The sequence below is a fragment of the Peribacillus sp. NPDC097197 genome (assembly GCF_050278025.1).
Classification (GTDB): Bacteria; Bacillota; Bacilli; order Bacillales; family DSM-1321; genus Peribacillus.
Genome location: NZ_JBNNST010000010.1, coordinates 1 through 57,671, shown reverse-complemented (window position 1 = coordinate 57,671; position 57,671 = coordinate 1). Strand labels below are relative to the sequence as shown.

53 protein-coding genes, 1 pseudogene and 1 riboswitch (1 of these 55 running past the window's edge) are annotated in these 57,671 nt (G+C 43.1%); of the genes and pseudogenes, 20 read left to right on the top strand and 34 right to left on the bottom strand.

Translation table 11 applies throughout. The features are described from left to right. The 9 genes from ACQKL6_RS14245 to ACQKL6_RS14205 form a co-directional block, all read right to left on the bottom strand. A protein-coding gene (locus ACQKL6_RS14245; RefSeq protein ID WP_427651325.1) for an MFS transporter crosses the window boundary here: on the bottom strand, positions 1 to 408 show its 5' portion. It extends 813 nt beyond the left edge of the window; 408 of the gene's 1,221 nt are visible here — the first part of the coding sequence; its start codon is at positions 406 to 408; its stop codon lies off the left edge, out of view. Between the two features lie 56 nt (positions 409 to 464). Further along, positions 465 to 1,040: a TetR/AcrR family transcriptional regulator gene (locus tag ACQKL6_RS14240; protein WP_402958917.1), complete on the bottom strand. Its 576-nt coding sequence runs from the start codon at positions 1,038 to 1,040 to the stop codon at positions 465 to 467. Positions 1,041 to 1,241: 201 nt separating this feature from the next. Beyond that, a complete protein-coding gene (locus ACQKL6_RS14235) occupies positions 1,242 to 1,523 on the bottom strand; it encodes a late competence development ComFB family protein (RefSeq protein ID WP_427651324.1) in 282 nt (93 codons plus the stop codon). Between the two features lie 45 nt (positions 1,524 to 1,568). After that, positions 1,569 to 2,324 carry a flagellar motor protein MotB gene (motB, locus tag ACQKL6_RS14230; protein WP_402958915.1) on the bottom strand — a complete coding sequence of 252 codons (756 nt, stop codon included), beginning with the start codon at positions 2,322 to 2,324 and terminating at the stop codon, positions 1,569 to 1,571. After that, the gene (gene motA / locus ACQKL6_RS14225; protein WP_402871803.1) at positions 2,317 to 3,108 is read right to left on the bottom strand and encodes a flagellar motor stator protein MotA; all 792 of its coding nucleotides are present in this window, start codon (positions 3,106 to 3,108) and stop codon (positions 2,317 to 2,319) included. Before motA ends, motB begins: the two co-directional genes overlap by 8 nt. A 251-nt stretch (positions 3,109 to 3,359) precedes the next feature. Beyond that, complete coding sequence (locus tag ACQKL6_RS14220; RefSeq protein WP_427651322.1) at positions 3,360 to 3,566, bottom strand: hypothetical protein; 207 nt, start codon at positions 3,564 to 3,566, stop codon at positions 3,360 to 3,362. A gap of 151 nt (positions 3,567 to 3,717) precedes the next feature. Further along, complete coding sequence (locus ACQKL6_RS14215; RefSeq protein WP_427651320.1) at positions 3,718 to 4,491, bottom strand: YibE/F family protein; 774 nt, start codon at positions 4,489 to 4,491, stop codon at positions 3,718 to 3,720. Beyond that, on the bottom strand, positions 4,488 to 5,627 hold the full coding sequence (locus ACQKL6_RS14210; RefSeq protein ID WP_427651319.1) for a YibE/F family protein: 1,140 nt from the start codon (positions 5,625 to 5,627) through the stop codon (positions 4,488 to 4,490). The genes ACQKL6_RS14215 and ACQKL6_RS14210 overlap by 4 nt, the downstream gene beginning before the upstream one ends. 177 nt (positions 5,628 to 5,804) lie before the next feature. Next, positions 5,805 to 6,860 (bottom strand): AbrB family transcriptional regulator, encoded by a 1,056-nt coding sequence (locus ACQKL6_RS14205; RefSeq protein WP_427651318.1) that lies wholly within the window; start codon positions 6,858 to 6,860, stop codon positions 5,805 to 5,807. 173 nt (positions 6,861 to 7,033) lie between these two features. Between ACQKL6_RS14205 and ACQKL6_RS14200 the strand changes: the two genes are divergently transcribed. From ACQKL6_RS14200 to ACQKL6_RS14170, 7 genes are all read left to right on the top strand, one after another. Continuing rightward, positions 7,034 to 8,290 (top strand): MDR family MFS transporter, encoded by a 1,257-nt coding sequence (locus tag ACQKL6_RS14200; protein WP_427651316.1) that lies wholly within the window; start codon positions 7,034 to 7,036, stop codon positions 8,288 to 8,290. Between the two features lie 87 nt (positions 8,291 to 8,377). Next, the gene (gene mreBH, locus ACQKL6_RS14195) at positions 8,378 to 9,385 is read left to right on the top strand and encodes a rod-share determining protein MreBH (RefSeq protein WP_402871816.1); all 1,008 of its coding nucleotides are present in this window, start codon (positions 8,378 to 8,380) and stop codon (positions 9,383 to 9,385) included. 125 nt (positions 9,386 to 9,510) lie between these two features. Continuing rightward, positions 9,511 to 10,188 carry a hypothetical protein gene (locus ACQKL6_RS14190; RefSeq protein WP_427651315.1) on the top strand — a complete coding sequence of 226 codons (678 nt, stop codon included), beginning with the start codon at positions 9,511 to 9,513 and terminating at the stop codon, positions 10,186 to 10,188. Between the two features lie 79 nt (positions 10,189 to 10,267). Further along, positions 10,268 to 10,831 (top strand): tyrosine-type recombinase/integrase, encoded by a 564-nt coding sequence (locus ACQKL6_RS14185; protein WP_402958900.1) that lies wholly within the window; start codon positions 10,268 to 10,270, stop codon positions 10,829 to 10,831. Positions 10,832 to 10,882: 51 nt separating this feature from the next. Then, a complete protein-coding gene (locus ACQKL6_RS14180) occupies positions 10,883 to 11,380 on the top strand; it encodes a cation:proton antiporter regulatory subunit (RefSeq protein WP_402871825.1) in 498 nt (165 codons plus the stop codon). Positions 11,381 to 11,386: 6 nt separating this feature from the next. Beyond that, positions 11,387 to 12,610, top strand: coding sequence for a cation:proton antiporter (locus ACQKL6_RS14175; RefSeq protein ID WP_402871828.1), 1,224 nt, complete (start codon positions 11,387 to 11,389; stop codon positions 12,608 to 12,610). A 254-nt stretch (positions 12,611 to 12,864) separates the two neighbouring features. Continuing rightward, positions 12,865 to 13,731 carry a YihY/virulence factor BrkB family protein gene (locus ACQKL6_RS14170; RefSeq protein ID WP_402871831.1) on the top strand — a complete coding sequence of 289 codons (867 nt, stop codon included), beginning with the start codon at positions 12,865 to 12,867 and terminating at the stop codon, positions 13,729 to 13,731. A gap of 46 nt (positions 13,732 to 13,777) precedes the next feature. Here the strand turns inward: ACQKL6_RS14170 and ACQKL6_RS14165 are convergent, their stop codons facing one another. From ACQKL6_RS14165 to ACQKL6_RS14145, 5 genes are all read right to left on the bottom strand, one after another. Next, the gene (locus tag ACQKL6_RS14165; RefSeq protein WP_402872311.1) at positions 13,778 to 14,752 is read right to left on the bottom strand and encodes a FecCD family ABC transporter permease; all 975 of its coding nucleotides are present in this window, start codon (positions 14,750 to 14,752) and stop codon (positions 13,778 to 13,780) included. 19 nt (positions 14,753 to 14,771) lie between these two features. Next, positions 14,772 to 15,770, bottom strand: a complete 999-nt coding sequence (locus ACQKL6_RS14160; protein WP_427651314.1) for a FecCD family ABC transporter permease — start codon at positions 15,768 to 15,770, stop codon at positions 14,772 to 14,774. Positions 15,771 to 15,781: 11 nt separating this feature from the next. Continuing rightward, positions 15,782 to 16,714: an ABC transporter substrate-binding protein gene (locus tag ACQKL6_RS14155; protein ID WP_427651312.1), complete on the bottom strand. Its 933-nt coding sequence runs from the start codon at positions 16,712 to 16,714 to the stop codon at positions 15,782 to 15,784. A gap of 2 nt (positions 16,715 to 16,716) precedes the next feature. Further along, positions 16,717 to 17,505, bottom strand: a complete 789-nt coding sequence (locus tag ACQKL6_RS14150; RefSeq protein ID WP_402871873.1) for an ABC transporter ATP-binding protein — start codon at positions 17,503 to 17,505, stop codon at positions 16,717 to 16,719. 191 nt (positions 17,506 to 17,696) lie between these two features. Further along, complete coding sequence (locus tag ACQKL6_RS14145) at positions 17,697 to 18,866, bottom strand: DHH family phosphoesterase (protein ID WP_427651311.1); 1,170 nt, start codon at positions 18,864 to 18,866, stop codon at positions 17,697 to 17,699. A 224-nt stretch (positions 18,867 to 19,090) separates the two neighbouring features. Between ACQKL6_RS14145 and ACQKL6_RS14140 the strand changes: the two genes are divergently transcribed. After that, positions 19,091 to 20,596: a methyl-accepting chemotaxis protein gene (locus ACQKL6_RS14140; protein ID WP_427651310.1), complete on the top strand. Its 1,506-nt coding sequence runs from the start codon at positions 19,091 to 19,093 to the stop codon at positions 20,594 to 20,596. A 58-nt stretch (positions 20,597 to 20,654) separates the two neighbouring features. Here ACQKL6_RS14140 and ribH read toward each other — a convergent pair whose 3' ends face one another. The 3 genes and pseudogenes from ribH to ribE all read right to left on the bottom strand — a co-directional run bounded on the left by ribH (position 20,655) and on the right by ribE (position 22,450). Then, positions 20,655 to 21,125, bottom strand: a complete 471-nt coding sequence (ribH, locus tag ACQKL6_RS14135; RefSeq protein WP_402871881.1) for a 6,7-dimethyl-8-ribityllumazine synthase — start codon at positions 21,123 to 21,125, stop codon at positions 20,655 to 20,657. 65 nt (positions 21,126 to 21,190) lie between these two features. After that, a pseudogene (ribB, locus tag ACQKL6_RS14130) lies at positions 21,191 to 21,793 on the bottom strand (3,4-dihydroxy-2-butanone-4-phosphate synthase); the annotation flags it as partial. 18 nt (positions 21,794 to 21,811) lie between these two features. Further along, complete coding sequence (gene ribE, locus ACQKL6_RS14125; RefSeq protein WP_402958462.1) at positions 21,812 to 22,450, bottom strand: riboflavin synthase; 639 nt, start codon at positions 22,448 to 22,450, stop codon at positions 21,812 to 21,814. A gap of 148 nt (positions 22,451 to 22,598) precedes the next feature. Beyond that, a riboswitch (FMN riboswitch) is annotated at positions 22,599 to 22,729 on the bottom strand. A gap of 288 nt (positions 22,730 to 23,017) precedes the next feature. On the opposite strand from ribE, the gene ACQKL6_RS14120 reads away from it, so the two are divergent. Continuing rightward, complete coding sequence (locus ACQKL6_RS14120; RefSeq protein ID WP_402871885.1) at positions 23,018 to 23,608, top strand: GNAT family N-acetyltransferase; 591 nt, start codon at positions 23,018 to 23,020, stop codon at positions 23,606 to 23,608. A gap of 223 nt (positions 23,609 to 23,831) precedes the next feature. Then, positions 23,832 to 24,560: a tryptophan-rich sensory protein gene (locus ACQKL6_RS14115; protein ID WP_427651308.1), complete on the top strand. Its 729-nt coding sequence runs from the start codon at positions 23,832 to 23,834 to the stop codon at positions 24,558 to 24,560. Between the two features lie 26 nt (positions 24,561 to 24,586). On the opposite strand, the gene megL is transcribed toward ACQKL6_RS14115, so the two are convergent. The 4 genes from megL to putP form a co-directional block, all read right to left on the bottom strand. Next, entirely contained in the window at positions 24,587 to 25,762 is a 1,176-nt protein-coding gene (gene megL, locus ACQKL6_RS14110; protein ID WP_402871894.1) for a methionine gamma-lyase, read from the bottom strand. Between the two features lie 264 nt (positions 25,763 to 26,026). Beyond that, positions 26,027 to 27,163 carry a DEAD/DEAH box helicase gene (locus tag ACQKL6_RS14105; protein WP_402871896.1) on the bottom strand — a complete coding sequence of 379 codons (1,137 nt, stop codon included), beginning with the start codon at positions 27,161 to 27,163 and terminating at the stop codon, positions 26,027 to 26,029. A 51-nt stretch (positions 27,164 to 27,214) separates the two neighbouring features. Continuing rightward, positions 27,215 to 28,489: an ATP-binding protein gene (locus tag ACQKL6_RS14100; RefSeq protein ID WP_402989162.1), complete on the bottom strand. Its 1,275-nt coding sequence runs from the start codon at positions 28,487 to 28,489 to the stop codon at positions 27,215 to 27,217. Positions 28,490 to 28,643: 154 nt separating this feature from the next. Continuing rightward, complete coding sequence (gene putP / locus ACQKL6_RS14095; protein WP_402871901.1) at positions 28,644 to 30,116, bottom strand: sodium/proline symporter PutP; 1,473 nt, start codon at positions 30,114 to 30,116, stop codon at positions 28,644 to 28,646. 175 nt (positions 30,117 to 30,291) lie between these two features. Between putP and ACQKL6_RS14090 the strand changes: the two genes are divergently transcribed. Further along, entirely contained in the window at positions 30,292 to 32,334 is a 2,043-nt protein-coding gene (locus ACQKL6_RS14090; protein WP_402989165.1) for a molybdopterin oxidoreductase family protein, read from the top strand. A gap of 180 nt (positions 32,335 to 32,514) precedes the next feature. Here ACQKL6_RS14090 and ACQKL6_RS14085 read toward each other — a convergent pair whose 3' ends face one another. The 4 genes from ACQKL6_RS14085 to ACQKL6_RS14070 form a co-directional block, all read right to left on the bottom strand. Further along, the gene (locus ACQKL6_RS14085) at positions 32,515 to 33,840 is read right to left on the bottom strand and encodes an aspartate aminotransferase family protein (protein WP_402989168.1); all 1,326 of its coding nucleotides are present in this window, start codon (positions 33,838 to 33,840) and stop codon (positions 32,515 to 32,517) included. 398 nt (positions 33,841 to 34,238) lie between these two features. Beyond that, positions 34,239 to 35,672: an NAD(P)H-hydrate dehydratase gene (locus ACQKL6_RS14080; protein WP_402958472.1), complete on the bottom strand. Its 1,434-nt coding sequence runs from the start codon at positions 35,670 to 35,672 to the stop codon at positions 34,239 to 34,241. A gap of 37 nt (positions 35,673 to 35,709) precedes the next feature. Beyond that, the gene (gene bluB, locus ACQKL6_RS14075) at positions 35,710 to 36,351 is read right to left on the bottom strand and encodes a 5,6-dimethylbenzimidazole synthase (protein ID WP_402871915.1); all 642 of its coding nucleotides are present in this window, start codon (positions 36,349 to 36,351) and stop codon (positions 35,710 to 35,712) included. A 208-nt stretch (positions 36,352 to 36,559) separates the two neighbouring features. Beyond that, positions 36,560 to 37,165: a uridine kinase family protein gene (locus tag ACQKL6_RS14070; RefSeq protein WP_402871917.1), complete on the bottom strand. Its 606-nt coding sequence runs from the start codon at positions 37,163 to 37,165 to the stop codon at positions 36,560 to 36,562. Between the two features lie 88 nt (positions 37,166 to 37,253). Between ACQKL6_RS14070 and ACQKL6_RS14065 the strand changes: the two genes are divergently transcribed. Then, positions 37,254 to 37,934 (top strand): HAD-IA family hydrolase, encoded by a 681-nt coding sequence (locus ACQKL6_RS14065; RefSeq protein ID WP_402958474.1) that lies wholly within the window; start codon positions 37,254 to 37,256, stop codon positions 37,932 to 37,934. On the opposite strand, the gene dacB is transcribed toward ACQKL6_RS14065, so the two are convergent. After that, positions 37,917 to 39,362 (bottom strand): D-alanyl-D-alanine carboxypeptidase/D-alanyl-D-alanine endopeptidase, encoded by a 1,446-nt coding sequence (dacB, locus tag ACQKL6_RS14060; RefSeq protein ID WP_427651385.1) that lies wholly within the window; start codon positions 39,360 to 39,362, stop codon positions 37,917 to 37,919. The genes ACQKL6_RS14065 and dacB overlap by 18 nt on opposite strands. Before the next feature lie 212 nt (positions 39,363 to 39,574). Here dacB and ACQKL6_RS14055 point away from each other — a divergent pair, with 212 nt between their 5' ends. Both ACQKL6_RS14055 and ACQKL6_RS14050 read left to right on the top strand, forming a co-directional pair. Beyond that, the gene (locus ACQKL6_RS14055) at positions 39,575 to 40,069 is read left to right on the top strand and encodes a PH domain-containing protein (RefSeq protein WP_402871923.1); all 495 of its coding nucleotides are present in this window, start codon (positions 39,575 to 39,577) and stop codon (positions 40,067 to 40,069) included. A gap of 1 nt (position 40,070) precedes the next feature. Then, complete coding sequence (locus ACQKL6_RS14050) at positions 40,071 to 41,531, top strand: PH domain-containing protein (protein WP_402871926.1); 1,461 nt, start codon at positions 40,071 to 40,073, stop codon at positions 41,529 to 41,531. A gap of 31 nt (positions 41,532 to 41,562) precedes the next feature. On the opposite strand, the gene ACQKL6_RS14045 is transcribed toward ACQKL6_RS14050, so the two are convergent. Continuing rightward, complete coding sequence (locus ACQKL6_RS14045) at positions 41,563 to 42,234, bottom strand: aspartate/glutamate racemase family protein (RefSeq protein ID WP_402871929.1); 672 nt, start codon at positions 42,232 to 42,234, stop codon at positions 41,563 to 41,565. A gap of 202 nt (positions 42,235 to 42,436) precedes the next feature. Here ACQKL6_RS14045 and ACQKL6_RS14040 point away from each other — a divergent pair, with 202 nt between their 5' ends. Then, on the top strand, positions 42,437 to 44,428 hold the full coding sequence (locus tag ACQKL6_RS14040; RefSeq protein WP_402871932.1) for a methyl-accepting chemotaxis protein: 1,992 nt from the start codon (positions 42,437 to 42,439) through the stop codon (positions 44,426 to 44,428). Positions 44,429 to 44,480: 52 nt separating this feature from the next. Here ACQKL6_RS14040 and ACQKL6_RS14035 read toward each other — a convergent pair whose 3' ends face one another. Then, positions 44,481 to 44,987, bottom strand: coding sequence for a general stress protein (locus tag ACQKL6_RS14035; RefSeq protein ID WP_402871935.1), 507 nt, complete (start codon positions 44,985 to 44,987; stop codon positions 44,481 to 44,483). 162 nt (positions 44,988 to 45,149) lie between these two features. Here ACQKL6_RS14035 and ACQKL6_RS14030 point away from each other — a divergent pair, with 162 nt between their 5' ends. The 5 genes from ACQKL6_RS14030 (at position 45,150) to ACQKL6_RS14010 (ending at position 51,409) form a co-directional block, all read left to right on the top strand. Then, positions 45,150 to 46,217: a M20 family metallopeptidase gene (locus ACQKL6_RS14030; RefSeq protein ID WP_427651307.1), complete on the top strand. Its 1,068-nt coding sequence runs from the start codon at positions 45,150 to 45,152 to the stop codon at positions 46,215 to 46,217. A 431-nt stretch (positions 46,218 to 46,648) separates the two neighbouring features. Continuing rightward, complete coding sequence (locus ACQKL6_RS14025) at positions 46,649 to 47,200, top strand: 3D domain-containing protein (RefSeq protein ID WP_402871940.1); 552 nt, start codon at positions 46,649 to 46,651, stop codon at positions 47,198 to 47,200. Positions 47,201 to 47,330: 130 nt separating this feature from the next. Beyond that, complete coding sequence (locus ACQKL6_RS14020; protein ID WP_427651306.1) at positions 47,331 to 48,251, top strand: ketopantoate reductase family protein; 921 nt, start codon at positions 47,331 to 47,333, stop codon at positions 48,249 to 48,251. A 186-nt stretch (positions 48,252 to 48,437) separates the two neighbouring features. After that, the gene (locus ACQKL6_RS14015; protein ID WP_402871946.1) at positions 48,438 to 49,706 is read left to right on the top strand and encodes a dicarboxylate/amino acid:cation symporter; all 1,269 of its coding nucleotides are present in this window, start codon (positions 48,438 to 48,440) and stop codon (positions 49,704 to 49,706) included. Between the two features lie 284 nt (positions 49,707 to 49,990). After that, positions 49,991 to 51,409: an NAD-dependent succinate-semialdehyde dehydrogenase gene (locus ACQKL6_RS14010; RefSeq protein WP_427591621.1), complete on the top strand. Its 1,419-nt coding sequence runs from the start codon at positions 49,991 to 49,993 to the stop codon at positions 51,407 to 51,409. Between the two features lie 55 nt (positions 51,410 to 51,464). On the opposite strand, the gene ACQKL6_RS14005 is transcribed toward ACQKL6_RS14010, so the two are convergent. The 6 genes from ACQKL6_RS14005 to ACQKL6_RS13980 all read right to left on the bottom strand — a co-directional run bounded on the left by ACQKL6_RS14005 (position 51,465) and on the right by ACQKL6_RS13980 (position 57,366). Further along, a complete protein-coding gene (locus ACQKL6_RS14005) occupies positions 51,465 to 52,571 on the bottom strand; it encodes an AI-2E family transporter (protein WP_402871952.1) in 1,107 nt (368 codons plus the stop codon). Between the two features lie 361 nt (positions 52,572 to 52,932). Then, positions 52,933 to 54,459: an acetyl-CoA hydrolase/transferase family protein gene (locus ACQKL6_RS14000; RefSeq protein WP_402871954.1), complete on the bottom strand. Its 1,527-nt coding sequence runs from the start codon at positions 54,457 to 54,459 to the stop codon at positions 52,933 to 52,935. Positions 54,460 to 54,589: 130 nt separating this feature from the next. Continuing rightward, a complete protein-coding gene (locus ACQKL6_RS13995) occupies positions 54,590 to 55,240 on the bottom strand; it encodes a LytTR family DNA-binding domain-containing protein (protein WP_402871957.1) in 651 nt (216 codons plus the stop codon). A gap of 336 nt (positions 55,241 to 55,576) precedes the next feature. Then, a complete protein-coding gene (locus ACQKL6_RS13990) occupies positions 55,577 to 55,753 on the bottom strand; it encodes a hypothetical protein (RefSeq protein WP_427651305.1) in 177 nt (58 codons plus the stop codon). A 24-nt stretch (positions 55,754 to 55,777) separates the two neighbouring features. Continuing rightward, complete coding sequence (locus ACQKL6_RS13985; RefSeq protein WP_402871963.1) at positions 55,778 to 56,137, bottom strand: P-II family nitrogen regulator; 360 nt, start codon at positions 56,135 to 56,137, stop codon at positions 55,778 to 55,780. 14 nt (positions 56,138 to 56,151) lie between these two features. Then, positions 56,152 to 57,366 carry an ammonium transporter gene (locus ACQKL6_RS13980; protein WP_427651304.1) on the bottom strand — a complete coding sequence of 405 codons (1,215 nt, stop codon included), beginning with the start codon at positions 57,364 to 57,366 and terminating at the stop codon, positions 56,152 to 56,154. Positions 57,367 to 57,671 lie beyond the last annotated feature (305 nt).

Here is a 57,671-nt window from a genome sequence, read left to right as displayed (position 1 = left end):
ACCCACATATTTACCTGTCTCTTCAATGGGTACAATCCTCATTGTTAGTGGAACTAACATTTGAGCCACACATGCTCCAATGCCAATTATGGTTGTTAATATTGTGAAAATAATTCCATTTGTCGAAATTAGCATACCAATTAATGAAATAATAGTAAGCCCGATAAGAATTCCTATTATTTTCTTACTTTTAAATAAGTCAGCCATTGGTACGATGAAAAATAAGCCCAATCCATACCCAATTTGTGTAAAGGTAGTGAGCAATCCAGATAAATCAGAAGAGATGTTCAGATCTTTTGCAATGAATTGTACAATTGGTTGTGCATAATAAATATTAGCAGCAAGTGAACCACAACTAATTGCCAAAATAAATATTAGAAAATTTATCTTCTTAGTCAATTTCATCATTCCTTTTGTTTATTATTTTTTGGTACGTTCGTTCCAAAAAGCTTAAAAAAGAAAGACTATAGGTCTTCAATAGTCTTATCCACTAAATTATAGGCTAGATTTTTTTCTTTTTTATACTTGGACATTAAATTAATACTATGATTTAAACTTAATAAAGAATATGCCACTAATTCAGAGTTTGCTTCTTGTGAAATTTCTCCATTGTCTTTTCCTTTTTCAATAACTTGCTTAAATACTTTTTCAAGTTCATTAAAATCATATATAAGTATTTTTTCTATGGAAGGATCAATGTGTCCAATAAGCAATGAAGAATTAGTTATAATACAACTTTTAGGAATGTCATCTGAATAGCATTTTTCAATATGTTGATAAAAAAAAGATTTAAGTGATACTTTTGTGTTTATTCCATTAAAAAGTAAATCTCTCTTTCGAGAGCCAAAGTTTTTATAATGCTCTAAAACGAGTTTAAATAGTTCATCTTTATCACCAAAACTAGTATAGAGAGTAGACCGACTTATTCCCATTGTTTCAATAAGATCTGAGATATATGTAGCGTCATAACCTTTTTCCCAAAATAAATACATAGCTTTATCTAAGGCATGTTCTTTGTTAAAACTAATATTTCTACCCAATTTATAACACCTCCGTTCATGTAGTTTAGTATAAAGATTTCGGAATGATGAGTCCAGAGAAATTTATCTTGAAATCAAGTCTTCCGTTAAAGGGCGCAATTGTGGAAGAAGGCCCACTTTTCTCCATAGCAACAACCTTTGAGAAAACAGCCTAAATAAAAAAAGAGATAAGAGTCTTGATCTCTTATCACGTATTGTCGTCTATAGTTGGTGCTTCGGGTATTTGCCCACCACATGAATCGCACTGATAATTCTCTTGTTGATCCATTTCCTGTTTTCTTCCGTATTCAACCTGTCGAATACGATTCTCCGCCCTTCATCCGTCGTTACGTAATAAGTGGGAAGGGCGTTCAACGAAATGGTGATGATATCATTCTTGCATTTATTACATGGACAAAATGTTTGATAATCCGTACCGGCCATTAGTATCTGGACCCAAGCGACTACGATTTCTTCCATCACATTAGTAAATTCTCTTTCCATAAAAACTCCTTCGTAAAGAAAAACCTGTCCATTCCAGACAGGTTCTCACTCATTTATCGGGGTACGTGGAACGATCAAAATCTCAACCCGTCGATTTTTAGCCCGGCCTTGTGCCGTCTTATTGGATGCGACCGGCTTGAATTCCCCGTAGCCTTTAGCACTGAACATCTCAGGATCCAAATTCGTATTCTCAAGGAGCAGCTTCATGAAGTTCACTGCACGCATGACGCTTAAATCCCAATTCGAATCATAGCGATACGTCTTAATGGGAACATTGTCGGTGTGGCCGCTTATGACAATGCCCCGAGGCAAGTCCATAACAAGCAGACTCGAAATCTCTTTGGCAATTCTGCGATCTTCAATTCTCACTTCCGATACTCCCGATTCAAACAGCACATTATCCCTGATGGAAATCAACATGCCTTCATCCGTAAGGTTCGTATCAAGCTCGTCCACTAAATCATTTTCCTGAATATAGGCATTAACCCGTTTCTGTACTTCCATAAGTTGTTGTTCCTCGCTCTTACCCTGCCCCTTCGTCCCTTTAATCCCTGTCATTTGTTCAGGGGACGTGGGATTATTACTGGGGGAGTCACTCGGGTATTCCATGAATCCCGTTCCGCTCGTGAACACTTGGTTAAACACATTGGACAATTGTTGGAATTTGACTGCATCCACCGAACTTGATGCAAATAGAACGATGAAAAGAGCCAGAAGCAGCGTCAATATATCCGCATAGGGGACCAACCAAGACTCATCAATATGTTCGTCATGCTTTTGTTTCTTTTTCCGCCTAGCCATCTTCTCTCACATCGCCTTCTAACCACTTTTTACGATCTCCAGCAGGCAAATAAGATGTTAGTTTTTGTTCAATCGTCCTTGGCGCTTCTCCTTCGATGATCGACAAAATCCCTTCAATCATCATTTCCTTGATGCGGACTTCCTGTTGCGATTTCCGTTTCAGCTTATTCGCAAAGGGATGCCATAACACATATCCTGTGTAAATCCCCATAAGGGTCGCAACGAAAGCGGCAGATATCGCGTGCCCCAATGCCTCGCTATCAGCCATGTTCCCCAATGCCGCAATCAGCCCGATAACAGCACCCAATACGCCAAGCGTCGGGGCATAGGTGCCTGCCTGGCTAAAGATGGCGGCTCCACTGTGGTGACGTTCTTCCATTGCCTCTATTTCTTCAGCCAATATATCTCGAATATAATCAGCACTCTGACCTTCCACTGCAAGGTTCAACCCATTTTTCAAAAAGGTGTTATCCACCTGATCCGATATGGTTTCCAAGGCCAATAACCCTTCTTTCCTGGCGATGACCGCCCATTCGGAAAAGGTTTTAATCAATTCTTCAGGCTTTGTCAGCTTTTGTTCAAGGAAAAGGATCTTCAATATTTTTGGCAATCTTTTCAATTCAGATAAAGGAAAAGCCGTTACAACCGCAGCCACTGTCCCCACAATGATAATCATGATAGCTGCCGGGTTAATCAGTGCCGTTACGCTTACGCCTTTCAGAACCATTCCCACTAAAATAGCCACTATACCAAGAACTATACCTACAACCGATGTTATATCCATCATACTCACCCATTCATATAAAATCTCGTCTGCTCCTTATATCGGATAAAGTTCGGAAAAAGTGAGGATTATTTTACTATTCCGATAGATTGAATGTAAAAATTCTATCTTTTTTCACAAAGTCTCCCTATATTCATCCTTATACAGCAACCATTCTATCGCATATTTCGCAATATAGGGACAATTTATGACAAAAAGGGAAGAAACGGTTATTTTAAACAGTCGTGTTTATCCCTTCCCTTTGGATGAGTTCACTTGTTTCTCCAAAGTTTAGGTACCCATTTGATGCCCTCCGTTCCAATGACACTTCCTACCATCCCCATTATTACGCGGGCAGAAATAATTTTGACCGCGTAATAAATCCCAGTACCCGTTATGAGATCGATGATTAAAAAGTTTTTGATGGATGAACCTTTGATGCTATAGAATACAATTTGATGTTGTTTTTTTGTAGTCAACCAATCACATACTTTCATCTTTTTTTCTATAGGTATGATGAATAAGGATTGTCATATGCCCTTTCTGGAACCGTAACAACAGCAAAAAGGCCACCCGTTGAGATTGGCGGCCTTCTCCACTCTATTCGTTTTTCATTAGGACCTTAGGGAACTACACGACCTTTACCTTCCCCCTTTTTTTCACTAAGTAGTAAGCCGTTATCCATGCCGTAATAGGAATCACAAGGGCTACACCCGTTCCCGCACAAAATATCGTGATCATTTCAGCACTGAATATTTTCGAATTGACGATTTCTCCAACAGAATAAGCTAAGTCCTTAAACCAGATAAGCAATGCCAGATAGCCACCAAAGAAAGCAAAGAACAATGTATTCGTACTGGTTCCCAGGATGTCCCTCCCAATGCTCATTCCAAATTTAAATAAATCTTTCCTGGTGCTGGATGGATGGTGGAGAAACATTTCCCGCATGGGAGACGAAATGGCCATGGCTGTGTCGATAATGGCGCCAATCGTACTCATGATAATGACTGAAACGCCTACCTTCAAAAAGTCCACACCTATATAAAGGGAAAAGATGCTAAGCTCTTCTATTTCTTCTTCACCAAACCCCTGGATCATCGCACGTTCCGTCACCACGACGATAAAGAAGAGGACGATGACAATCGTGATGATCGTAGAAACGAAGGCTGTCTTGGTCGTACTGTTTACTTCATTAATAAAGAACAAAGTGATATAACTAATCACCGTACATGCAATCAATGTGACGATATACGGATCATTATGTGGATTTTTCATAAAGAAGATGGCAAAAAGCAACACACCAAAGTTCAAGAATAAAGCAAAAAATGAACGTGCCCCTTTTTTACCACCGATCGAGATCATCAAGATAAATAATATGCCTGCTAGTAATACCAATACATTCATGTTCTTCCCTTCCTTCGATTAACGAAATAGATCGAAATATATAAACCTATCGGAATCGTTAACACGATGCCAATCCCCCCGGCAAGGGCACGGGCCAATTCTAATGATAGGTTCATGGAAAGGGTGAATCCCAACGTGGAAGCATTCTTCAAATACAAAAGAATCACGGGGATGGAACCGCTTATGTAAGCAAAAAACAAAATATTCGTCATGGTTCCCATAATATCTTTCCCTATTTCCAATCCAGAGGCTTTCAGGGCTTTTACGGATATGTCATTATTCTTTTCATACAACCCAAAGATCGAAGAAGACATGGTAATCCCTATATCCATCACAGCTCCTAACGATCCGATAAACAAGCCTGCATAAAACACCATTTTATAAGGCCTGGTGAGAAATTGCATTTCTTCATATCGGAGGCCATTTTCTCCCGTTACCCACATAGCAAGATAGGTAATGAACAACGAGGAAAAAGTCCCTATGAGCGTCGCAATGATGGCTGCGTATGTCTTTTCATTAAAACCGTTAACGAGTAAGAGGGAAAGGACCGTAAATAGTATGATCGCTATGCCGCATATCCAGACCAAACTGATGCCTGATGTACTCATATAAAAGTCCAGGGCATAGGACAACAAAACGGCATTGACCAACAAACTTATAACGGAAAGCAGCCCCTGCTTTTGACCAACGATCAGGAGGGTAAAAATAAACACCCATGCCACAATCACCACATATTTATCACGTTTGACATCTTTAATCGTTCCGGCTAATTCCGGGCCCTCTCCATCTTTTGCATCGATCGAAACGAATAAATCATTTCCAACTTTGTATTCTTGATCATAGGCACCAGATGAGGAATATTCATTCTTTAACGCGATAAGCTGTCCTTTTTCTTCTCCATTTTGCAATTGGGCTACGATACTCTGTGTAAATAGCCGATCTTCATTGAGATACATGTCATCCATTTCCGTTGTACTTTCCAGATTTGTCTTGATGACTTTGGCTATAGGGCCTTCATAGAAAGAATAATTGTGAGTCACAAAGAAAACGGAAGCGACAAAACAAAGGGCAATGATGATGTACACCCAAACTTTCTTGTAACCGATTTTTTTAACTGTATTTGCGATAATGTTCAAAAAAAAACCTCCATATATCAGGTGGCCAAAAGGAAAGCTGGCGGCAGGTTTGGCTGACTACATCCTACCTTACCAGTATGTAATTTTTTTATCTTATCATGAACACATGACGTTTACGAAATTAAAACCAATGGATGATAACTTTTTCATTGAGGCAGACGGAAAAGACGGGAGCCCTCACTCCCGCCTTTTCTGTCTTCCCTGTCTCCGATCCAGCACTTTGATGAGTGGCGACACTAAAAACAAGATGAATAAAATCCTGAATAAGTGAAAGCTTGTGACCACGGATACATCAACGGAAACAGACATGGCCGTGACCGCCATTTCTGCCACACCACCCGGGGCCATGCTTAAAAACAATTCATTGGCCGGCAAGGATAGGACTGGTGAAAAGTAAACCGCAAGATAGTAACAAAAACCGATTAGCAAAACATTACTCACGAAAACCACCGCGAACATCTTCCTGAAAAGCCGTGGATTATCGACTTTCAATGTGAATCCCAGATGGGCACCAATCAGAAGCTGGGACAAGTTCAACCAGAAGCCTGGAATATGTGGTGCCTCAGATCCTGTCAAATTGAACAGAGCCGCCGCAATGAGTGGGCCTAAAAGGAAAGGAAGTGGGAAATGAACCTTTATGGCTATGAAAATGAATAACGCCAGAGCTGCAATCAGTAGGAGTGCCAAGGTCCCGTCATAATCAAACATAAAGAACGGCCCTTTTGCCATCGTTGCCGTTGCTTCGGAATCCACAGACATGACATGGGTGACGAGCCAAGGTACGATCGATATGACGAGAATGACCCGAAGCGTCTGCATGAAGCCGACAACCGTTTCGTCACTGTCTTTCATTTCCTCGCTCAGGATCACCATCTGAGACAGGCCTCCCGGGAAGCTTCCAAGAAGCGAGGTGCTCATCGATAGGTTCATTCTTTTTCCTACGAACAAGCCTGTTACTACGGTGAACAAAATCAGCACCACCGTTGTAAAAAGCATGACGGGCAAATATTCGCTCATTTCATGTAACGATCGTTTCGTAAATGAACTGCCCAGTTGTAAGCCGAGGATGATCAGTCCTGTGCTCCTTAGCGTTCTCGACCACAACATCGAGTGTCCCCATTTGATTTTTGCGATCATCACCACAAATAACGGTCCGAGCATCCATGGTAAATAGATGCCAAGTTTGTCGAACAGGTACCCTCCTAGAAACGCCAGTAAAGCTGTGAAAGTCATTCTTAAACTCTTATGATCCGATATGAATGTCTTCAATTCCATAACCTTCTTATCTATAAAAATTCCACTTACATAGTACCATAACTTATTTGACGGAATTTATCCCTTGTCTTGTCTTCATTTCAAACTCAGAGTATGATGGGGAAAATAACAGAAAGTATGGGAATTCTACTATGCGTTTACGAGATTGGGATACGAACTTAAAGATTCGCCTTGCCGGGGAATCTGTCGTCAATATATCATTTTGGATGTTTTTTCCGTTCCTTGCGATTTACTTCTCCGAATCGTTCGGGAAAACAACCGCTGGATTACTGCTGATTTTCTCGCAGTTCTTTGCGGTTGTGGCCAATTTATTCGGGGGATATTGTGCTGATCGATTCGGAAGAAAGCGGATGATGGTCATTTCCACCTTCGGCCAAGGCATTGCCTACATATTCTTTGCATGGGCGAGCTCCCCTTGGCTGGATTCGCCCAGCATCGGGTTTATCAGCTTCACCGCCGTCAGCATATTCAGCGCCTTTTATAACCCTGCCAGCCAGGCAATGGTCGCTGATGTGATTCCAGAAAAAGACCGCAGTGGCGTCTTCGCCGTATTTTATACGTCCATCAATATTGCCGTGGTCATAGGTCCGATTTTGGGAGGGATTTTTTATGCGACCCACCGTTTCGAACTGTTAGCCCTTGCTGCCATCATCAATATCCTGTTAGGTTTCATCCTGCAAACATGGGTCAAAGAAACGGCTCTCCTATCCATTCAGGAAAAGGGATCAGGAAAAAGGGTTAACGGATTCTCTTTTTTACTGAACCAACTACGAGACTATCAAGTCATTTTCCGTGATAAGGTGTTTCTACTTTTCATCATCGCAGGCGTCTTGGTCTATCAAACGTTCATGCAGCTCGACCTTTTGTTCCCTGTCTATATTAATGAAATGGTCGTTCCGCAATCCATATTTTCGATCACACTACAGGAAGAGCAGATTTTCGGGTTCTTGCTTGCGGAAAATGGATTATTCGTGGCCCTCTTAACCATTACCGTCACGAAATGGGCATCCATGTATAAAGAAAGAAATGTATTCATCATCTCTTCTCTGATATACAGCTTTTCCATGATTTTATTTGGTGCGACCCAATGGGTTTGGGGATTATTTATCGCCATCGCCTTATTTTCCATTGCCGAGCTATTAACGGCCGGCATCCAGCAAGGATTTGTTTCGAAATTGGCCCCAGCACATATGCGTGGCCAGTATTTCGCTGCATCAAGCTTACGTTTCACCATTGGCAGGATGCTTGCCCCACTAGCCATACCGATGACAGGGTGGATTGGATATAATGGGACATTCCTCATGATCAGTATCCTTGCCGTCTTGAGTGCCGTTCTATATTTCATCATGTTTTCCCTGTATGAAAAGACTAAAGTCCAGATTCCATAATCTAACTCCATTTCCTACCCCCATAAACTTACCATTAGAGGTAGAATCATTATATAGGGGTCAAAACTCTTATGGAGGGGTGACTAGATGTTATCAAATACAGAAATTGGTATAGACTTAGGAACGGCAAATACACTCGTTTACAGTAAAAACAAAGGAATCATATTCAATGAGCCATCAGTAGTGGCCATAGATATAGTGACTAATAAAGTATTGGCAGTCGGCCTGGAAGCGAAGAATATGATTGGGAAGACACCTGGCCATATCGTCGCCATCCGCCCATTGAAAGACGGGGTCATTGCGGATTTCGATGTGACCGCACAAATGCTTAAGGAAATCATGAAAAAAGCTAGCAAGGCGATCGGCTTATCGATCCGTAAACCGAATGTGGTCGTATGTACGCCATCCGGTTCCACATCCGTTGAAAGAAGGGCCATTCAGGATGCGGTTAAAAATTGCGGAGCCAAACAGGTTCATCTGATCGAAGAGCCCGTTGCTGCTGCCATAGGAGCTGGACTTCCTGTAGAAGAACCGGTCGCGAATGTCATCGTCGACATTGGTGGCGGTACGACTGAGGTAGCGATCATCTCGTATGGTGGAGTCGTTTCATGTAATTCGGTCCGTATCGGTGGCGATCAACTGGATGAGGATATCTGTCAATATGTAAGAAAAAAACATAACATATTGATTGGGGAACGAACTGCCGAACAAATAAAAATGGAAATCGGCTACGCGCTCATCGACCATTCTCCATTGACCATGGAAGTCAGGGGGCGTGACCTCGTGACGGGTCTTCCAAAGCCCATTACGATTACGTCCTTGGAAGTTCAGGAAGCCATTCAAGAATCCTTGCTTCATATTTTAGAAGCCATCCGTTCCACGTTGGAAGAATGCCCTCCTGAATTAAGTGGGGACATCGTCGACCAAGGCGTGGTCCTTTCCGGGGGCGGAGCCTTGCTTAGCGGGATGCAAGATTGGTTGATGAAAGAACTCATCGTGCCCGTCGAGCTTGCCGATAGTCCGCTTGAATCTGTTGCCATTGGGACAGGTCGTTCACTCGAGATCATTACCAAATTACAAAAAGCCGTTTATTGATAGTATGCGAGAGGGAATCCTTATTAGGGGGTTCCCTCTTTTTCATGCCTAAAAAGCTATTTAGCCATGCCAGATATATTTCTTTTCCATTCAGTAAAGAATACATAAAAAAAGGAGGCCAGAATTTGGATACTTTTCTTTACTTCTTCTATCTAGCCGGATATGTGGCCCTTTTCATTTGGGGAATCACCCTCGCTAATAAATACGGATGGCTCTCTGCTTCCAACGTTCTCTTACTCGTGATTTTCGGGCTAATCGTGGATAACACCCTGCTCGCACTCGGACGGTATATCGGAATGGGGCACTTTCTGGAATCAATCAGCTATGCCCGCTTTTGGGGACATGCCCTCTTCACGCCCACATTAGTTCTCTTTGCTTGGGATTCCCTGAAAAAGGCCGACATCGCGTGGGCCCAAAGAAAACTTGCCAAGTATATCAGTTACGTATTGGTGATCGCCCTAATATGCTTTGAATTATTCACTGAAACGCTTGGGCTTAAACTGGAGGCCGATTGGAAGTATGGGGTTTTAAGTTATACCAGTTCAGAGCCGACGAGCGGACCGCCCATCATGGTATTGATCATCTCCCTCGTACTGATTATTTCGGGGTTCTTGATCTGGCGAAAACAAAAATGGATATGGTATTTGCTAGGTACGGTCATCATGACCATCGGTAGCGCCGTTCCTCTCCCTATCAAAAGCGATGCGTACATGAACGGATTTGAACTCATCCTCCTGATTTCACTACTTGCCACGAAGTATTTACAAGACCATGAAGGGCAACGCCAAAAAACAGAGTTTTAGTAACAAGTATCATTGGATGCAATGTAACATAACTTGTGTTATAATATAATTAAGTTACATTGGTAAGAGGAGAAGAATTATGGAATATGTAGAAGCCTTTAAGGATGTCAATGAAATCAGCAAGATCAAAAGTTACTTGCGATCTCACTCCAGCCGCGATTATTTGTTATTTGTTTTAGGAATCAATACGGGAATGAAAATCAATGAGATGTTGGAAGTGACCGTGGCAAGCGTTCTCGATGAAACGGGTAAAGTTAAAGAGTTTTATGAGCACCGCTTGGAAAATGACGAGGTCACTCAAATCTATTTGAATCAGAAAGTCCGGACAGCTTTACAAGAATACATCAAAGACTCGAAAGTGATGGAAGGCCAATTTTTGTTTTTATCACCTAAGACAAAAAAACCGATCACACGCCAACAGGCACACCGAATCATCCATGATGCCGTGGAAGGTGCCGGATTGATTGGTAAATATGGGGCCAGTTCAATGCGTAAGACATTTGGATATCACGCCTATAAGCAAGGGGTCTCCCTCGCCTTAATCCAAAAGCATTACCATCATTCTAGTCCATCCGAGACACTGAAGTACATTGGCATCTCCAAGGAGAGTAAATTCAAGACGATCATCGACGTGAATTTATAGCATATTTCTATCTTTTGTAATCTCAAACCACCATTTTAAGGAGGAATTCAAGTGAAAATTAGAGAAAGCGAACTTCCTGGTATAGGCCAGAAATTCGAGATTATCACGAGAAATGATGAAAAATTAGTGATTGTCATTCACGATGATGGCCGTAGGGAGTTATACCACTTTGATACCGATCATGAGGATGTTATTTCAAGCATCACACTCAATGATCAGGAAGCGCGTCAAATGGCGTCCATCATCGGCGGTATGATTTATAAACCACAGGCACTCGAAACAATCGAAATGTCATTAGGTGACTTGGTCATCGAATGGTTCAAAGTGGAACCAGGTTCCAAAGCGATTAACCAAACGATTGGTGACATTGACATTCGTAACAATTACAACGTGACGGTTATCGCCCATTCGAAAAAAGGGAAAAAACAACTGAATAACCCGGGTCCTGATTCAATCATTGCTGCAGGCGACACGCTGGTCATCTCTGGTGAAAGAAAAGACATCAAAAATCTGATTAGAGAATTACTGACCGACGAAAGGAGTGACTAAGTACATATGGATCACTTAGTCTTCGAAGTAGGAACGGCCCTATTATTGGTTGCAGCCGCAGCTCTTATAGCAGGGAAATTCAAAATATCGAATGTACCCATCTTAATTATCGTCGGCATGTTGGTAGGACCTCATGCCCCGCATTTTGGAATGATCGATTTACGCTTCATCGAAAGTGAAGAGATCATTGCCTTCCTCGGAAGAGTCGGTATTCTTTTCCTTCTATTCTATTTAGGACTTGAATTTTCTGTAAAAAAATTGATGAAATCCGGAAAAAACATCGTGACAGGCGGATCCATCTATATTGTCATAAACGTTGGTTTAGCGATGGCTTATGGTTTCCTCATGGGTCTTCCACTGAAAGAAGTCCTCATTTTAACCGGGATCATCAGCTTTTCATCAAGTGCCATAGTAGCCAAAGTACTTGTTGATTTAAGAAGGACCGGTAATAACGAAACGGAACTTATCCTGGGAATCATCATGTTTGAAGATATATTCCTTGCCGTTTATTTATCCGTCGTATCAGGATTGGTATTAAGCTCATCCGGTTCAGTCTGGGGAACATTATTATCTACGTTTATCGCAATCGGATATATGCTATTATTTTTCGTCATCGCTCGAAAAGCATCCGGTTTCCTCAACAAATTATTCAATATTACCTCTGATGAGATTTTCATCATTGTCGTATTCGCCTTACTGTTCTTTATCGCAGGTTTCTCTGAAACGATTCATGTTGCAGAAGCAATCGGCGCATTACTGCTCGGACTCGTCTTTTCTGAAACGGAACATAGTGACCGCATCGAAAAACTTGTCATTCCTTTCAGGGACTTCTTTGGAGCCATATTCTTCTTCAGCTTTGGATTGAGTATCGATCCGACAACGCTAGGTGGAGCAGTCTGGATGGTACTTGGAGCCGTCATCATTACCATTATCGGTAACTTCGTTGCTGGTATGATTGCTGGACGTAAATCCGGTTTGTCCCATAAAGCCTCAGCCAATATCGGCTTGACGATCGTTTCACGCGGTGAATTCTCCATCATTCTCGCAAACCTAGGCATTGCCGGCGGTTTGATGCCTATCCTAACCCCGTTTGCGGCATTATATGTGCTGACATTAGCGATTCTTGGACCAGTCCTTACGAAAGAATCCAAGCATATATATAATATCCTCAATAAAATCTTCAAATGGACGCCGCCAAAAGTCCAAAAAGAACAACAAAAAGAAGGCTAATCGAAAAAGGTCCAGACACCTACGTCTGGACCTTTTTCGATATTCTCAGAGTTACTTAGATTGATAGCCTGCTATATGTGTCTCCTTCCACCCAGTCATCCCTTCTTATTTTCCATCCCATCGACATGTTGGAAGAGATTTTCGAATAGTAAATGGGTAACTGCTTTACAATATTTCCTCTCAGGAGGGTTAAGGTACCCCATCTGAGGGAAAAGAAGCAGATAAACGAAGAAACTTTTCAGGAGTGATGCCGATTGAATAAGTCGATTGATTTTAGCAAGAAACTCATCAAGGAAGTCAAGGAGGATCGTGTCACAGGATTGGCAGCTGAACAGGCATACTATTACCTCCTCGCACTATTCCCTTTGCTCATTTTATTGCTGTCGATTTTGCCATACTTGAACATCGATACGCAAACAGCTTTGGATACGTTAAAGACATTCATGCCATCGGAAACGATGAAAACCATCGAAGAGAATATCATCAAGATATTGAATGAACGGAATGGCGGCTTGCTGACCTTTGGTATCCTTGGTACCATCTGGTCCGCTTCAAATGGAATGAATGCATTTATTCATTCGATGAACATTGCCTATGATGTGGAAGAAACGCGCAGCTTCATCAAGGCTCGCCTCATTTCCATCCTGTTAACATTAGGATTGGTCTTCGCATTTATCGTGATGCTGGTTCTTCCCGTCTTTGGGAAAGTACTCATCGATTTAATGGAACAAGTCGTGTCCCTTCCAGAAGAAACACAAAGTCTATTCAGTATATTGCGATGGGTGATCGCCGTTGCGGTTATATCTTTCGTGCTAGCCATTCTATACCGTTACGCACCGAATAAGAACTTCCCGTTCAAACACGTCATTCCGGGAGCAATTACGGCCACAATACTCTGGTTTGTCATTTCCATCGGTTTTTCCTTTTATGTCAGCAATTTCGCTAATTATTCGTCCACGTACGGCAGTTTAGGGGGCGTCATCGTTTTAATGTTATGGCTGTACCTGACCGGTTTGATCTTAATGCTCGGCGGCGAAATCAATGCGATTCTACACCGTCAAAATACCACACCTCAAAAGAAGTCTCGAACACTCGTACATCCCGTACCTTTAAAACGATAAAGAAAAAACCAGGTTCCTATAATGGAAACCTGGTTTTTTAATCCGATCAAGCTGTCTTCCTTAATAAATATAGGAAGTAAGGAGCTCCGATAATAGCGACGATGATTCCAGCTGGAATGGTTTGTTCACTATAAATGATGCGGCCTATTGTATCAGCGAAAACTAAGATGGCTGCACCAATTATGGGAGATAAGAATAAAAAGCTCTGATGCTTGGAACCGACCAACTGTTTGGCGATATGTGGAGCAATCAATCCAATGAAACTAATACTCCCAACGACCGAAACCGCTGAAGCCGCCAATGCTACCGCAATGATCAGCAAAAGGGCCCGATCCCGGTTCAGGGAAACGCCCAACCCTTTCGCCACCGTTTCATTAAGAGCGAGGAGATTCATTGCCTTTTGCTTCCAAAGTAAAAACGGTATCGCCACCAGTAGCCAGGGAAGAAGCGCTAGAATAAAGGGCCAATCGGCTCCCCATATATTCCCTGCAAGCCATTTGGAGATGAATTGGACATCCTCCTGTTTAGCGCTTGAAACCAGGATGATCATTAATCCCGATAATGCCGAGGCAAACCCGACCCCCATCAGCACGAGCTTGATCGGCTGGATACCGTTTTTCCTGTCCAACGTGAAGAGGACGATCAGCCCGGCTGTAATGATCCCACCTAAGAAACCTACTGCCGGTAACTGATAGGTATAGGAGTCTAAATTGGCGTCGACGAACAAGTAAAATAAGGTAATTGCAACCCCTGCTCCAGCATTGATACCGATAATACCAGGATCAGCCAGATCATTTTTGGTCAATGTCTGTAAAATGGCACCGGATAATGCCAGCGACATCCCTGCTAAAGTTAGGACCAGGACGCGAGGAAACCGAACGGAAAAGAGAATGAATTCCTCTTTGAATGTCCCATCCCCCAATATCGTCGGAATGATTTGAGAGATACCGACTGAGGAAGGTCCTAAGCTGATGCCGGCAAGGATACTTATGATCAGTAAAAGGGTCGTTAAGCTATACATCCATCGTACATTACTTTTTTTACGCAAAGAAAGTTCGACCTCCTTTCTTTACCAAGACCAGGAAGAATAGGAACCCGATTAATGAGACCAATGCAACAATGGGGATTTCCAATGGAGCAATTACGATTCTACTAATGAAATCTGTTAGAACCATAAAGGTTCCGCCGATTATAATCGACATCGGGATGATCAAACGGTAATCCGCCCCCACGATCTTCCGGACGATATGCGGAATGAATAAGCCCACGAACGACAAATTCCCTATCAGGGCTACTGCCGTTCCTGCTAAAACGATGACCACGAACATCAAAATCACTTTGATCTTCTTCGTCTTCTGTCCAAGCCCTTTCGCCACTTCTTCATTTAAGCTAAGGACGGTCAATGGTTTGCTATAGACAGTCGCCAACACTAAACCAAAGATGATGAAGGGGACAATGATCAAAGCATCCCATGTTGTGCTGATCAACCCTCCAGCCGTCCATGTACTGACATTTTTCGATACATTGAAAAGAATGGCTATACCACTTGAAATGGCCTGTAAAAAGAGAGAAACGGCCGCTCCCGCTAAAACGAGCTTTAGCGGAGATAAACCGTTTCTAGACGTGATACCTATTCCAAATACAAGTAGCATACCAATCATTGCACCTATAAAAGAACTGAACATAAGCATTAAGAAGGTGATTCCGGGAATGAAGGCCAATGCCAGGGTAAGAGCTAAAGTAGCACCTGAAGTCAGACCGAGTAGACCCGGATCGGCAAGAGGATTCCTTGTCATCCCTTGCATGATGGCCCCGGCAACTGCCAACGCGGCTCCCACGAAGAATGCTGCGATGACACGAGGAAGACGAATTTCTCTTAGCACATCATAATAGGGTCCACCGCTTCTTCCGATAACAGCTTCATATAAATCTTGAAAACTCGTATTTGCTGCACCATACCCTAACGCCAAGACCACGACCACCATCAAAACAACGAACGATAAAACCATTTTGCTTATAATAGAATAGGAGACTTTCATCGAATCTCCCCTTATTTACCTAGAAAAGATTCTTCGAAGAAGTCTAGTTGTTTATCGAAAGAATGGGCATCGGCGAAATAGAATGCAGAGCCTTCCGCATAAAATACCTTTTTATCTTTAACCGCCGGTATTTTGTTGTACCAAGTTGAGTCCATGAATGAAGTATCTTGTCCTTCTTTCACTAAATTAAGGACTAAATAATCCCCAACATAGTCACCTAATACTTCTTCGGAAATTCCAAAATATCCAGGCTCAAGGGCAACATCTTTAACAGCCTTTGGCATGTTCAATCCCATTTCCTGATACAGGATTTCCGTTCCACGTCCCCAGTTATCGCCAAATAAATAGATTTGCTTATCAGAGTTACCAGCAACCGTTATAGTAGCATCTTCCCCGATTTTATCTTTGATTTTGTCTCCTACTACTTTCGAACGTGCTTGGAAATCTTTAACCCACTTAGTCATTTCCTCTTCTTTATTGACTACTTTACCCACTTCGATACGTTGGTCGATGTAATTCAAAGCACCGTATGTGAAGATTACGGTTGGCGCAATCTCTTGTAATTTTTTAACGTCTTCCACATCATTAGAACCGATGATCAAATCTGGATCAAGTTCAATGATTTTCTCATAATCCGTGCTCGCTACCACTTCAGCATCCGGATATTTTTTAGCGAAATCCGGGTTATCTTTTGACCATGAATCCATACCTACTACGTTGATACCCATTTCCATTAAATCTCCCACGAATAACGATAAAACGACTACGCGTTTTGGATTGGCGGGAACTTTAACCGTACCGTTTTCCGATTTATAGCTGATCGTACCCGATTTTTTTGCATCGTCCTTACCTTGCGATGTTTCTTTAGTCGATGATTCATCATTTCCACAAGCCGTTAAAATAACCATTAATGCTGCAACTAAGAATAAAAGCCATTTTTTCATGTTCATTCTCCTTTTATTAGATCGTATGTGATGCAAACTGGTTTACCTGTACGGGGGTCTTTACTGATTTCCGCGTCAATTTTAAACACTTTCTTCAGTACATCTGGACTCATCACTTCTTCTGGTGTGCCCGCTTTTATTAAATTCCCACTCTCAAGAGCGATCATGAAATGTGAAAACCGGGCTGCATGATTCAAATCATGTAGAACCATCACAATGGTCCGATTTTCCTTTTCATTCAAGTTCTGCAAAAGTTCCAATACTTCAAGTTGATGGGCCATGTCCAGATAGGTTGTAGGCTCATCCAAAAAAATGATGTCCGTGTTTTGCGCAAGTGCCAAGGCAATCCACACCCGCTGTTTTTGACCTCCGGAAAGTTCATCTACAGAGTTGTGTCTAAATTCATATGTATTAGTAGACTTCATGGCCCAATCAATGATTTCTTTGTCTTCTTTTTTTAGGCCACCGAACCCTGATTGATATGGAAAACGACCATATGAAACCAGTTCCTCGACTAAAAGTCCTACTGCACTATCCTGTGTTTGTGGCAAGATCGACAGTTCCCTCGCCAATTCTTTCGTATTCTTTTTTTGTATTTCTGCTCCATCAAGAAAGACCTGTCCATTTTGATAGGGAATGATTCTTGTTAAAGCTTTTAATAACGTTGATTTTCCACACCCATTAGATCCTATAATTGTAGTAATTTGGCCATCGGGAATTTCAATCGTCAAGCCGTTAACGATCACTTTTTTGTCGTATCCAACTTCAACGTTACTAACGTTCATTCGCATGTAATCATTACCTCCCCTTTCACGCTGAAATTGATAATCGTTATCAACTACTTAACAATAAGATTATTCAGTATAATCGAATCTTTGTCAAGCGTTTTTAGGAGAAAAGAACTAAGGTACTACCCTCGTTTTTTTCCCTCCATATAACAACTGCAAATAACAGCCGCCCAAATTTGGACAGCTGCATTGCCTTACCCTCTATTCACAAACTCTTCGTATCTTTCATCGTTCGCAAGCCAGGCTACATATTTACGTTTCGTGTATTTTTCCGCTTCCTCGAACGTATCAAACGATTTCTTTATCAGTTTTCCATTCACTTCAATGATCCACTCTTCTTCTTCATCATTTTCATAAATGAAGATATCCTGTTTATCTCTCGTTGAATATAGGCAACCTTCTGGTGAATTCTTCACATTCAATTGGTTCTTATGAGCGTCGCGCTTAATCGGTTCAGAGAAGAAGGTCTTCTCGACGAATTGGCTGTATGCTTTTTCCGACATCGTACAACCTGCGGCTTTTTGATGGCCGCCCCCATCATATTTCCCTGCAACCTCAGCTACATCTACCTCATCATGGATGGTGCGGAAACTGATTCTTTTGCTTCCGACCATAAGGATCGCAATATAATCCAGATGGGAAAATTCTTTTGATAGCTCATTACCCAATTCCGAATGGTAAGACTCGGCATGGACCACCCCAACTGTATGAGGACCGACCGTAGCCTGATACACTTCTCTTTTTTTCCTATTTATGTACCGATCCACACGACTCTCTTCCACTCCCAAAAGAGTCTGTTCCACTTCATCAAACGCGAAGCTTTCAGCTGATGAGAGCTTATGTGCAATCTTCGTTTCGAATTCTTCAATCGGAATCATGAAGAATAAGTCATTCAACCGCTTGGCCGTTACATTATTATTGGCCTGCCATTCCCATGTATCATATTGTCGAACCAATTCAACGAATTCAGAGAAAATCCGTGAAGGCTCCAGCCACTTTTGATCCACCGCATATTGATAGAATAAAGAAGTGGCTGCCGTTTGTTTGCCGTCTTCCTGTTCAACCGTAACAGATGCCCAGTCATGTTCATTCAAATGCAGCGCCGACTTATGATGGTCGATTAAAAGTGCATGTCCTCCATCTTCAACGAATTGCGTAATCATTTTTTCATTATCTTCATTTACCGAAAGATCGGTAACAATCAATGTATCCTCGATATTCGCCTGCTCAAGAAATGCTTCGACATTCTGATTAAGGCGGCCGATTGAATTGTAGCTAACTACCACGTCTTCCCCGAATGCAAGCTTCGCGACGATTCCGCAGCCGACCCCGTCTAAATCATTATGTGTAAAAAGATAGTACACATAAACCCCTCCTAAAAACTAATATATTTACTTTTCCCTAAGAAATGATTTTCAATTGCAATCTTTACAATTGTAGCATAATCACATCCGACTATTTTAACACGGTTCCACCCAAAACCGCTTTGAACGTAAAAAAAAAACGGACACCTTCAATTTTTTTCTTTATTTTGTAATATTTACATCGTAATATAGATGAGTTACTAAATAGAAATCGAGGTATGACAATGTATCAGTTCAGATCAGATCGTGCATCAAGAGAAATAATAAATAACTCAAGACACTCGGCCATCATCATCTATACACTATTCACGATTGCTGCCGGCCTCCTATTTTCATTCACAGTCGGCATACCGACTCTAAACATTGGAATCATTGCCCTTTTTAGCATCATCCCCGCCGTTGTGGCCTCCATTTTGATCAAGCAAAAAAAATGGACACTCGGGGTGCCCTATCTTATCGGCATCACGATCAACCTTTTATTCGCTTCGATCATCATCCAGTCCAGTAGCCCTTTGTCATTGGTCCTGTTATATCTAGGGCTTCTTTTTGCGTCCATTTATTACGATTATTATCATGTCATCTTGTCGATCGTCCTATATTCAGGGTTCCTGATTTACCTGATTTTATGGTCAGAACCTTTTTCCATGGTTTTATCTGAAAAGGGCGTCACTGTACTTGGTATCATTCTTTTATTTATTTTAACTGCCATTTTATCCGTCTTTTTCAGTTTAATCGGTAGTGCTTCGATTAATGTCGCCTTGGTCGAGCTTGCAAAGAGCCGACAAACGGAAATCAAGACAAAGGATATGCTTGACGAAATCACCAAATCCGTTCATGGATTGACCGACTTTTACAATGAGCTGCAAGCCAATGTCCAAGTCACTGGAAATATCTCCAAGGAAATCACGAATGCCTTTATAGAAGTCACAAGGAATATTGAATCCCAGGCATTAAGCGCCAATGAGGTGAAAGATTCCATCGATTCATTCGATGGAGAGGTTCAACAGGCCACCCTTGCATCCGATAAAATGAAAGTCCATACGGTAGAAAATGAATCCAGCACCAAAGATGGACGTCAGGCGATGATCATCCTTGCCCAAGATATTATATCCGTGGGGGAAAAGGCTAAACAGACCGCCTTCTTAATGGAAGAATTGAATCAACAAAATAAGCAGATCCAAACGATTCTGGCAACAATCGAAGACATTTCGGACCAAACGAACTTAATTTCCTTGAATGCCTCCATCGAGGCGGCACGAGCGGGGGAACATGGGAAGAGCTTTGCCGTGGTTGCGGATGAGATCAGGAAGCTTGCTGTAAACAGCCGACAGGCGACCAATCAAATCCAGCAAATCTTACATCATATCTCCATCAAGTCTAATGAGGTGACAGATGGCATGAATCAGAGCTTGGATGTTGCAGGCATGATAAAGAAAAACTCCGAAGATGTCGAACACGTTTTCAAAGAGATGGAAGGAAACACGCTCCAAGTCATGGAACAATCGATCAAACTTCAAACCATGCTTCAAGCTTTGACGCAAAACTCGAGTACGGCAACGAATGAAGTGACCAATATTGCCAGCATCGTACAGGAAAATGCCGCTTCCCTGGAGGAAGTCGCCGCGAGCGTGGTGGATCAGAATACCCTCATTACCCAAATGGAAAGTAACTTCTCCAGTTTTGAAGACCTTTTAAGAAGCCTGGAAAAGCTGACAGTCAGCGAGAAGTAATTTGTTTGTTCAAGAAGAAAGCCGCGGATGGTTGCCCTTCCGCGGCTTTCTATCTAATTTATTGTTCAATCAGTTTTCCAAGGTTCGCCATTTCTATGGCACTGACCGCTGCTTCATATCCTTTATTTCCCGATTTCGTGCCGGCCCGTTCGATGGCCTGCTCGATATTTTCCGTCGTCAATAATCCGAAGATGACTGGAACGCCGGTATCCAAAGCAACGGAGGCCATTCCTTTCGCTGCTTCATTGCAGACATAATCATAATGCGAAGTAGAACCTCTGATGACCGTCCCTAATCCAATCACTGCGTCGTATTTCCCCGTGTTCACAAGTTTCTTGGCAATGAGCGGCAATTCAAATGCTCCTGGCACCCAAGCGATGTCCACGTCATCCTCGTCAACACCGTGGCGTTTCAGACCATCCAATGCTCCGCCCAATAGCTTGCTTGTAATGAACTCATTGAACCTTCCAACCACGATTCCCACTTTCAGTCCCGATCCGATTAATTGTGCTTCGATAATTTTCCCCATGTCTATTTCCTCCTCATTTTTTAAAAACATCATGCATTTTGAATGTATACCTGTTCTTGCGATGATTCCTTTTGCTTACGGTATTGTACCAAGTCCGCAATCGTAATGAATTTCAGGTTGAATTTATCCGCAATTAGTTCCAAGTCGGATACACGTGCCATGCTTCCATCTTCATTCATGATTTCACAAATGACACCTGCTGGAGCAGCCCCACATAACTTGGCCAAGTCGACGGAGGCTTCCGTATGTCCCGTGCGGCTTAACACGCCCCCTGCCTTGGCTATCAACGGAAAAGTGTGCCCCGGGCGTTGAAAGTCCTCGGCAACCGAATCTTCCTTCAAAAGCTCAAGGATGGTAATGGACCGCTCGAACGCACTGATTCCGGTAGACGTGCTTTTATGATCGATACTTACGGTGAAGGCCGTCCCATGATGATCGGTGTTATCATTGACCATCGGATGCAAGTTCAGCTTTTTCGCCAACTGTTCGGTAATCGTCGTACAAATCAACCCACGGCCATGCGTCGCCATAAAGTTAATGGCTTCGGGTGTCGCCTTTTCTGCAAGCACCACGAAATCCCCTTCATTTTCGCGGTCTTCATCATCGGAAATGATGATTACTTTCCCAGCTTTCAAATCTTCAATCGCTTCTTCAATGGTATGGAACATCCTGTACACCTCCATTTATTAGAATCCATGCTTAGACAAGAATGCTAAATCCAGTCCTGGTTTTGATTCGCTGTTTTTCATTTGATGTATGATATATTTCCCTAACATGTCGTTTTCAATGTTTACGATATGGCCTGCCGCCTTCCTGCCCAAAATGGTATCCTGATGGGTCAAGGGAATGAGTGATACAGTCAGCAAATTTCCCTCGATGCCGAATATCGTCAAGCTTGTCCCATCGATGGCAACAGATCCTTTTGGCATACAGTATGTACTGAGCCCTTCTTCCAGTTGGATCACATAATAGACGGCATTTTCTTTTCGTTCTTTTTTCATGATGGTGCCCGTTCCATCAATATGACCTGAAACGAAATGGCCGCCGAAACGTCCATTAGCACTCATCGCACGTTCAAGATTCACTTCTGAACCTGGTTTCAATATCCGGATCGATGAAGCTTTCACCGTTTCAGGCATCACATCGACCGTAAATAAAGTCTGTGTGAAGGAAGTCACCGTCAAACAGACCCCGTTAACGGAAATGCTGTCTCCAAGATGGACATCTTCCAGTACTTTCTTAGAGGAAATGGCCAGTTCCATGCTGCTTCTTCCCTTTTTCATGGAATGAACCGTGCCGATCTCCTCAATGATTCCGGTAAACATAGTTTCTCCCCCTTTTATACACATATAAAAAACCCCTTAGGATGGCCTAAGGAGTTAGCAGGAGAAATGAGTGAAAAAAATGGTATACCTAATAAACCCATCATTTCATATTCTGAAAAAATAGGCGTACGTATACACTTGGATTTCACACGTCCTTCTCCCATCCAGACTGTACTGTCGGCTTTGGATTCTCACCAAATCCTGCCTTTATCAGGCTCGCGGGCTTAGAATTGCTTCATCACCGCCGGTTGGGATTTTCACCCGACCCCGAAGGACTAACTATTTTTTTGAATCTTCCATTATTTTAACACTCTAAAGTACGGATGTAAAACATCTATCCTAAAATGAATCGATAGTTGCAAGCAAATCCTATAAGAAAAGGGAGGAATCCATCCTATGTAAGCGACTATAGCCGTGGTGCTTACATATCAATAGATCCCTGCCATCATACGAATCTCGTATACACGATCCAAGAGAGATGCTAGAATTTTATTCCATTATTTTCTTATTAAATGTACTGAATTATGCTATAATAATTGGAAAATCAAGAATAAATGGGGAATTCAAATGGGAAAGACAAACCTTTTAATGGTTCAGCACAATCATATCGAAAGTGAGCGTATCATCTTACGTCCGGTTTCGCTTGATGATGCTGAGGATATGTATGAATATACATCTGATGAAGAAACGACACGTTACCTTTACGACAAACATAAAGATTTGGACCAGACTAAGAACTTCATAGCGAACTATTTTTTGGAAGAGCCTATCGGCAAATATGCACTCGTGTTAAAGGAAGACAACAAAATGATTGGGGCTATCGAATTCAGAGTGCATGAATCGAACAAATGTGGAGAACTGGGTTATACTTTAAACCGGAATTTCTGGGGTAAAGGCTATATGACCGAAGCGGGAAAATCAATACTGGAATTAGCCTTCAATGTTTTGGATTTGGAGCGAGTATTTGCTGAATGTGATGTGATAAATGCCGCATCCGGGAAAGTATTGGATCGCTTAGGCATGAAGTGTGAAGGGATTCACCGTAAAAGCCACATGACGAAGGGTACATTATTAGACAGCGCCTATTATTCCATATTAAAAGAAGAATATGTAACCCCCGAAAAAAAGGATGAAACGGTTGTTAACGCTAAATCCTAATTTCACTAATTAATTAAACACCTTTAAAGGACCTTGCTGCAATAACAGTAGCAAGGTCCTTATTTTTTAGACGTGTTGTACCTTTATCCCTTTACAGATCTTGAATACCTTCTTTTATCCACCAAGTAAGAATCCTTCCTTCCGATGTGCTAAAAAAGGTTATCTCTCCAATTTAAAAGGAATAAGATAATATGTCCCAATTTCATTCAAAGGAGGAAGACACATGCTAATTGTTCTTATCAACCTTGTTGCCTATCTATTCGTCATCACGATGAATTTCCTGGCTAATTACCTTCCCTTCAACGGCCAAACCTCAGGAGAAGTTTCCGGGAAACTGGACGTTCTTTTTACCCCAGCCGGCTATGTATTCTCGATATGGGGATTGATTTATTTTCTTCTTGCCATCTGGGTAGCCAGACAGTTTATGGGGAAAAACAAAACAAGTCCCGCATATATGGTCTCTTTCCCATGGTTCGCCTTAAGCTGTATATTTAACGGAGCCTGGCTATTAGCTTGGCATTACGAATACTTCCTGTTATCCGTCATCATCATCATTACACTTTTATTGACCTTGATTGTCATTTACACAAACATTATAAAAGTGAGGCATGCCTTTCTCGACTTGATGCCCTTTTCCGTCTATCTAGGATGGGTGAGCGTCGCGACCATTGCTAACATTTCCTACTATCTGACCTATATCGGCTGGAATGGTTTCGGGATTTCCGATGTAGCATGGACCATCGCCCTCTTACTCGTAGCCACGGCTCTGGCATTCATCTTTGCCATCAAAAACAAGGACTGGTGCTACCCACTCGTCTTCGTCTGGGCCATCATCGGAATCGGCGTAAGGAACAGCACGCCCCATCCGACAATCACCACCACATCCTATATCCTGGCCACCCTCATCCTCATCCTATCCATAACCGTCCTGATCAGGAACCTCAGGAAATAATTCAGGAAATAAAAGGGGTCAGACCCCTAAAACGCCTGTTCAAGGTCAGACCAGATGTCATGCCAGGATTCTAGGCCGACGGAGAGCCGTATGAGTTGGTCGGTGATGCCCATCTGCGTTCTTGATTCTTTTGGGATGGACGAGTGTGTCATCGTAGCGGGATGCTGGATCAAGGATTCAGCGTCTCCTAGGCTGACCGCGATTTTTATAAGCTTCAAGTTATTGAGGAATCGTTGGGCATCCTGTTTTGTCCCCTCCAGTTCAAAGGAAATCATGCCTCCACCGGATTTCATCTGTTTTTCCATGATCCGATAATCCCCTGATTCTGCGTCGCCTGGATAATAGACGGCCTTAACCCGTTGATGCTGTTTCAGCATGCGAAAGATCTCCGTTGCATTAGAAGCGTGACGATCCATCCTGACTGGCAACGTCTTCAATCCCCGCAACAGCAACCATGCATCAAATGGCGAAATAATCCCTCCGATATCCTTCTGTGTTGTCATGGCCACCTGATTGATAAACTCCTTCTTTCCGACAATCAGACCCGCCACAACGTCCCCATGTCCACAAAGATACTTCGTAGCACTATGAAGGACGACATCACATCCAAATTCCAGTGGCTTCTGTAAATATGGAGTGGAAAACGTATTATCGACCACAACAGGCACATTATTCTCCTTGGCGACTTTCATGACCAATGCTAAATCGATCATTTTCATCGTCGGATTAATCGGCGTCTCAACATAGATGCAGGTCGTATTCGGACGGATCATGCTCCTTAGCTGGTCCTCCGTTTCCATATCGCAAAAATCGTGGGTAATCCGGTATTTTTCCTCCATCAGTTGAAGAAGGCCGAAAGTACATCCATACAACCCTTTTGAACAAACGATATGGTCATCGGCTTTGGTCAAAGCAAAAAGGACCGCAGACACGGCAGCCATCCCTGAACTAAACGCAAGTCCCGCTTCCCCGCCTTCCAAGGCCGCAATCTTCTCTTCCAGCACCCGAACCGTCGGATTTCCCAGCCTCGAGTAAATATATCCATCTTCTAAACCAGCAAACCGGTTTTCCCCTTGTTCGGCCGTATCGAACGTAAATGTCGAGGTTTGAAACAAAGGTGTGGTCAAGCTTCCTAAATGCTCCTTCGAATCATATCCTTCATGAATCACAGCTGTTTCAATATGCTTATATTTCTCTCCCATTCTAACTCCCCCTATCCAAATAGCTATATCTATCATATGTTAAAAAAACATATTTTGGAAGCGTTTTCAATGTAAGTCGCCTGGGCATTCGTACAGGATCAGTCCTGTTGCCCTTGTTAATCATCCACAAAGCTTGTGAAGCGGCCAGTTTTCCTTTAAAAAGCTTGCAATCTATCAAATAGGAACGTCAAATGAGGATAGCCGGATTACGCTACAGAACATAAAAAAAGAGACAGCCTTCATGGCCATCTCCATTCTTCATGCCTATTCTTCTTCTACGATATTCCCACCATAGAAAGTGACTTTCGTTAAGGGGATTTCAAGTTCGCGAGCCATTTTCTTCAACTCACGCTCTTCTCTTTCCGTCACGATCGAGATGACCGTGCCATCCGCTCCGGCACGTCCCGTTCTACCAGACCGATGAATATATTGGTCAATGTTTTCAGCCATATCAATATGAACGACGGCTGTCAGTCCTTTAATATCAAGTCCACGGGCCGCCACATCGGTTGCAATCAACATCGGTGACTTTCCAGAACGAAGCTTACGCAACGCTTTTTCACGATCGACTTTATTCGACTCCCCGTGAAGTACGCCCATTTCGATGCCTTTAAACTTAAGCTTCTCATGTAACACGCTAAGCTCGGCAATATCGTTCAAAAAGGCCAATGCCTTCACATCTTTCAATCTTGTGATTTTCTCCAAGATTTTGGACTTTTCGCGTCTTTCGACTACAAAATAAAGATGATCGACCTTCGAATCCATTTTTTCACTTTTATCAACCTTGATCAATTCCGGTTCATTCATGAATCCTCGGGCCACTTTTTCCGTTTCTTCGGGAAGGGTCGCCGAGAACACCATGATTTGGCGGTCCTTAAGCGTCGTTTTGATAATATTGTTGATTGTTTGCATATGCTCGGGAATGATCAATTGATCTCCTTCATCGAGTACGATCGTTTTCACTTCATGCATCTTCAACTTCTTTTGGGCAATCAATTCATAGACACGGCCTGGTGTTCCCGCAATCACTTGTGGATGCTTCTTCAGTTTGTCCAACTGACGCTTCACATTGGCACCACCAATGAAGGCTGCTCCAGAAATACCGCTACCTTCCGACCAAATCCGAATCTCTTCATTGATCTGCATCACCAATTCCCGTGATGAAGCCAAGATTAAAGCTTGGGGGGATTTTTTTTCAGGATCTATTTTTTCAAGCAATGGCAGTAAATAAGCAAGTGTCTTTCCCGTCCCCGTTGGAGATTCGGCCATGACGTCTTTTCCTTGTGCAATGACAGGAATCGTTTTCGTTTGTACCGGCGTAAGTTGTGCAAAGCCTGACTTTTTCCAGACTTCCTGGATAAATGGCTTTCTATCGTTCAGTAATACAGGTAATTCGCTCATATCGTTCTCCTTTAATAAAAAAACTTTTCATATCCTTTATAGTACCATTTGTTATAGGGTAGTAGCCAACGGAATCCGAATTGTCACCGTCGTCCCTTTATGTTTCTCACTTTCAAATCGCATCTCACCATTCAATCGATGGACAATTTTCTGACAGATGGTAAGCCCGATTCCCGTTCCCTTTTCTTTTATCGAATAAAACGGTTCACCAATTCGCTCCAACCGCTCCGGCTCCATCCCGATCCCATTATCACTGACCATGACTATAGCATGATCATCGATGATTTGCAGGGATATGTCAATTTTTCCATTCTCATCAACAGCCTCGATGCCATTCTTGATGAGATTGATGAATAGCTGTTTAAGCTCGATCGAATCGGCCATGACTAAAACGGGGTCTGCCCCTTTCACTTCAATGGCCATCTCAATATTGTTCAGGTTCGATTCAGCTTTCATGAGTGTATACACTTGATGCAGGCAGTCCCCAAGGTCCAGCTTACGGAAGGTGACATCCTGTTTCTTGCCAAGGACGAGCAACTCGCTCGAAATGATATTGATGCGTTCAATTTCCTTTAACATGATGTCAGTATGCAACGGGTCGACTTCCTTGGTCATATCCATTAATTGCACGAACCCTTTTAATGATGTTAACGGATTTCTTATTTCATGTGCCACTGCTGCCGAGAGATGCCCGATGACGGAGAGCTTTTCAGACATGATCATCAATTCCTCTTCACGCCGGACCTTGGTAATGTCCCGGACGATGGCATAGATTCCAAGTAACTCCTTGTGGACAATGATGGGCAAAAAGGTGACACGCATGATTCGCTTTTCGTCATCCATCCTCTGGATATTCGTTTCGAAGTGTACAGCTTCTCCCTCCAAAGACTTGATAAAATAATCAGATGCTTTTTCATTTTCGATCAAATCGATGAAGTATCCCGCTTGTTTTGCTTTTAATGCCTCACCTCGGACCCCGAGGAACTTTTCGGCTTTTGGATTAACCGACATGATCCTGCCTTCAAGATCCAATTGTAGAACACTATCTGGATTGTGCTTAAACAAGGATTGATACTGCTCATCCTTCAAGTTGAATTCCTGTTGGGACCGCAACATTTTCCCTGTCCAATACCGGATGATGACATAGAGAATGATCCCGGTTATGAATATATAGATCCACCCCTTCGAATGCTGGAACATCGCATAGGTGTGAACATTCTCTTTTGCGCGGGACATCGAGATGTAATCGGTAACAAAAATCCATAAGGCCCCAATGATCATATATATAATAGCTACTTTACCTGCAATTTTATGTGAATGGTTCATCCCGTATCCTTTATATTTATTTTTTGGCTTATTATTCCCAACTCACTCAAAAAAAAGTCCTCATGCACTACACATAAGGACTTTACAGCTATTGTACCATGTTTTTGCTAATGATTGAAAAGAGAGTGCCATCCATTCAATTGAACAGCGCATTCTATTTAGTTAGGTTTTTAACAGCCTGATCAAAATCTTCGTCTATTTCTTTAGAAGGTTTCGCCGATAACAGACTGAAAATCACGACGGCAAGCGTACCTGCGATAAAGCCAGGTATGATTTCGTAGACTTCCGCGAACTTGTCGATGGATTCCCATACGATCACGGTTACCGTACCGATGATCATTCCAGCCAGGGCTCCCCATTTTGTCATTCTTCTCCAGAAAAGGCTCAGTAATATGACCGGTCCGAATGCCGAGCCGAAACCTGCCCAAGCATACCCAACCAATTTTAAAATGGTCCCGCTCGGGTTGAACGCCAAAACAAGGGCAATCACGGATATCGCCAATACGCCCAACCGTCCAACCAGCACTAATTCCTTATCGGAAGCATTTGGACGAACGAACTGTTTATAGAAGTCATCCGTCAACGCACTTGCCGACACCAATAATTGAGAAGCGATCGTGCTCATGACTGCGGATAGAATCGCCGCCAGCAAGAATCCCGTAATTAGAGACGGGAACAACTCTTTAGAAAGGAGGATGAATACTGATTCTGCATTCGCTTCCCCCAAAGGCGCATTCGCCTTGCTAAAGTAAGAAATCCCGACCAATCCTGTGAACATGGCACCTACAATGGCGAACACCATCCAGCCCATACCGATGCGACGGGCACTTTTCAATTCTTTCACGGAAGATATCGCCATGAATCGGACGATGATATGCGGTTGGCCAAAATAACCAAGTCCCCATGCCAGCAACGAAATGATCCCAATCGTCGACATTCCTTCAAACGCATGCAAAAGGGTCGGATCAATTGATTTTATTTCCGTAAATGTTGGAGTCCAGCCTCCTATATTTACAATGGTGACGACAGGTACTAGAATTAAGGCAATGAACATGATGGTTCCTTGAACAAAATCCGTCCAACTCACGGCAAGGAAGCCACCGAATAACGTGTAAAGAATGACGACACTTGCCGTCAGCCAGATTCCATATCGGTAATCCAGGTTAAAGGCCGTCCGGAAAAGCTCCCCGCCTGCTACCATACCGGAAGAGGTGTAGAAAGTAAAAAAGATTAAAATGACTAAAGCGGATACCACTTTTAAAATTCGGGAGGTATCTTTAAACCGATTCCCCAAATAGTCTGGTATAGTAATAGAATTATTCGCGATCTCCGTATATGTACGAAGCCTTGGCGCCACGAATAACCAGTTTAGATAAGCGCCTACTGACAGACCGATGACGATCCACCCGGCACTTAAGCCATTCAAGTACATGGCTCCAGGAAGGCCCATCAGCAACCATCCGCTCATGTCGGAAGCACCGGCACTTAAAGCGGTTACAGCCGGACCCAAGTTTCTTCCTCCGAGCATGTAATCCGTCAGGTTAGCGGTCCTTCGATAAGCAAGGTACCCGATTAACAGCATACCTGCCATGTATATGACAATTGAAACGATTGCTCCATATTCCAAAAATTCTTCCTCCATTACTTACGAACCTTTCGATAGAGAAGGCTCATTTTATTAAAATAAGCTTATCAGAAAAAAAAACATAAGTTAAGTAGTTCTTTCTAATACCCAATATATTAAAATATACAATTAATAGACTATTCAAAAAAGCGTTCCAAAAAACAAGGAGGACAAAGTCATGCAACCCTATTTCAAACAACAGGATGGAATCTTCCCATCGGTTTGCTCACTTGATTGCCCCGATCAATGCGGTTTACTCCTTCACAAAAAAGACGGAAAAATCGTGAAAGTCCAGGGGGATCCCAAACACCCGGTTACAAAAGGAAATATCTGCAACAAGGTCCGGAATATGACAGCCCGTCTATATGATCCGCATCGTCTTTCGCAACCGCTTATGCGAATCGGTCCAAAAGGAAAAGGGCAATTCGCCCCCATTAGTTGGGACGAAGCGATCGGGATGATCACGTCAAAATGGAAGGCCTTGATAGACCAGCATGGACCGGAATGCATCCTCCCCTACAGTTTTTATGGAAACATGGGAAACCTTAGTGCTGAAGGCATGGATCGTCGCTTCTTCCACAAACTTGGGGCAAGTAGGCTGGAGCGTTCCATTTGTAACTCTGCCGGTTCGGTCGGCTACAGTTATACCATGGGCGGTTCGTTCGGAATCGATCCGGAGGAAACGATCGACACAAAGCTTTTCATCATGTGGGGGATTAATGCCGTGAGTACCAATATGCACCAAGTGACAATTGCCCAGCAGGCCCGGAAAAATGGCGCCAAGGTTGTGGTGATCGACGTCCATAAAAACCAGACCGGGAAGTGGGCTGATTGGTTCATCCCCATCCTGCCTGGTACAGATAGTGCACTTGCCCTTGGCATCATGCATATTTTATATGCCGAAAATATGGTCGATCAGCCTTTCCTAGACGCCTATACGGTCGGTTCTGACGAATTGCGTGAGCATGTCCGCCAATATGACCCGGCGACCGTCTCCACGATCACGGGCGTTCCAATCGAAGACCTTTATACATTAGCCCGGATGTATGGACAGACCGAACCATCATTCGTTCGAATCGGTAATGGCCTGCAGCATCACGATAACGGCGGAATGGCTGTAAGGACCATTGCCTGCCTTCCCGCCCTTACCGGACAGTGGGGTGTTAAAGGCGGTGGGGCGATGAAAGGGAACTCCGGTTATTTGGCATTTAACAAAGATGCCTTACAACGCCCTGAGCTTTTGCGAAACAAGACTACTCGCATCGTCAACATGAATCAAATCGGAGAAGCCCTTTTAGATAAGGAGAACCCGATTCGTTCCTTATTTGTATACAGCTCCAATCCTGCCCTTGTCGCTCCCAATGCAAACAAGGTTAAGGAAGGACTTATGCAAGAAGACCTATTCACGGTCGTCCATGATTTATTCTTAACTGAAACGGCGCAGTATGCCGATCTGGTCCTTCCCGCCTCTTCATCCTATGAAACGGAGGATTTTTATACTTCCTACTGGCATAATTACATACAAATTCAAAAGCCAGTCATGGAGAAATATGGAGAGTCCAAATCAAATGTGGAATTGTTCAAGATGTTGGCTGCTAACATGGGATTCGAGGACCAAGCTTTTCAAGACTCTGAGGAAGACATGATCCGTCAAGCACTCGACTTCCCCGAGAATCCTTATTTAGGAAACATCAACTATGAAGCTCTTTCTGAACATCAGTTTGTGAAAGCCGAGATGCGACCACTCTTCCCAGGGAAACTGCCGACACCGAGCGGCAAAATCGAACTCTATTCCGAACGGATGAAACAGCATGGGTACGAACCATTGCCTACCTATACACCCATCGCGAAAGACAGCGACCTGCCGTTCTTATTCATACCGGCGCCGAACCATAATTTCCTGAATTCGACTTTTTCCAATAACGAGAAACATATATCGATGGAAAAAGAACCAAAACTGCATATGAATACGGAAGACGCAGTAAAACGAGGGATAACAGACGGCGATATGGTCCGTATCTGGAATGCCCGAGGCGAATGTGTATTAAAAGCCGTCATAGGAGAAAATGTCCTGGCCGGTGTCCTAGTCAGCCAAGGCATATGGCCAAATACACCTGGCAGAAAGCAGCATATCAATGCCCTCACGCCAGACCGGCTCTCCGATATGGGAAATGGTGCCGTCTTCTTTTCCGGCCGTGTTGATGTGGAAAAAGCAGTGTAAATGATGATTTTATTTCTCGCATTCACTCGTTTCCCGGGAAATATCCTCGATTCTTGTAATATATTGACTCAAATTCTGGATTCATTCGCTCCACAAAAAAAGGCTGTTCCCTCTGGGGAAGCAGCCTTTTTCGTGGATCCGAACCACCCTGGTTGATTCGAATGCCATCCTCTTCACGTCTTATACAACTTCTTTTTCGATAGCCGCAAATGTATCGTCCAAGATTTCGATCAACTTCCCTACCTCTGCTTTAGTGATGATCAAAGGTGGTGCAAACACTAGTGTATCTTGATCGAATGTAACAGATCGGCAGATTAAACCATTTTTAGCGGCCTCCGAAACGATCCGTGGAGCCAAAGGGGTTTCGAATTTCCCCCCCGTTTGTTTGTCTTTGACGATCGATATACCACCAATCAGTCCTAGCGCCCTTACATCCCCGATTATGGAATGTTTAGCTTGAAGCTTGTTAAAGCCTGCAAGCAATTCCACTCCACGTAGTTTCGAGTTTTCAATTAAGTTTTCCCGTTCAATGATTTCGATATTTTTCAACGCAACGGCACAAGCCATCGGGTGGCCACTGTAAGTGTAGCCATGTAAAAGCGTCCCTTTAGAAAGGGCTATGAAATCCTGATACATCCTATCATTCAGGACAACACCACCCAATTGGGCATATCCACTCGTCACGCCTTTGGCAAAGCACATCATGTCTGGTATGACCCCGAAGTGCTCGATTCCGAAATACGCACCCGTTCTGCCAAAACCGGTAATGACTTCGTCCGTCACCAACAAAATGCCGTACTCATCACAAATCTCCCTGACCTCCTTGAAGTAGCCTTCAGGAGGCATATTCACGCCACCAGCCCCTTGTATCGGTTCCGTTATGAAAGCAGCGATAGTTTCCGGTCCTTCCTGTACAATGGTCTTGCGCAATTCCTCAATGGAGGAGCCATCCACATAACAGAAATCCGGCGCAAGGGAATTCGTGAAGTCGCGGAAAGGCTTCAATCCCGTGGCACTAGTCGCTCCCATCGCCACCCCGTGATAGGAGTTCGAACGGGAAATGATTTTTTGCCGGTTGGGCTGGCCTTTTAAAATCCAGTAGTGACGCGCAAGCTTGATCGCCGTATCACTCGATTCCGACCCTCCGGACGTAAAGAACACGGCATTCAAATTTCCGGGTGCGATGGAAGCGATTTTGGCAGCCAACCGAATGGCTGGTTCATTACTGAAGGTGGCAAAATTAGAGGTGAACGCCAATTTCTCCATCTGCTCCTTCGCCACTTTGGCAATTTCGTCCTGCCCATGCCCGATATTCACATTCCAAAGGGAAGACATCCCATCGATAACCGTCCTGCCCATGATGTCCGTTAGGTATATCCCCTTACCCTCGGTAAAAATGAAACTCGGTCCATCTTGCTGCTGTTGTTCGATCGCTGTTGTCGGATGGATAAAATGCTTTTTATCCCAATCAATCAATTGCTGAATATCCGTCTTTTCTTTCACCATGTAGAAACACCCTTCTCTACTGATATTTTTAATACAGAGATATGTATTCTGTAACAAGATGCATGCCGAGGTACTGTGTTCTAACATAACCATTCAGGAAATAATCAGGAGATAAGTCAACCTCTCTATCTAGTTAATTTTCTGAAATATTTCATTTAACATTGTATTATTCTTGTATTTTTTTTATCCCATAAACTTCGAAAATCTTTAGCCAGGATATCGCTACATGCCATGAAGACCTGCATACCGGGACCCACTAAAAGGCGGGGATACGAGCAAAAAAAAAAAAACTAGCTGCTAAGATGACAGCTAGTTTTTGATTCCCTACCTTTTCATGGTACTTTCTTTTTATTTTATTGTTATCGAGCACTCACTTCATGTCGTCCATCAGCGAGTGCCTATTCGAATTCCTTCAACACATAGGCCAAGTTTTCACTCACATCACTTGCGAGCAGACTGCTCTTCGCCCTCGTTTCACTCCATTGCTCCGCGCTTACCCCGTGACAGTATACAGCATTGGCCACGGCCGCTTTCTTATCTTCATAGAATGAGATAAATGCAAGGATCATCCCAGTCAAGGTATCACCTGTCCCGCCTTTGGCAAGTCCATCATTGCCGGTCGAATTCACCCATACATCGCCATCGGGAAACGCCATCACCGTATTTCTTCCTTTGAGTACAACGGTCACCTTATTCGAGATCGCATATTCAGATGCGAGGCGCAGGCGGTCTTTCTGGATTTCCTTCGTCGGAAGACCCGTCATTTTACTGAACTCACCAGGATGGGGCGTGACGATCGTCATCGCTTCACGCATGGGATAGTCGCGTTTCTTAAGGGCTCCTGCATCGATAATGATCGGCAGGTCCCTTTTCATTACTTCATGTAACGCCCGTTCGATTTTTTCCTCATTATCCAATCCTGGGCCGATTGCCACTCCCCTTATCCCTTTAGGCATCGCTCCAGCCGCTACCTTTTCCAGTCCATCATGTAAAAATGTACATTCCGGCACCCGGCTCGCGATAATTGCTGAAGCGAACCTTGTTGTCGCCACAGTCAGTTTCCCGATTCCACTCCGCATCGCGGCAAGGCTCGCCAGCATGGCACTTCCCGGCATTTCATCCGTACCCGCTATCAACAGTCCCGTCCCGAATGTCCCCTTATGCGAGGCACTATTTCGCTTCGGGAAGCTTGCGGCAATATCCCCTTTGGTCCATACTTGCCAATTGGATGTCTGTGGCAAGCCAATATCGAGCACTTCGGTCTGACCATAATACTCGACACTTCCTTCGAGAAACGCCGATGGTTTGTACCCGTGGAGCGTGAATGTTCGGTCAGCCTTTATAGCCTTTTCCACTTCACCGGTATCCGCCAAAACGCCTGTCGGAATATCGATTGCCATCCGAACGGCCTCTTGCTCATTCATCCAATCAATCAGCTGTTCGATATCATTACGGAGTGGCAACCTCGCTCCGACCCCAAGCAGCGCATCTATCAACACATCATAATCCTCACTGATTTCCGATACCTCAAATCCGCAGTGGAGATAATAGCGGTAGTGGCGCTCTGCAGTCTCAGAAACAGGTTCCCCTAGTGGGATAGCGAGCTCACATATGAAACCATGTTGCTTTAAATAACGGGCGAGAACCACTCCATCTCCGCCATTGTTCCCTTTTCCCGCAAGAATCAAGATTCGCTGCGATTTGCTCACATTTTTGACAATGGCTTCAAATAAAGCCCGTCCCGCATTTTCCATCAGCGTAAACGTTTCAAGTCCATGATCCGCTGCAGTTCGATCGATTCTTTTTATTTCCTCGCCTCGATAGATATACAAAACGAAACACCAGCTTTCTACAAGATCCTTACAAGGTCTAGTTTTGGCCCCACTTATCTTTAAAAATCAAATCATCCATCGACCGTCTCTTTTCCCAATTGGCCGTTTCAAGAATCGGTTTATCGGGATATTGATCGGTATAGCCAACAGACATGAGCGCGACAGGCTCCACGTGTGGAGGGATATCCAAAATGTCCCGGATATCATTCTTCTTGTAAAAACTGACCCAGCCCATCGCCAACCCTTCCGCACAGGCGGCTAACCACATATTCTGAATGGCACAGGCCGTCGATAAAATATCCGTTTCAGGAATGGAGTTGCGTCCAAGCACATGAGATCCACCCCGCGTCGGATCACAGGTCACACAAATCGTATAGGGGGCTTCCTTCAAGCCTTCTACTTTCAAACTAAGAAACTTGTTTTCTTTTTCCCCTTCATAATGAACCGCAAGCGCCCTTCTTTCCTTATCCGCGGCCCAGGCCAACCGCTCTTTAATCTCCTGGTCCGAAACGACAATGAAACTCCATGGTTGCATGAACCCAACAGACGGTGCATGATGTCCCGCCTCCAAAATCTTATGCAAGGTATCCTTTGAGATGGGATCGGGTAAAAAACTCCGGATATCCCTCCGGCTATAAATCGCTTTATATACACCAGCTTGTTCATCATTAGTAAACATACTTCTCCTCCATTATCTCTGTCTCTTAGAGAAATTTATCTAAATATTAATATTCAATATGAATTTTACAGGTAAACCCTTACAATGAAAAGCAGCCTCATCCTTCCTATTCTATGACAAAAACCGGAATCGATGAAGGATAGCTAGGGGAAATGGACTCGGGGTACAAGACCTTCATCCGCGAGAAAGGAAAGGAACGAGACTCTATTCATCTCGTTCCATCCACAATCAGGTTGACCCTATCTCGTGGAAGATGTGCATCGACATAGAGATCTTCATAGACCATCCAGTTATCTTCCCACATGGAACGCATCTCTTCCCCATCACGCTCAATTCCACGGTCTAATCGTTTCTCCCGGGGGCACTCCACCCAAATGGTAAAATTATAGAAGGCAGCCAATTCATAGCGAGTAGAGTATGTGCCTTCAATGATGACAGTCCCACCCACTGGGATGGTATGCCACTCAGCCATTGCATCCGATTCCCAATCATAACGTTGGTAGACCGCTTCTTTCCCAGAGGTAAGCGGTTCCAAAACTTGACTGAAGACACGGGACCAATCGTAGTTCACACCAATCAAATTCCCGACTGGAGGCAACTGGGCCCTTTGAGAAGAAGGAAAATAGAAATCATCCATATGAACAATTGTGACATCCTGACAATGAGCTTTTATATAGGCAGCAAGGGTACTTTTCCCCGAACCACCGCGACCATCTATGGCAACTAAATATGGCCTTCGGTTTCCAGGGGAATTCTGGATTTCAGCAATAAGTTGGGAAATCGTGTGCTGGCCACGAATTGTTGGGAAATTCATCAAACCCCTCCTCTTCCTATATATTTCTCTACACCCTCCCAAGAAACCCTCCTTGGGCGCGCAAAAAAATTGAAAGAAGGTACAAAATATGAATTCCATTCCCTTTGCCGTCATCTTCGACATGGACGGCACCCTGTTTCAAACCAATAGGATTTTAGGTTCATCACTTGAAAGAACGTTCAAAGTCCTTCGGTCAGAAGGAAATTGGCAGGGAGAAGCCCCTCTTGCCACATACCAAAAAATCATGGGGGTTCCACTAAAGGTCGTATGGGAAACCTTATTGCCAAATCACGCCGAGTCTATTCGGAATCAAGCCGACCGACTCTTTCTTGAATGTTTGAATCAAGAGATCAAAGAAGGAAAAGGTCAGCTTTACCCAAACGTCATCGAGACCTTGTCAGTCTTTAAACAACAAGGTATTCCAATATTCATAGCCAGCAACGGACTTGAAAAGTATTTGGAAGAAATCTGTACATATTTTCATCTGCATGAATACCTTACGGACATTTACAGTATCGAAAGGTCATTGAAAGGCTCGAAAACGGATTTAGTTCACATGTTGTTGAGAAACTATAACATTGAAGAAGCCATCCTGGTTGGCGACCGAAAGTCCGATATCGAAGCTGCAAAGGAAAATGGATTAGTGGCCGTCAGCTGTCCATTTGGTTTTGCGACTGTCAATGAATTGGTGGAAGCAGATCTTCTCATCGCGGATTTTTTTGAATTACAAGCATATGTTTTTAAACGAATATCAACGCTCTCTTTCTAACAGATCTTCCTGTTCCGCTAGCCATACCACTATTTTATCTTGGATGTCCCTGATTCCCTTTTCCTCCACGAAGTTGTTCAAAAGAATTGAAAAGATGATGCCTTCCCCACTTTTGGTGGTCACATATCCAGACAAAGTGCTCGTAGCGGAAATCGTCCCCGTTTTAGCGCGGACATTTCCCACGGCCGCCGTCTTTTCCATCCTATTCCTTAATGTACCGCCTATCATCTTTTCTTTAACCCCAGCAACCGGCAGTGCATTGAGATAGGAAGGAAACCATGTTTTTTCCCGAACGGAATAAAGGAGTTTGGTCAATTCGTTCGCTGAGATCAGATTGACCTGGCTAATCCCTGAACCATCCCGCATCATGGTCGATTGCGTGTCCATCCCCATCAGCTCGAGCTTACTTTCTGCTATCTTCAATCCATTCTCCCAACTGCCTTCCCCCTTCGCTGCCTTCCCCATTTCCTTCACCAAAACTTCAGCATGTGTGTTATTGCTCAGTTTCATGAAGGGAACCAGCAATTGTGAAAGGGTCATCGAATCATGGCTGGCAATTTTCCTAGCTTGCGCGGGTGTTTTTCCTTGTTTGGTCGTACCTAACACCTTGATGCCTTGCCGTTCCATCGATTGTTCAAATAATCTTAGGGCATATTTGGTAGGATCAATCACCGCCATATATTCTTTTGTCGGCAAGCCATGTTCCGGCATAGTCCCCGTTACCGTCAAGACATTTCGCTCATGATCGCGTTCGACCTTGATTTTCTGCTTTCCGTCCGGTGATACTGTTATCGCTTCATTAACGACTGTTACATAGTCCGTTTCCGGTTGCATCGTCACGGTTGCTTTTTTTCCAGCCCTTTTCCCTGGTGATATCTCCAGAAGGACTGTCCCGGTATCATACTCCTCATCGGGTGCGGCGGTTAAGGCTGAAACGGCCGACCCGTAGTATTCTTGCTCATCACTTCGTATTAAATCAGGCGAATGGCCTTCATCGTCATACCATGTATCATCGCCGATAAGATCTCCATGAACATAGTGGATTCGATGTTGCTTCAACACCTTCGCCAAACCATCAAAGTCCTTTTCAAGAAGGGTTGGGTCTCCTTTTCCCTTCAAATAGACATCCCCCTGAAGGACGTTCGCGACATGAATGCCTTTTATGTATAGTTCCGTTTGGAAGACATGTTCCTCCCCTAACGTTTCAAGTGCCGCTGCCGCTGTCAGAAGTTTCATGTTCGATGCCGGTCTCATCCTTATATCCGCATCATGCTCATACACCAATTCCCCTGTATCTGCCGAACGGATTGAAATTCCGGCTAAGGCCCCGGTTAAAGCAGGCGACTCATGTACGATACGCTTGATTTCACCAGCCATCGATTCCTCTTCATAAGCAGCCTGCATCGTTTCCCCATTAAAAAAGCACATCAAAAACAGAAAGAAAATAATGTATACTTTCCTTATAAAGGTCAAATCCATTTCACCTACTTTTAAATTTCATTCACATGTCCCTTCATATCAGGCATACACAGTATTCCGTATTCCAGGAAAGCCTCACCTCAGGGACTTTTTTAGCCCTAAAGGGAACTTTTACTAAGAATCATCCGTATAAAAGTAATGACACAGTAAGGAGTGAACATATGTATTCAAAGATTCAAGCGCCCACAAAGAAAATTTCGAAAGAATCCATCAAGGTTTGGCGGATGACGGAAACCATCACCAACCTCATTATTCTCGTCATACTCGGCATCTTATTATTCGTTGATACTTATTTTTCCTGGAAAGAGTGGATTGGATGGGTTTTAATCGGACTGACCATCATCGAATGCTTTTCCGCCATTTGGTCCATCATCATCGCCCCCATTTTATTGCAAAAATATTGGCGATATGACGTAAGCGAAGAATTCATCCAAACGAAACATGGAGCGTGGTACGAATCCCATGAACTCATCCCGATGACGAAAGTTCAATCGGTCGAGCTGAACCAGGGGCCGTTTCTACGGAAGTATGGCCTTTATACGATTAGTATCGGAACCATGGGCGACTCACATACCATACCCGCCATTCCGGAGAAAGAGGCGTATGAACTTCGAGATAAAATTGCGCACTACGCCAAGATAAAGGAAGTGGAATGACATGGCGGAACAATCCAAACGGTTACACCCGCTCAAAATCCCATTTGAAATGTGGAATGTGCTGAAGAAGGAATTCTTTTTAATTATCCTCCTTTATGTATTGAATTTTGGTACGGAAAAGGTTTATATGATCGTGCTGCAACTCATCTATCTCTTATACTTCGTATGGAAGGTCATTTCATTGACTTTGAACTGGTTCACCTATACATATCATATAAAAGAAGGAAACATTCAGATCAAGTCCGGGCTTATTTCCAAGTCCTATCGGACAGTTCCGCTTCACAAAATACAAAACGTCCAACGACGGACAACCGTCCTTCATAAGTTTTTCCACTTAACTTCTTTAACGTTCGAAACGGGAATGACTGGTGACCAAGGTTCTGTCTTGTTTGAGGCGATTTCTTTAAAAGAAGCCCAACGACTTGAAACGGAATTTTCCTCACAAGAAATCCCGGCTGTAGAAGAAGATCATCTGGAAGAGGACAGCTTGAAAGAAACGGGTGCTGAACAAACCATACATTTCACACCGACTAAACGGGATGTGTTAAAAGCTTCCTTCACGTCACTAAGCTTCCTGGCCATCATTCCGATTGTCGCTACGATTTATAAAACACTTGATGATTTTTTCAATCTGGAAAATGCCGAAGGGGCTGTGGCATCATTTTTGAATTCATGGCTAACCATAACCATCGCTCTCATTGTTTTAGTAGGATTAGCTATTGGTTTTGGAATTATTTCCACGTACGTGAAATATGGGAAGTATGAAATTTCATCGGATGCCAAACGTGTGTATATAAAAAAAGGGGTGCTCGATGAATCTGCCTTTTCAATTCAGAAAGAAAAGGTGCAGGCGGTGGAAATCACCCAATCCCTCATCAAAAGAATGCTTGGATTAGCGGAGGTGAAACTGATAAGCGCGGGAAGTACAGGAGATGAAAAACTGGAAACGAATACGCTCTATCCATTTTTATCGGTTGACCGTGCCCATGCCATAATCGAAGAGATTTTGCCTTCTTACAAGGTGGAACGCTCCATGCATCCCTTATCGAAACAAGCTTTCATCGTGCGAATGCTAAGGCCAAGCTATATCTGGATAGTTGTGACGGTTGCCATTTTTATTTTCAAGCCAGCGATATGGTATATTTCCTTGATTCTTTTCGTACTCATTTATACATCGAGAATCATAGATTACAAAAATGGCCGCTATTTATTACATGACGAATTCATTCAATTTAAATCAGGAAGTTTGGAAACGTCCCTGTTCATCACGAAAAGAAGCAAGGTCATTCAGATTAAAGTCGAACGCTCAAGACTGCAAAAACGCTTTGGGCTCGCATCGATCGAAACCATTAACCGTTCCAAACCGGTACATCATACCAAGCTACAAGATGTTTCCCTTGAATATGCCGACGAGTTTTACACATGGTATATTGATCGCACGAAAAACATTCAAGTCGAATAACCAACCAGAAGAAAGAGTTGACTGCATCCAGTCAGCTCTTTTTTTGTAAGTCTAATTGGCTGACAATGGAGGTCACTACTGTTTTTAATGGATTCATCATTCCATGAGATGTCTGCTGTTCGAATCGCTTGGCTGCATCCACCATTGATAATTGAGCAACAGAAATTGCCTTTTGATCATCTTGAACGAGTTGATGTAAGACCTTGATGATTTCAGCATTGTACTCTTCTTTCAATCCTTTCATGATTAATTCGAAAGTATTTTCCATGATCATAATCTCCAAATCCAAGGATTTTTGATGGATTTCCGCATACTTTTCAAGACGCCCCACGGTACCGTTAACTGTTGCTGGGTTCGTAAAAAGGAGAATCTGAGGTTGAGATAGCGTACAGATGTATTCGAAGTAAGGTTCATCAATTTTAATGATGGGCACGGATGCTACCATACGTTGGTCTTGTAAAAGGGCGATATAGTTCGTGCAAGTAATTAGGATAGCATCCACTTCACATTGAGCGATCCAATCCAGTTGCTCTTTTACTTTTTTCTTTGCTTCTGTTTTATCGTAATTCCCAACAGAAGTCATTCGATACATTATGGAAGAGTCCACAAAATGCATGAGATCGATGTCATAGATTGAAAGAGCTCTTTCAATATATTCTATATTTGAATAATGGGCATGAAGGCATCCTAATCTTTTTTTCAACTCACCATTCCCCCTTCATTATGCTTTCTGATTATTCTACCAGTAAAATTCCTTTCTTGGATAATCTTTTCTTTCCTGTTTCAATCACTTTACCTCCTAATATAAGTCATTCTTATGAATTTTCTAAAAAAACTAAAAGATAGGGAAACTAAGCCGAAATATCTAGAGAACTCATAAGAAGTAGATATAAAGGAGCAAACCTATGAAACGTCTGAAAAACTGGTACTTCAATTCTCTTAAAAAACAAATACTGATACCCTTTTTAGCTTTAATTATTATTAGCGGATTTCTCATATCCTACGTAGCCTATGATCAAAGCATTGAACTAACGACAGATGAACTGAAAAATACGACAGAAGGTCAAGTAAAATCAATGAATGAAGTATCTGATCGCTTCTTCCAAGAAAAGGAAAAGAATTTAGACAGGATAAGCAAAGATATGGCCATGACCACACCCCATTCAGACGCTGATTCCATACTTACCGAGTTTACCAATACCCAAACGACCAATGAAGAGATCATCAGCTTGTACATGGGGACGGAGAAGGAAGGACAGACGATCATCTTCCCTAAAGCCTATTTACCTGGTGACTTTGACCCAAGGCAACAAGATTGGTATCAAGCCGCTTTGAAAGGAAAGAATGAAGTCATATGGACCGAGCCTTATACGGATACTGCGACCAATTCCCTTATCATCACGGCAGCAAAAGCAATCTATGATGGCGATAAATTGGTCGGCGTTCTTGGTGTCGACATCGCGATGGAAACGTTACTGAATACGATCAATCAGACGAAATTCGGGAAAACGGGATATGCCATTCTACTGAATGAGAAAGGGTCTATCCTTGCCCACCCTGATCAATCGAAAATCATGAAGGATCTTTCGGCTCAACCCATTTTTCAGCAAATGAAAGGTGAATCAGGATCTATGATCCTGGATTTTGAGGATAAAAGGCAAATCATCGGATACTCATCCAGTCCTACTACTGGTTGGAAAATAGTTGGAGTCGTGGATAGAGATGAAGTGGTGGACCGTGCAAGCTCTATGGTCATGCACAATATCCTGGCCATGATCGTCACTTTTACTTTGGCTACCATTTTTTCCATCTTCATCACACGTTCTTTGACAAAGCCCATTAAACGCCTTCAAGAATCCATCAAGAAAATGGCTGGCGGTGACTTCGCCTCCACGATTTCCATTTCCAGTGGGGACGAACTCGGCAAGCTTGCAGAAGACACCAACACCTTAGCAGAGAATATGAGTGCCATGCTTAAAAATGTCCATGCCCTTTCCAATAAGGTTGCCGATTCCTCCATGTTGCTCGTTGCCAGTGCCGAAGAGAATTCGGCTGCCGCAAACGAGGTCGCCATGACGATGGAACAAATCGCTTCAGGTGCCATTGATCAGATCGAAGTCGGCCAAGATAACGAAACGGCCATAGAGCTCATGGCCGACAAAATCAACAACCTGGAAAATCAGGCAGAAAAAATGTCGCTTGCCTCCGGTGACATGTTCAAGGCATCGGAAAATGGAATGATCACCGTTCAGGGCCTAAAACAACAATTCGATGTTACAGCCCAGATCTCCAATCAGATGAGTACAGCCGTAAAATCACTGGATGTTCGATCCCATACGATTAGCGATATCGTCAAAACCATAACAGGGATTGCCGGGCAAACCAATTTACTCGCCTTGAATGCAGCCATCGAGGCAGCCAGGGCAGGCGAGCATGGAAAAGGTTTCGCCGTCGTTGCCGATGAAGTGAAAAAATTGGCCGAACAAACGGAACACTCCTTAAAGGAAATAGCAGAAATCATTTTTGCCATGCAAACTGATACCGCAAATACGGTTAGCTTGATTGATCAGGTCAACCAGAAAATCGATCATCAGAGTACATCCGTCACTAACACCGAAGTGGCCTTTGGCGATATTGCATCAATCATCTCTACCACATTCAGTAACTTTGATGAAATAACAAGTACCATGCACGAAATGATTGCCCAGATTGCCGTGATGTCAGGCAACGCGAAACAATTAAACTCCGTTAGTCAGGAGGCAGCTGCCGGCACAGAAGAAGTGTCCGCTTCAATTGAAGAGACGAATGCCTCCATGGAACAATTAAATGCCCTGGCTGGGGAATTGGACAGCCTATCGCAGGAAATGCATAAGGAGATCCAGAAATTCAGCTACTAAACAAAAGAAAGAGCAGAAGCCAAAAGGCCCTGCTCTTTTTACATGCTCTAAATTAAAGTGGTCTTCTTCTATTCGTAAGCGTTTCATCCGTTTCAGTAATACCTGTGTATGAAGAGTTACCCCTTTTCGCATCGGCATCCACCAATACAAGCAGTTTCCCATTCTTAACATCCGATTCATATTGAGTGGCTTCACGTTCAGGGATACCGAGGCCAATCAATGTACCGGCCAAACCACCTGTACCAGCTCCTACTGCCGCACCAGCTAATGTAGCTGCAATCGGTCCAGCCGCAAGTACCGGTCCGATTCCTGGAATGGCCAAAGCACCGATTCCCGCTAAGAATCCAGCTGTTCCGCCTAGAACTCCACCAGTGGCAGCTCCAGTAGCAAGCCCTTCCTCTACTTTCGTTCCTGTTTCTTTTTTCACCGTTCTAAGTTCTTCTTTATCTTTAGCAACCACCGAAATATCATCTTGAGTATATCCTTGAGCCTGTAATGCCTCAACTGCCTGAATGGCCTCTGATCCAGTATCATAAACTCCAATTATACGTTTATCCATATCTATCATCCTCCTTAAAGAATGTTGTTTGTCGCTCCCTCTTTACATACCCCCGGAATCCAAAGCACTAAACGCATTTCCACCGGAAAAGATTTATGGTTCAAGCCCATTTATAAGGGTATATAAAATTATAGTTTGCATACTTATAGGAGGTTTTTTTTAATGCTTATCGATTTACTGAAAGATTTAGTCTCCATTGACAGTTCCTCCAAAGAAGGGGCCAATGAAGCAGTGGATTTCTGTGCCGGTTGGCTTAAGGGCCAGGGATTGACTGTGGATGTGATTGAAAATAACGGGTACAAAATGCTCGTTAGCGAAATCGGGAGTGGAGAAAAAACATTGATATGGAATGGCCATGTCGATGTAGTGAGCGGGACGCCTAATCAATTCTTCCCCGAGGTGCATGAAGGAAACTTATATGGCCGTGGAACGGCCGATATGAAAGCGGGGGTTGCAGGCATGATGTGCGCCTTCGCCGAATTGAAAGATAGGGACTTAGGGTTGAAAATCCAGCTACAAATCGTTTCCGATGAGGAAATCGGGGGCTTGAACTGCTCCGGCTACCTAGCGAAGCATGGATATCGAGGCGATTTCGTCATCTGTGCAGAACCCACGCAGTTAGGCATCGGCCTACAGGCTAAGGGCTCCCTTCGCCTCGATATCGAAGTTTCCGGTAAATCCGCACATGGAAGCCGTCCATGGGAAGGTGTCAATGCCATCGAAAAGGCCTATGATATCTATAGGAAAATCAAGGACCTTCCTTTCACACGGGAACATACCCCCCTTTACGCTTCCCCCTCTCTCAATCTCGCAAAAATAAAGGGCGGAGATGTGTACAATAAAGTACCGGATGCTTGTTTACTCAGTCTCGATATTCGTTATCTTCCAACCCAGACAATGGAGGAAATCGTCGAGCAAATCGAAACCGTGGTAGGCAAGAACATCCATATTAACATGTATAGTAAACCCGTTAATACGGAAGAAAACGATCCTTACATCACCCTACTCCGTCCGATTATCGAAAAGAACACGAAACAGGAAGCGGTCGTCTTCGGTCAACATGGCTCCGCTGACACCATCTTCTTTGCAGCGTACGGCATCCCAGCCATCGAATTCGGTCCAAAAGGGGAGAATTGGCATGGTGACCGGGAATGCGTCAATCTCGAATCCGTCGAAGTCTATCAAAAAATGCTCGTTGATTTTGCCTCTGAATTCATTTTACAAAAATAAGTATAGAAAGAAGCCGATATGTCCATCTATCGGCTTCTTTTTTTATAGAAGAATCCATCGTGAACGTCACTTCTAACCTCTTAAAATGGAAAATTCTCTTCTTCCCATATAATTGACAGCCTTTTCTTTCAAAAATGACTCGTCATACCCTCTTAAAATGGCAAAACCATAAAGTAGGCTTTTAAGCCCATACTTTTTCCATTTATTTTTCCATATTCATACAAAATACGTTATGAAATTAAGTAATCTTCCAAATTTTATAGGAAACCGTGAAGTATTTCGTGATAAAAGTTCAAATTAATATCATTCCTTTTACCTAGTTTATTTTTCAATGAAATGTTTTTGTAACACAATTACTATGCCACCGAAACATTATTGTCATATAGACCTGTTATTCTAAGTCTACGCTTTAAAACAAAGGAGAATATTAATTGAAAAAAATACTACTTCCTATTATCACTGCTTTCTTCCTGGTATTTAGTTTTTCCGGAGTTTCATCAGCTGCTACTACTACATATAAAGTTAAAAGTGGTGACACACTATGGGGCATCGCGAGTAAACATAACATAACGGTCAATCAACTAAAGAGTTGGAACAACCTTAAAAAAGATCATATTAAACCAAAACAAGTTTTAAAAGTTAAGAAAACTGCAACGAAGGCAAAACCCAAAGCAAAAAAAGCATCAAAGAAATATAAAACTATCACAGTTAATGCTACAGCCTATACAGCGAACTGCAAAGGGTGCAGCGGGATTACGGCAACTGGCCTTAACCTGAAGAAAAACCCTAAAGTCAAAGCTATTTCTGTCGATCCTAAAGTCATTCCACTAGGAACAAAAGTTCATGTAGAAGGTTACGGAGATGCCGTAGCAGCAGATAAAGGCAGTGCGATTAAAGGAAAAAAAATCGACGTCTTCTATTCTTCTAAAACAAAAGCTCTTAACTGGGGCAGAAAAACAGTAAAAGTGAAAGTCTATCAATAAAAAGTAATCAGCTTGTAACAATTCAGGCTGTTTTTTTTTTGCCTTTTTTTCTTTTATAGTCATTATTTCACCATTCATATTTACTGAAAATTCAGCTAATGGTATGATTGGTCCATCAATCAGAAGCGAGGTGTACATATTGAAGATAGTCGTTATCGGAGCCGGTGCACTTGGTTCCTATTATGGAGGTAGACTACAGCAAGCAGGACAACAGGTTCAATTCGTCGTCCGTAAAAACCGAGCCCAACAATTGAGAGAGCAAGGGTTGAACATAACAAGCCCTCATGGAAACTATGAGTTTAACGAACTTCAATTCACAGAGGACGTACATGACATACAACAAGTTGACTTGGTCCTCCTAACGGTAAAAGGGTTCCACCTGAGAGGGGCGCTGCCTGACTTGAAGGTCCTGGTCGATAAAGGGGCAAAGGTTCTTCCCCTTTTAAATGGACTCGAGCATATCTCCATACTTCAGGATGAACTGGGCGAAGCGAACGTCATAGGGGGAAGTGCCTTCATTATCGCTACCTTAAACGAAAAAGGCCATGTCGTACACTCTAACCGGAACCATGACTTAATTTATGGCCCGCTTCATCCCTCTCAACAAGAGATCTGCGATGAGTTTGAACAAGCAGTTAGTTCAGCCATCATGGGAGCAAGCAGGACAGAAAACATCTTAATTCGTCTATGGATTAAATATATGTTCATTACTGCTTTCTCCGGCGTGACAACAGCATCCAATCTTCCCATAGGGACCATACGCAACTATCCAGAAACGAACCGGGTACTGGAAAAGGCGCTTGTGGAAATGCAGATGCTCGCTAACGCTCATGGCATTGGATTGACGGAAAGGAATGTCGCTCAGGCACTGGAGGACATAGCGGCTTTACCCGACGAAGCTACCTCCTCCATGCATCAGGACCGTCGGAAAAATCAATCCCTTGAAGTCGAGCATTTACAAGGGGGTGCCCTAAGGCTCGCCAAAAATGCCCATATCCAACTTCCTGTGATTGAAACCCTCTACGCACTCATCAAGCCTTTTGAACAATGATTTTTCTTAGGCACCAGTTTTAAAACTGGTGCTTTCTTGTTCCTCCTCTCTTCTCCCTCTCTCTCACTTTCCAAGACCAAAAAGACCAAAAAGAACAATATCACCAAAAGAATATTCTGACTCTTCCTTCTGTTACACTATAGTTAATTAAAGAAAGCGCTATCATATAACAAAGGAGAATACAGTATGAAACTATTAAAAAATCTAACCGTCCAAGTCATCATAGGTATCATTCTCGGTATTACAGTCGGTTTCTTATTCCCTGCTTTCGGTGAACAGCTGAAAATCTTAGCTGATTTGTTTATTAAAATGATAAAAATGGTCATCGCACCCATCATATTCTTAACCGTCGTTATCGGCATTGGCGGCATGGGTGACATGAAGAAAGTGGGTCGTATCGGTGGGAAAGCCCTCCTTTACTTCGAAATCGTTTCCACCGTTGCCCTTGCGATTGGTCTTATCGTGGTCAACCTGTTAGGACCGGGTAAAGGATTTAACATCGATTCAGTGGAAGGCGGAGATGTATCGCAATATACAACCGCTGCTGAGGAAACAGAACACGGTGCCATAGCCTTTATCTCCAATATCATCCCGGACAATGCTGTCGCTGCAATGGCCGGTGGCGACTTGCTTCCTATTCTGTTCTTTGCCGTCTTGTTCGGTATCTCCATGGCAATGATCGGACCAAAAGTACAACCTGTCGTCTCCTTCTTACAACATATAGCGGATATTTTCTTCGGCATCGTTGGGATCATCATGAAGTTTTCACCGCTGGCGGCATTTGGGGCCATGGCCTATACCATCGGTAAGTTCGGGCTTGGTTCTCTAAGTTCTTTAGGACAATTAATGGCTAGCGTATATATTACCATGGCGTTATTCATCATCATCGTCCTTGGGGGCATCGCAAAATTCTATGGCTTCAACATTTTCAAATTCATCGCTTATTTAAAAGAGGAACTTCTATTGGTATTGGGAACTTCTTCTTCGGAATCCGCATTGCCAAGTGTGATGAAGAAGCTTGAGAATTACGGATGTTCAAAATCCGTGGTCGGGCTGGTCGTACCGACCGGTTATTCCTTTAACCTTGATGGCACATCGATTTACCTGTCGATGGCAGCCATTTTCATCGCCCAAGCTTATGGCGTGGATTTAAGCATCTGGCAGGAAATAACCCTTCTAGGGATCTTGATGCTAACGTCTAAAGGGGCTGCAGGCGTAACAGGGTCCGGTTTCATCACCCTTGCGGCAACATTGGCTGCTTTCCCGATGATTCCTGTTGAAGGCATGGCACTTCTTTTAGGAGTCGACCGCTTCATGTCGGAAGCTCGTGCCATCACGAACCTGATCGGAAACAGTGTTGCTACAGTTGTCATTTCTAAAACAGAAGGCGAATTTGATCCAACTCATTCAAACTACAACAATTTGGATGAAGTAGCCGCCTCCACAGATCGATGAAGAACGGACACTAAGAAAGAGGATAGATGGGAAGCAGAACTCTCTGCCCGCATCTATCCTCTTTTCCATATGCATTCTTACTTCCTTACTGTCCCTTGAAACACTTCTTCACTCCGTTTTATTGTCCCTATTGACTGAACCCACCATCATTTCTTAAAACTTATCAATCATATTCATTTAAGATTTCCCGAAAAGTGTTTATACTTTTATATAGCAGATGATATTAGCTTATAGACATTCACTTTAAATTAAAAACAAAATGATACAAAACGGGAGGTTTTATCATGAAAGATTACGGATTATACATTAATGGGGAATGGTCCGATCACGGACTTGAAAAAATCGAAGTGAAAAACCCGGCAACCGATGAAATTGTCGCCACTGTCCCAAAAGGAGGAGCCACGGAAGCAGCCAAAGCTGCCGATGCAGCTTATGCGGCCTTTACTGATTGGGCTGCCCTCTCGGTTTATGAACGTGCGGATTTGATCTGGAAATGGCATAAATTGATCGACGACAATAAAGAAGAACTGGCTAGAATCATGACAGAGGAACAAGGTAAACCATTGAAAGAAGCCCTTGGGGAAATGAACTATGCGAATGGATTTTTATCCTGGTTTGCCGAAGAAGGAAAACGGGTGTATGGGGAAACGATTCCTGCCTCCACTACGAATAAGCGACTTTTTGTAACCAAACAACCAGTCGGTGTCGTAGCCGTCATTACCCCATGGAATTTCCCGGCGGCGATGATTACGCGAAAAGTGGCACCCGCACTTGCCGTCGGCTGTACCGTTGTCATTAAACCGGCGAATCTGACGCCGATTACAGCTTTGAAAATGGCCGAATTGGCTGAAGAAGCAGGCATTCCAAAAGGTGTCATCAATGTAGTGACAGGTAAATCATCGGAAATCGGCGAATCTTGGCTTCAAGATACCCGGATTCGCAAATTGACCTTCACTGGTTCAACGGAAGTCGGGAAAACTTTAATGAAGGGCTCTGCCGAAACCGTGAAGAAGATATCGCTTGAGCTGGGTGGCCACGCTCCCGCCATCGTTCTGGAAGATGCCGACCTCGATAAAGCCGTTGAGGGCATCATTAGTTCGAAATTCCGGAACGCCGGACAAACATGCGTGTGTTCAAACCGCATTTATGTTCATGAATCCATCCAGGACGTCTTCATCGAGAAGCTTGTTGCCAAAGTGAACGAACTGAAAGTGGGCAACGGTTTGGAAGAAGGCGTCGACATCGGACCTCTTATTGACCAAAGTGCAGTCGAAAAGGTACAAAAGCAAATTGACGAAGCCATCAATAGCGGAGCCAAACTCGAAGCTGGTGGGAAATCGATTGGCGGACTCTTCCTTGAACCGACCATCCTTTCCAACGTCAGCGATAGCATGCTTTGCATGAATGAAGAAACATTCGGACCACTAGCACCGATTGCTTCCTTCAAGACAGATGAAGAAGCGGTACAACGTGCAAACGACTCGATTTTCGGGCTGGCAGCATACGTCTTCACCGAGAACATCTCAAGGGGCATTAAAGTCACCGAAGCCCTGGAATTCGGGATCGTCGGCTTGAACGATGGCCTCCCTTCCGTTCCACAGGCACCATTCGGCGGATTCAAGCAAAGTGGGCTTGGCCGCGAAGGCGGACATCATGGGATTGAAGAGTTTTTAGAGGTCAAATATATTTCACTAGGCCTATAATAAATATTGGTACAAAAAAAACGGGACCAACTCTCAAAGAGTCGATCCCGTTTTTTCATTCAATTAAATCTTCCCCGAGTTTTTCCTCTTTCCTGATCCTGATGAACTTAACGATATTCAATACAATCGTTTTAATGACGGAATAAGTCGGTACAGCCAGGATCATCCCAATGATGCCTGCGATGTTTCCCGCAACCAATAAAAGGATGATGATGGTTAACGGATGCGTATTTAGCTTTTTCCCGATGACCAGCGGTGAAATGACATTACCGTCCAACTGCTGAACAATCGTGATGACCACTATGACCAAAAGCGCCTGTGTCGGCGAATGAATCAAGGCCACGATCACTGCAGGAGCGGCTCCAATAAATGGGCCGACATAGGGAATGATATTGGTAACGGCACCTATCAATGCAAACAGGAAGGCATAAGGCAAATCAATGATTAAATACCCCACGAACGTCCCAATTCCAACAAACAAGCAGACTAGCATTTGCCCCTGTATGTATGTCGTAAGGGTCTCTCCCGTTTCCTTAAGAACGGATAATGCCGGTTTGTGATAACGGACCGGTACAAATTTCATGATGGAGCTTGGTAGCTTATCGCCATCCTTCAACATATAAAACAGGATGAATGGAACCGTTACGACTACCAACGTTATATTCGTGACAACGCTGAATACAGAAGACAGACTTTTAGTAATATTGCCCGGTAGGTCCGTCAAGTATCTTTGAAGGGAATCTCCCACTTCTTTCAAAGACACATAATCCTGTTCCATCGTCCACATGAACCATCTTGATTTGGATAAATCTTCGATGAACGTTCTGGATTGATTAAAATAATCAGGAAGGTTATTAATCAAATCCGTGACCTGACGTGAAAGGGACGGGCCGACAAGACCGACCAATAAACTTACTAGACCAAGGAATATCACATACAGCAATAAAATCGCCAATCCCCTCGGCACTCTCCTTTTCACGAGCAAATCGACCGTCGGATTGAACAAGAAATAAAGAAAACCGGAAATGAGTATTGGAAAGAACAAAGTTGAAGTGAAAATTACGATTGGTTCAAAAAGAAACGAAATCTTCGTCCCCACATAAAATAACACGGACAATAGCAATAGCTCTAATGTCCAAAAATGCAGTTTAGCCTTGAACAAGTTATCTCCTCCTATATAACTCTTCTTTTTCTAAAGAAAGATGATCCATTATGTATGTAAAATTTTATAATGCTACCTATCATTGATAGAAGTTTACCATACTTCCATTACCACAACGTAAAATTCTGTATAAAATTTATTTCAATGATTCCCAGGATTTACATTGGGAAAAAATCATCCTTCTCAAGGCAGTCTTTTAGAGCGGGAAACCCTTTTATCGGTCAAAACGATCAATATATCGGTCAAACTTGGCTTTTATCGGTCTATTCAACCTATTTATCGGTCAAACCCAGCACTTTATTGGTCAAACCCCATCTCAGCAAACAAAAAAACCCCGCTGCAATGAGCGGGGTCCATCATCTTATTTTTGATCTTGAAGAGTAGCTTCAAGCATTGTACCGTTCTTGGCAAGGTTTGTATACCAAGAGAATGCTTTTTCAAGAACATGCGGTGTTTGGTGTCCACCAGTTAGAGCGACAGCTTCGTTGAAATAATCACGAAGTTGTTGACGGTAATCCGGATGTGCACAGTTTTCAATGATTGCATGTACACGTTCTTTTGGTGCTAGACCGCGTAAATCAGCGTAACCTTGTTCTGTAACGATAACATCCACATCATGCTCAGTGTGGTCAACGTGAGATACGAAAGGAACGATACTTGAGATTTTGCCGCCTTTTGCATAGGACTTCGTTACGAAGATACCTAAGCGTGCATTACGAGCATAGTCTCCAGAACCACCGATACCATTCATCATTCTTGTACCAGAAACATGTGTTGAATTTACGTTTCCGTAAATGTCACATTCTAACGCAGTGTTGATAGAAATCAATCCAAGACGACGGATGACTTCCGGATGGTTAGAAATTTCTTGTGGACGAAGAACGAGTTTATCACGATATTTATCAAGTTCGCCATATACTTGCTTACCTTTTTCTTCAGCCAAAGTAATGGAGCAACCTGAAGCGAATTTAACTTTTCCAGCATCGATAAGATCGAATACTGCATCTTGTAACACTTCAGAGTATACTTCTAAATCTTTGAATTCAGAATCAATTAAACCATTCAATACGGCGTTTGCAACGGATCCTACACCTGATTGAAGTGGTGCAAGCGATTCAGTTAAACGACCAGCCTTGATTTCTTCGCGAAGGAAGTTAGTAAGGTGATTGGCCATGACAGCAGTCTCTTCATCAGGAGGCACGATTGTAGAAGGTGCATCCGTAACTGTTGCCACAACAATCCCTTTCACTTTTTCAGGATCAACAGGAATACCGATCGAGCCAATACGATCACTTGCACTCGTCAATGGAATCGGTTGGCGTTCACCTTGTTGAGCTGGTAAATATATATCATGCATGCCTTCTAATCCTTCTGGATGAGACACGTTTAATTCGATGATGACATTCTTCGCTTCTTGTACGAAGATAGCTGAGTTACCTACAGAAGTTGTCGGAATGATTAATCCGTCTTCTGTGATAGCCACTGCTTCGATGATAGCAAAGTCGATTGGTCCAACAATCCCTTGACGAACTAATTCAGCCGTATGAGATAGATGTTGGTCGACATAAGTGATTTCATCAGCATTGATTTTATTACGAATACCTTTATCCGCTTGGAATGGTAAACGTTTATTTATGAGTCCGGCTTCCGCCATATGTTGGTCGACTTCAGGTCCTAATGATGCACCTGTATATACGTCAACTTTGAATTTTTCAGTTTTCGCTCTTTCAACTAGAGCCATTGGAATAACTTTCGCATCACCAGCACGAGTAAATCCACTCATACCTAGTTTCATACCATCTTTAATCCATGAAGCAGCTTCTTCTGCAGTGACAACTTTCCCCTTAAGTTGCTCATTGCGGATTTTTTTGAAAACGCTTTCGTTCATACAAAAGACCCCCATTTTCGCTTTTCTTACACCTAATTTTATCAAGTACGTGTAATTGTCACATTCTTTTATGAATGAAAAGCCTTAAAAGGAGCACAAAACAGCATTTTTATTACACGAAACAGAAACCCTAAAAACCAAGTGCTCTTCGGAACTGGCTTGCGTACGTTTGGCTAACTTGAATTTTCGAATGATCCTTCATCACAAGCAAGAATGTAGAGTGAAAGTCAGGCAAGATTTCCTCAATGAAATGAATATTGACAATATAGGAACGGTGCACCCGAATAAACATTTCACTTGGTAAAACGAACTCCAATTCACTTAAATTCAATTTATGGAAACCACTCACGCGTTCAGACTGGATCCTTGTCTTCCTATTTTGCGCTTCTAAAAACATGATTTCCTCATAAGGAAGCGGAATCCATCTGTCTTCCGTCTTGACGGTTAAAAAGGAAGTCGGCAACACGAACGGCTTGGAGGGAAGGATGGCTGTCACGGCGCCCATTGGATTTTCACCTTCCAGGATGGGAACGCTCAAACCATAATACGGGACGCCAAATACATCACTTTCAACTTGAACGGCAATTTTCTTTCGGCTCTGCAATGCCTTGAAAGCGGCCGTCCCTTCACTTATTAAATCTCCAGGTTTAATCCCGACATCGATTTGCTTGCTTGGTTGATAATAGATAAACTGCTCAGAATCAGCCACTGCAATCGAAGCGTTTTTTGGAACAAACTCACTAATGATATTTAAAACGGATTTAACCGTAAATTGATCCATTTTTCCCCACCCCATAAAGAACATATTGATTGATTATTTTCACTCTAAAGAAAAGGACTTTCTTCTGATTTTTCCCATATTAATGAAAAATGGAAGTAAATAAGCGAAAATCGTCGAAAAAAGCCAGAAAACAGGATTTAAATTACCTGTCCCATTTCATTATAGTGGGTACTCCCACCAATTTCTATGGTGGAACCAATAAAAAATCCGTCCTTCTATTATAAAATTCACTTCCAGGATATAAACTATTCAAATACGCTGCCGAAAAGGTTTGCCACTATCTCTAAAACACAGGAAAAACCGTTCCTCTTTTTATAGAAGAAACGGCTTCCTAACTTAGACATCTGCTTTTTTAGACGGGGAATTGGTTCGGAGAAGTAAGATTGATTCTAAATTCTTCAATGGTAATTCTAATAAATAAGACCTGTCAGTAGGTTGGTAAATGTTTTCGGATATTAGTTCAGTCACGATCCTTTGCTTTTTCCTGGCAACAATCTCAATCAGTTTGCCCATCTGCCCCCTCCTTTAATGTTTTCCTCAGTCGTTCTTTAATGCATCGTGCCCTTCTTTTCCTGTCCGGATATTCACCACATTGGCTAATTCATAGATGAAGATCTTTCCATCTCCAGGTTTTCCAGTGCTTAAGAATTTCCTGGCAACATCCACTACATCTTGAACGGGGACTTCACAAACTACAATCTCTATTTTCATCCGGTCATGTAAGGATATTTCCCGATTTCGGCCTCGATATGTTTCGACATAACTCTTCTGTAGCCCAGTTCCTTTCGCATCTGATACGGTGATACCACTGACACCAATCTTTGCCAACTCCTCTTTGAACTGTTCAAATTTGATTGGCCGCGTAATGATTTCGATTTTCGTCAATACCTGAGACATATGAATTCCCTCCTTTAAATTGATTCGTGATAGGCCTTTTCACCGTGGAGTGTAAGATCGAGCCCCGTTGTTTCATCTTCTTCGCTAACACGTAATGGAACGAACAAGCTAATGACTTTTGCGATGACATACGTAACTACAGCCACGAAGATATATGTTGCGATGATCGCTACAACTTGTTTCCAAAGCAGGTTGAAGTCTCCATAGAACAAACCGTTGGCTCCCCCTTCATTCACTGAAGTAGTCGCGAATAATCCCGTCGCGATTCCACCCCAAGTGCCTCCGATGCCATGTAAGCCGAATGCATCAAGTGCATCATCATAGCCCAATTTGTTTTTAAGGAAGAATACACCCCAGTAACAAACCGCTCCGCCAATGACCCCAATCAGGATGGAAGATGCTGTCGTCACGAACCCACAGGCTGGTGTAATGGCCACCAATCCAGAAATGGCACCCGATACTGCACCAAGCAAGGTTGCCTTCTTATTTGTCATGTACTCAACGATTAACCAGCCAATGATACCAGCCGCAGCTGCAACAGCCGTATTCACGAAAACATTCATCGCCACTGCATCGATCGTCAAGGCACTGCCGACATTAAAACCGTACCAGCCAAACCAGATCAACGATCCACCAAGGAATGTTAAAGGTAGATTATGCGGGGCACTGTTTCCTGATTCCTTCCTTTTCCCCAACATGATAGCCAACACTAAACCAGCAACACCTGAAGAGATATGAACGACGTTACCGCCGGCGAAATCAAGCGTACCAAGTTCAGCTAACCAGCCGCCTCCCCATACCCAGTGAGCAACGGGTGCATATACGAATAAAGACCAAAGAATGGTGAAAATTAAGAAAGCGGAAAATTTCATTCGTTCAGCGATCCCGCCTGCGATAATGGAAACGGTCAATACTGCGAATGTCATTTGGAATAGCATGAATAAACTATGAGGAATTGTGTCGCTGTATGGGCCAGGAGCGAAACCGACATCCTTTAAACCTACCCAATCCAGACCGCCTAGGAGAGTATTTCCTGGTGAGAAGGATAATGAATACCCAACCAGCACCCAAAGAATAGAAATGACAGCGAGTGGCATATAACTATGCATTGCCGTATTGAGGACATTCTTGCTTTTTACCATCCCTCCATAAAATAGGGCAATTCCTGGAGTCATAAGCCAAACCATCATTGTCGCTAAAAACATGAATACCGAATCTGCCATCTGCATTTGTTTTTCCCCCTTAAATTTTTAATATGTTATGTTATATAACATTGTTATGTGATGTAATTTATCATATACTTAATTTTCAAAAAATTCAACCATTTTATTTACTTTTTTTGAAAATTCTATGTAATAAGCACCGGAAAACGAACGGTACGAAATAGATTCTTAGTCCTTTCCTCACATGGTTTCATACTCTTCTTATAAAAATCCGCGCAAAAAAGGGGCTGTCCCAAAAGTCAGGAAAATGACTTTTAGGGCAACCCTTTTTTTATGAAATTTATGCACAAAAAAATCGCCCTTTTTAGTAA

Coding starts and splice junctions, on each gene's coding strand:
- bluB (WP_402871915.1), bottom strand. CDS start 36,351: ATGTTTACTAATGATGAACAAGCTGGTGTATATAAAGCGATTTATAGC.
- motA (WP_402871803.1), bottom strand. CDS start 3,108: ATGGATATAACATCGGTTGTAGGTATAGTTCTTGGTATAGTGGCTATT.
- ACQKL6_RS14120 (WP_402871885.1), top strand. CDS start 23,018: ATGGGAAAGACAAACCTTTTAATGGTTCAGCACAATCATATCGAAAGT.
- ACQKL6_RS14040 (WP_402871932.1), top strand. CDS start 42,437: ATGAAACGTCTGAAAAACTGGTACTTCAATTCTCTTAAAAAACAAATA.
- ACQKL6_RS14140 (WP_427651310.1), top strand. CDS start 19,091: ATGTATCAGTTCAGATCAGATCGTGCATCAAGAGAAATAATAAATAAC.
- ACQKL6_RS14100 (WP_402989162.1), bottom strand. CDS start 28,489: ATGAACCATTCACATAAAATTGCAGGTAAAGTAGCTATTATATATATG.
- ACQKL6_RS14215 (WP_427651320.1), bottom strand. CDS start 4,491: ATGAATGTATTGGTATTACTAGCAGGCATATTATTTATCTTGATGATC.
- dacB (WP_427651385.1), bottom strand. CDS start 39,362: ATGTGCTTTTTTAATGGGGAAACGATGCAGGCTGCTTATGAAGAGGAA.
- ACQKL6_RS14165 (WP_402872311.1), bottom strand. CDS start 14,752: ATGTATAGCTTAACGACCCTTTTACTGATCATAAGTATCCTTGCCGGC.
- ACQKL6_RS14065 (WP_402958474.1), top strand. CDS start 37,254: ATGAATTCCATTCCCTTTGCCGTCATCTTCGACATGGACGGCACCCTG.
- ACQKL6_RS14010 (WP_427591621.1), top strand. CDS start 49,991: ATGAAAGATTACGGATTATACATTAATGGGGAATGGTCCGATCACGGA.
- ACQKL6_RS14015 (WP_402871946.1), top strand. CDS start 48,438: ATGAAACTATTAAAAAATCTAACCGTCCAAGTCATCATAGGTATCATT.
- ACQKL6_RS14070 (WP_402871917.1), bottom strand. CDS start 37,165: ATGAATTTCCCAACAATTCGTGGCCAGCACACGATTTCCCAACTTATT.
- ACQKL6_RS14105 (WP_402871896.1), bottom strand. CDS start 27,163: ATGAGCGAATTACCTGTATTACTGAACGATAGAAAGCCATTTATCCAG.
- ACQKL6_RS14030 (WP_427651307.1), top strand. CDS start 45,150: ATGCTTATCGATTTACTGAAAGATTTAGTCTCCATTGACAGTTCCTCC.
- ACQKL6_RS13985 (WP_402871963.1), bottom strand. CDS start 56,137: ATGTCTCAGGTATTGACGAAAATCGAAATCATTACGCGGCCAATCAAA.
- ACQKL6_RS14085 (WP_402989168.1), bottom strand. CDS start 33,840: ATGGTGAAAGAAAAGACGGATATTCAGCAATTGATTGATTGGGATAAA.
- ACQKL6_RS13980 (WP_427651304.1), bottom strand. CDS start 57,366: ATGCAGATGGCAGATTCGGTATTCATGTTTTTAGCGACAATGATGGTT.
- ACQKL6_RS14055 (WP_402871923.1), top strand. CDS start 39,575: ATGTATTCAAAGATTCAAGCGCCCACAAAGAAAATTTCGAAAGAATCC.
- ACQKL6_RS14185 (WP_402958900.1), top strand. CDS start 10,268: ATGGAATATGTAGAAGCCTTTAAGGATGTCAATGAAATCAGCAAGATC.
- megL (WP_402871894.1), bottom strand. CDS start 25,762: ATGGGAGAGAAATATAAGCATATTGAAACAGCTGTGATTCATGAAGGA.
- ACQKL6_RS13990 (WP_427651305.1), bottom strand. CDS start 55,753: ATGGGCAAACTGATTGAGATTGTTGCCAGGAAAAAGCAAAGGATCGTG.
- ACQKL6_RS13995 (WP_402871957.1), bottom strand. CDS start 55,240: ATGGATCAATTTACGGTTAAATCCGTTTTAAATATCATTAGTGAGTTT.
- mreBH (WP_402871816.1), top strand. CDS start 8,378: ATGTTATCAAATACAGAAATTGGTATAGACTTAGGAACGGCAAATACA.
- motB (WP_402958915.1), bottom strand. CDS start 2,324: ATGGCTAGGCGGAAAAAGAAACAAAAGCATGACGAACATATTGATGAG.
- ACQKL6_RS14175 (WP_402871828.1), top strand. CDS start 11,387: ATGGATCACTTAGTCTTCGAAGTAGGAACGGCCCTATTATTGGTTGCA.
- ACQKL6_RS14205 (WP_427651318.1), bottom strand. CDS start 6,860: ATGACTTTCACAGCTTTACTGGCGTTTCTAGGAGGGTACCTGTTCGAC.
- ACQKL6_RS14155 (WP_427651312.1), bottom strand. CDS start 16,714: ATGAAAAAATGGCTTTTATTCTTAGTTGCAGCATTAATGGTTATTTTA.
- ACQKL6_RS14160 (WP_427651314.1), bottom strand. CDS start 15,770: ATGAAAGTCTCCTATTCTATTATAAGCAAAATGGTTTTATCGTTCGTT.
- ACQKL6_RS14150 (WP_402871873.1), bottom strand. CDS start 17,505: ATGCGAATGAACGTTAGTAACGTTGAAGTTGGATACGACAAAAAAGTG.
- ACQKL6_RS14115 (WP_427651308.1), top strand. CDS start 23,832: ATGCTAATTGTTCTTATCAACCTTGTTGCCTATCTATTCGTCATCACG.
- ACQKL6_RS14000 (WP_402871954.1), bottom strand. CDS start 54,459: ATGAACGAAAGCGTTTTCAAAAAAATCCGCAATGAGCAACTTAAGGGG.
- ribE (WP_402958462.1), bottom strand. CDS start 22,450: ATGTTTACCGGAATCATTGAGGAGATCGGCACGGTTCATTCCATGAAA.
- ACQKL6_RS14235 (WP_427651324.1), bottom strand. CDS start 1,523: ATGGAAAGAGAATTTACTAATGTGATGGAAGAAATCGTAGTCGCTTGG.
- ribH (WP_402871881.1), bottom strand. CDS start 21,125: ATGGGGAAAATTATCGAAGCACAATTAATCGGATCGGGACTGAAAGTG.
- ACQKL6_RS14050 (WP_402871926.1), top strand. CDS start 40,071: ATGGCGGAACAATCCAAACGGTTACACCCGCTCAAAATCCCATTTGAA.
- ACQKL6_RS14090 (WP_402989165.1), top strand. CDS start 30,292: ATGCAACCCTATTTCAAACAACAGGATGGAATCTTCCCATCGGTTTGC.
- ACQKL6_RS14200 (WP_427651316.1), top strand. CDS start 7,034: ATGCGTTTACGAGATTGGGATACGAACTTAAAGATTCGCCTTGCCGGG.
- ACQKL6_RS14035 (WP_402871935.1), bottom strand. CDS start 44,987: ATGGATAAACGTATAATTGGAGTTTATGATACTGGATCAGAGGCCATT.